The organism is Rhizorhabdus sp. P4_G6, from assembly GCF_056401045.1.
In genome coordinates, this window is the sequence record NZ_JBFUKC010000022.1 from 1 (window position 1) to 48,097 (window position 48,097).

51 protein-coding genes, 2 tRNA genes and 1 pseudogene are annotated in these 48,097 nt (G+C 63.7%); 38 read left to right on the forward strand and 16 right to left on the reverse strand.

The window, feature by feature from the left end; genetic code table 11:
- On the reverse strand, window positions 1–546 hold a 546-nt coding region (locus AC1DPF_RS16510), incomplete at its 3' end, for a PLP-dependent transferase (RefSeq protein WP_477962418.1).
- Window positions 547–700: 154 nt separating this feature from the next.
- Between AC1DPF_RS16510 and AC1DPF_RS16515 the strand changes: the two genes are divergently transcribed.
- The 3 genes from AC1DPF_RS16515 (at window position 701) to AC1DPF_RS16525 (ending at window position 3,339) form a co-directional block, all read left to right on the forward strand.
- Window positions 701–1,297: an SOUL family heme-binding protein gene (locus AC1DPF_RS16515; RefSeq protein ID WP_477870265.1), complete on the forward strand. Its 597-nt coding sequence runs from the start codon at window positions 701–703 to the stop codon at window positions 1,295–1,297.
- Between the two features lie 240 nt (window positions 1,298–1,537).
- A complete protein-coding gene (locus tag AC1DPF_RS16520) occupies window positions 1,538–2,659 on the forward strand; it encodes an OmpA family protein (protein WP_477962420.1) in 1,122 nt (373 codons plus the stop codon).
- 143 nt (window positions 2,660–2,802) lie between these two features.
- A complete protein-coding gene (locus AC1DPF_RS16525; RefSeq protein WP_477870269.1) occupies window positions 2,803–3,339 on the forward strand; it encodes a superoxide dismutase family protein in 537 nt (178 codons plus the stop codon).
- A gap of 44 nt (window positions 3,340–3,383) precedes the next feature.
- Here the strand turns inward: AC1DPF_RS16525 and thpR are convergent, their stop codons facing one another.
- Window positions 3,384–3,917 (reverse strand): RNA 2',3'-cyclic phosphodiesterase, encoded by a 534-nt coding sequence (thpR, locus tag AC1DPF_RS16530; RefSeq protein WP_477870271.1) that lies wholly within the window; start codon window positions 3,915–3,917, stop codon window positions 3,384–3,386.
- A 142-nt stretch (window positions 3,918–4,059) separates the two neighbouring features.
- Here thpR and AC1DPF_RS16535 point away from each other — a divergent pair, with 142 nt between their 5' ends.
- Both AC1DPF_RS16535 and AC1DPF_RS16540 read left to right on the forward strand, forming a co-directional pair.
- Entirely contained in the window at window positions 4,060–4,794 is a 735-nt protein-coding gene (locus AC1DPF_RS16535; RefSeq protein ID WP_477870273.1) for a Bax inhibitor-1/YccA family protein, read from the forward strand.
- A gap of 93 nt (window positions 4,795–4,887) precedes the next feature.
- The gene (locus tag AC1DPF_RS16540) at window positions 4,888–5,613 is read left to right on the forward strand and encodes a WecB/TagA/CpsF family glycosyltransferase (RefSeq protein ID WP_477870275.1); all 726 of its coding nucleotides are present in this window, start codon (window positions 4,888–4,890) and stop codon (window positions 5,611–5,613) included.
- On the opposite strand, the gene AC1DPF_RS16545 is transcribed toward AC1DPF_RS16540, so the two are convergent.
- The 4 genes from AC1DPF_RS16545 to AC1DPF_RS16560 are packed head-to-tail and all read right to left on the reverse strand — an operon-like array spanning window position 5,603 to window position 8,479.
- Window positions 5,603–6,205, reverse strand: a complete 603-nt coding sequence (locus AC1DPF_RS16545) for a glutathione S-transferase family protein (protein ID WP_477962422.1) — start codon at window positions 6,203–6,205, stop codon at window positions 5,603–5,605. The two genes, AC1DPF_RS16540 and AC1DPF_RS16545, sit on opposite strands and share 11 nt — an antisense overlap.
- Window positions 6,202–7,083 (reverse strand): dienelactone hydrolase family protein, encoded by an 882-nt coding sequence (locus AC1DPF_RS16550; protein ID WP_477870279.1) that lies wholly within the window; start codon window positions 7,081–7,083, stop codon window positions 6,202–6,204. Before AC1DPF_RS16550 ends, AC1DPF_RS16545 begins: the two co-directional genes overlap by 4 nt.
- Window positions 7,084–7,107: 24 nt before the next feature.
- Window positions 7,108–7,479, reverse strand: coding sequence for a hypothetical protein (locus tag AC1DPF_RS16555; RefSeq protein WP_477962424.1), 372 nt, complete (start codon window positions 7,477–7,479; stop codon window positions 7,108–7,110).
- A 4-nt stretch (window positions 7,480–7,483) separates the two neighbouring features.
- A complete protein-coding gene (locus tag AC1DPF_RS16560) occupies window positions 7,484–8,479 on the reverse strand; it encodes a GDP-mannose 4,6-dehydratase (protein ID WP_477870283.1) in 996 nt (331 codons plus the stop codon).
- 96 nt (window positions 8,480–8,575) lie between these two features.
- Here AC1DPF_RS16560 and AC1DPF_RS16565 point away from each other — a divergent pair.
- Window positions 8,576–8,650: transfer RNA gene (locus AC1DPF_RS16565), tRNA-Gln, on the forward strand.
- A gap of 89 nt (window positions 8,651–8,739) precedes the next feature.
- Here the strand turns inward: AC1DPF_RS16565 and AC1DPF_RS16570 are convergent.
- The 3 genes from AC1DPF_RS16570 to AC1DPF_RS16580 form a co-directional block, all read right to left on the reverse strand.
- Entirely contained in the window at window positions 8,740–9,714 is a 975-nt protein-coding gene (locus AC1DPF_RS16570; RefSeq protein WP_477962425.1) for a chemotaxis protein CheB, read from the reverse strand.
- A 70-nt stretch (window positions 9,715–9,784) separates the two neighbouring features.
- Complete coding sequence (locus tag AC1DPF_RS16575) at window positions 9,785–10,111, reverse strand: response regulator (RefSeq protein ID WP_477870330.1); 327 nt, start codon at window positions 10,109–10,111, stop codon at window positions 9,785–9,787.
- 43 nt (window positions 10,112–10,154) lie between these two features.
- The gene (locus AC1DPF_RS16580) at window positions 10,155–13,676 is read right to left on the reverse strand and encodes a chemotaxis protein CheB (protein WP_477962427.1); all 3,522 of its coding nucleotides are present in this window, start codon (window positions 13,674–13,676) and stop codon (window positions 10,155–10,157) included.
- 325 nt (window positions 13,677–14,001) lie between these two features.
- Between AC1DPF_RS16580 and AC1DPF_RS16585 the strand changes: the two genes are divergently transcribed.
- On the forward strand, window positions 14,002–14,814 hold the full coding sequence (locus AC1DPF_RS16585) for a SirB1 family protein (RefSeq protein ID WP_477870334.1): 813 nt from the start codon (window positions 14,002–14,004) through the stop codon (window positions 14,812–14,814).
- 17 nt (window positions 14,815–14,831) lie between these two features.
- Here AC1DPF_RS16585 and AC1DPF_RS16590 read toward each other — a convergent pair whose 3' ends face one another.
- The 3 genes from AC1DPF_RS16590 to AC1DPF_RS16600 are packed head-to-tail and all read right to left on the reverse strand — an operon-like array spanning window position 14,832 to window position 18,318.
- The gene (locus AC1DPF_RS16590; protein ID WP_477870336.1) at window positions 14,832–15,212 is read right to left on the reverse strand and encodes a response regulator; all 381 of its coding nucleotides are present in this window, start codon (window positions 15,210–15,212) and stop codon (window positions 14,832–14,834) included.
- Window positions 15,209–17,695 (reverse strand): hybrid sensor histidine kinase/response regulator, encoded by a 2,487-nt coding sequence (locus AC1DPF_RS16595; RefSeq protein ID WP_477962430.1) that lies wholly within the window; start codon window positions 17,693–17,695, stop codon window positions 15,209–15,211. Before AC1DPF_RS16595 ends, AC1DPF_RS16590 begins: the two co-directional genes overlap by 4 nt.
- Entirely contained in the window at window positions 17,692–18,318 is a 627-nt protein-coding gene (locus AC1DPF_RS16600; RefSeq protein WP_477870341.1) for a response regulator transcription factor, read from the reverse strand. Before AC1DPF_RS16600 ends, AC1DPF_RS16595 begins: the two co-directional genes overlap by 4 nt.
- A 145-nt stretch (window positions 18,319–18,463) precedes the next feature.
- On the opposite strand from AC1DPF_RS16600, the gene AC1DPF_RS16605 reads away from it, so the two are divergent.
- From AC1DPF_RS16605 to AC1DPF_RS16665, 13 genes are all read left to right on the forward strand, one after another.
- Window positions 18,464–19,120 carry a response regulator gene (locus tag AC1DPF_RS16605; RefSeq protein ID WP_477962432.1) on the forward strand — a complete coding sequence of 219 codons (657 nt, stop codon included), beginning with the start codon at window positions 18,464–18,466 and terminating at the stop codon, window positions 19,118–19,120.
- A 73-nt stretch (window positions 19,121–19,193) separates the two neighbouring features.
- Window positions 19,194–20,048 (forward strand): formyltetrahydrofolate deformylase, encoded by an 855-nt coding sequence (purU, locus tag AC1DPF_RS16610; RefSeq protein ID WP_477962434.1) that lies wholly within the window; start codon window positions 19,194–19,196, stop codon window positions 20,046–20,048.
- Between the two features lie 252 nt (window positions 20,049–20,300).
- Window positions 20,301–21,740, forward strand: coding sequence for a 3-isopropylmalate dehydratase large subunit (leuC, locus tag AC1DPF_RS16615; RefSeq protein ID WP_477870347.1), 1,440 nt, complete (start codon window positions 20,301–20,303; stop codon window positions 21,738–21,740).
- Window positions 21,737–22,558: an N-acyl homoserine lactonase family protein gene (locus tag AC1DPF_RS16620; protein WP_477870349.1), complete on the forward strand. Its 822-nt coding sequence runs from the start codon at window positions 21,737–21,739 to the stop codon at window positions 22,556–22,558. Before leuC ends, AC1DPF_RS16620 begins: the two co-directional genes overlap by 4 nt.
- Entirely contained in the window at window positions 22,558–23,136 is a 579-nt protein-coding gene (leuD, locus tag AC1DPF_RS16625; RefSeq protein WP_477870848.1) for a 3-isopropylmalate dehydratase small subunit, read from the forward strand. Before AC1DPF_RS16620 ends, leuD begins: the two co-directional genes overlap by 1 nt.
- Window positions 23,137–23,222: 86 nt before the next feature.
- Window positions 23,223–23,546 carry a DUF1476 domain-containing protein gene (locus AC1DPF_RS16630; protein WP_477870351.1) on the forward strand — a complete coding sequence of 108 codons (324 nt, stop codon included), beginning with the start codon at window positions 23,223–23,225 and terminating at the stop codon, window positions 23,544–23,546.
- Between the two features lie 3 nt (window positions 23,547–23,549).
- A complete protein-coding gene (locus tag AC1DPF_RS16635) occupies window positions 23,550–23,783 on the forward strand; it encodes a BolA/IbaG family iron-sulfur metabolism protein (protein WP_477870353.1) in 234 nt (77 codons plus the stop codon).
- Window positions 23,784–23,792: 9 nt separating this feature from the next.
- Window positions 23,793–24,122, forward strand: coding sequence for a Grx4 family monothiol glutaredoxin (grxD, locus tag AC1DPF_RS16640; RefSeq protein WP_477870355.1), 330 nt, complete (start codon window positions 23,793–23,795; stop codon window positions 24,120–24,122).
- Window positions 24,123–24,126: 4 nt separating this feature from the next.
- Complete coding sequence (locus AC1DPF_RS16645; protein ID WP_477870357.1) at window positions 24,127–25,140, forward strand: glycerophosphodiester phosphodiesterase; 1,014 nt, start codon at window positions 24,127–24,129, stop codon at window positions 25,138–25,140.
- Window positions 25,141–25,203: 63 nt separating this feature from the next.
- Entirely contained in the window at window positions 25,204–26,073 is an 870-nt protein-coding gene (locus AC1DPF_RS16650; RefSeq protein ID WP_477962436.1) for an MBL fold metallo-hydrolase, read from the forward strand.
- Between the two features lie 22 nt (window positions 26,074–26,095).
- Window positions 26,096–27,085 (forward strand): quinolinate synthase NadA, encoded by a 990-nt coding sequence (gene nadA, locus AC1DPF_RS16655; protein WP_477962438.1) that lies wholly within the window; start codon window positions 26,096–26,098, stop codon window positions 27,083–27,085.
- 100 nt (window positions 27,086–27,185) lie between these two features.
- The gene (gene nadC, locus AC1DPF_RS16660; RefSeq protein ID WP_477962440.1) at window positions 27,186–28,034 is read left to right on the forward strand and encodes a carboxylating nicotinate-nucleotide diphosphorylase; all 849 of its coding nucleotides are present in this window, start codon (window positions 27,186–27,188) and stop codon (window positions 28,032–28,034) included.
- Between the two features lie 54 nt (window positions 28,035–28,088).
- Window positions 28,089–28,790: a ribonuclease T2 gene (locus tag AC1DPF_RS16665; protein ID WP_477870365.1), complete on the forward strand. Its 702-nt coding sequence runs from the start codon at window positions 28,089–28,091 to the stop codon at window positions 28,788–28,790.
- On the opposite strand, the gene AC1DPF_RS16670 is transcribed toward AC1DPF_RS16665, so the two are convergent.
- Window positions 28,783–29,454, reverse strand: a complete 672-nt coding sequence (locus tag AC1DPF_RS16670; RefSeq protein ID WP_477870367.1) for an RlmE family RNA methyltransferase — start codon at window positions 29,452–29,454, stop codon at window positions 28,783–28,785. The genes AC1DPF_RS16665 and AC1DPF_RS16670 overlap by 8 nt on opposite strands.
- On the reverse strand, window positions 29,451–30,503 hold the full coding sequence (locus tag AC1DPF_RS16675) for a Ppx/GppA phosphatase family protein (protein WP_477870369.1): 1,053 nt from the start codon (window positions 30,501–30,503) through the stop codon (window positions 29,451–29,453). The genes AC1DPF_RS16670 and AC1DPF_RS16675 overlap by 4 nt, the downstream gene beginning before the upstream one ends.
- 148 nt (window positions 30,504–30,651) lie before the next feature.
- Between AC1DPF_RS16675 and AC1DPF_RS16680 the strand changes: the two genes are divergently transcribed.
- The 10 genes and pseudogenes from AC1DPF_RS16680 to AC1DPF_RS16725 all read left to right on the forward strand — a co-directional run bounded on the left by AC1DPF_RS16680 (window position 30,652) and on the right by AC1DPF_RS16725 (window position 38,810).
- A tRNA-Gln gene (locus tag AC1DPF_RS16680) sits at window positions 30,652–30,725 on the forward strand.
- Window positions 30,726–31,119: 394 nt separating this feature from the next.
- Window positions 31,120–32,157, forward strand: a complete 1,038-nt coding sequence (locus tag AC1DPF_RS16685) for an NAD(P)H-dependent flavin oxidoreductase (RefSeq protein WP_477870371.1) — start codon at window positions 31,120–31,122, stop codon at window positions 32,155–32,157.
- Between the two features lie 21 nt (window positions 32,158–32,178).
- Window positions 32,179–32,334, forward strand: a complete 156-nt coding sequence (locus AC1DPF_RS16690; protein WP_477870373.1) for a hypothetical protein — start codon at window positions 32,179–32,181, stop codon at window positions 32,332–32,334.
- A 31-nt stretch (window positions 32,335–32,365) separates the two neighbouring features.
- Entirely contained in the window at window positions 32,366–32,788 is a 423-nt protein-coding gene (locus tag AC1DPF_RS16695; RefSeq protein ID WP_477870375.1) for a GlcG/HbpS family heme-binding protein, read from the forward strand.
- Window positions 32,789–33,031: 243 nt separating this feature from the next.
- Window positions 33,032–34,231 carry a formaldehyde dehydrogenase, glutathione-independent gene (fdhA, locus tag AC1DPF_RS16700; protein ID WP_477870377.1) on the forward strand — a complete coding sequence of 400 codons (1,200 nt, stop codon included), beginning with the start codon at window positions 33,032–33,034 and terminating at the stop codon, window positions 34,229–34,231.
- A gap of 74 nt (window positions 34,232–34,305) precedes the next feature.
- Entirely contained in the window at window positions 34,306–35,100 is a 795-nt protein-coding gene (locus AC1DPF_RS16705; RefSeq protein WP_477962442.1) for a fumarylacetoacetate hydrolase family protein, read from the forward strand.
- Between the two features lie 10 nt (window positions 35,101–35,110).
- Complete coding sequence (locus AC1DPF_RS16710) at window positions 35,111–36,043, forward strand: acetaldehyde dehydrogenase (acetylating) (RefSeq protein WP_477962444.1); 933 nt, start codon at window positions 35,111–35,113, stop codon at window positions 36,041–36,043.
- A 13-nt stretch (window positions 36,044–36,056) separates the two neighbouring features.
- The gene (gene dmpG, locus AC1DPF_RS16715) at window positions 36,057–37,094 is read left to right on the forward strand and encodes a 4-hydroxy-2-oxovalerate aldolase (RefSeq protein ID WP_477870383.1); all 1,038 of its coding nucleotides are present in this window, start codon (window positions 36,057–36,059) and stop codon (window positions 37,092–37,094) included.
- Between the two features lie 66 nt (window positions 37,095–37,160).
- Window positions 37,161–37,511: pseudogene (locus AC1DPF_RS16720) on the forward strand (thiamine pyrophosphate-binding protein); the annotation flags it as partial.
- Between the two features lie 66 nt (window positions 37,512–37,577).
- Entirely contained in the window at window positions 37,578–38,810 is a 1,233-nt protein-coding gene (locus AC1DPF_RS16725; RefSeq protein ID WP_477962460.1) for a thiamine pyrophosphate-dependent enzyme, read from the forward strand.
- A gap of 41 nt (window positions 38,811–38,851) precedes the next feature.
- On the opposite strand, the gene AC1DPF_RS16730 is transcribed toward AC1DPF_RS16725, so the two are convergent.
- Window positions 38,852–39,091, reverse strand: a complete 240-nt coding sequence (locus AC1DPF_RS16730; protein ID WP_477870387.1) for a hypothetical protein — start codon at window positions 39,089–39,091, stop codon at window positions 38,852–38,854.
- Window positions 39,092–39,190: 99 nt separating this feature from the next.
- Here AC1DPF_RS16730 and AC1DPF_RS16735 point away from each other — a divergent pair, with 99 nt between their 5' ends.
- The 6 genes from AC1DPF_RS16735 (at window position 39,191) to AC1DPF_RS16760 (ending at window position 44,237) form a co-directional block, all read left to right on the forward strand.
- Window positions 39,191–39,349 carry a hypothetical protein gene (locus AC1DPF_RS16735; protein WP_477962446.1) on the forward strand — a complete coding sequence of 53 codons (159 nt, stop codon included), beginning with the start codon at window positions 39,191–39,193 and terminating at the stop codon, window positions 39,347–39,349.
- Between the two features lie 192 nt (window positions 39,350–39,541).
- Window positions 39,542–40,342, forward strand: a complete 801-nt coding sequence (locus tag AC1DPF_RS16740; protein WP_477962448.1) for a sugar phosphate isomerase/epimerase family protein — start codon at window positions 39,542–39,544, stop codon at window positions 40,340–40,342.
- A gap of 197 nt (window positions 40,343–40,539) precedes the next feature.
- Window positions 40,540–42,255: an N-acyl-D-amino-acid deacylase family protein gene (locus AC1DPF_RS16745; protein ID WP_477962450.1), complete on the forward strand. Its 1,716-nt coding sequence runs from the start codon at window positions 40,540–40,542 to the stop codon at window positions 42,253–42,255.
- Window positions 42,256–42,336: 81 nt separating this feature from the next.
- On the forward strand, window positions 42,337–43,146 hold the full coding sequence (locus tag AC1DPF_RS16750; RefSeq protein WP_477962452.1) for an SDR family NAD(P)-dependent oxidoreductase: 810 nt from the start codon (window positions 42,337–42,339) through the stop codon (window positions 43,144–43,146).
- Window positions 43,147–43,318: 172 nt separating this feature from the next.
- Complete coding sequence (locus AC1DPF_RS16755) at window positions 43,319–43,765, forward strand: limonene-1,2-epoxide hydrolase family protein (RefSeq protein WP_477962454.1); 447 nt, start codon at window positions 43,319–43,321, stop codon at window positions 43,763–43,765.
- Between the two features lie 172 nt (window positions 43,766–43,937).
- Entirely contained in the window at window positions 43,938–44,237 is a 300-nt protein-coding gene (locus tag AC1DPF_RS16760; protein WP_477962456.1) for a VOC family protein, read from the forward strand.
- 70 nt (window positions 44,238–44,307) lie between these two features.
- On the opposite strand, the gene AC1DPF_RS16765 is transcribed toward AC1DPF_RS16760, so the two are convergent.
- The gene (locus AC1DPF_RS16765) at window positions 44,308–45,447 is read right to left on the reverse strand and encodes a helix-turn-helix transcriptional regulator (RefSeq protein ID WP_477870395.1); all 1,140 of its coding nucleotides are present in this window, start codon (window positions 45,445–45,447) and stop codon (window positions 44,308–44,310) included.
- 604 nt (window positions 45,448–46,051) lie between these two features.
- Here AC1DPF_RS16765 and AC1DPF_RS16770 point away from each other — a divergent pair.
- Together AC1DPF_RS16770 and AC1DPF_RS16775 are read left to right on the forward strand one after the other, a co-directional pair.
- Entirely contained in the window at window positions 46,052–46,645 is a 594-nt protein-coding gene (locus AC1DPF_RS16770) for a TetR/AcrR family transcriptional regulator (protein ID WP_477870397.1), read from the forward strand.
- A gap of 221 nt (window positions 46,646–46,866) precedes the next feature.
- Window positions 46,867–47,973 (forward strand): 3-ketosteroid-9-alpha-monooxygenase, oxygenase component, encoded by a 1,107-nt coding sequence (locus AC1DPF_RS16775; RefSeq protein ID WP_477962458.1) that lies wholly within the window; start codon window positions 46,867–46,869, stop codon window positions 47,971–47,973.
- The last annotated feature ends 124 nt before the right edge of the window (window positions 47,974–48,097 follow it).

Here is a 48,097-nt window from a genome sequence, read left to right on the forward strand (position 1 = left end):
GGCCTTGGCTGCTGCGAGCACAGCCCCGATTTCCTCGACGGTGGCGCCGGCCGGGAAATCGAGCCAGGACACCCCGAAGCGTCCGAGTATCCGCGCGATCAGCGTTTCGGTCGCAGCGTAGAGCGGCGACGAGTGGACGATCACGTCGCCGGGTCGGACCAGCGCCAGCATCAGCGTTGCGATCGCCGACATGCCGCTGGAGAAGCTGAGCGCATCTTCGGCATCTTCCCAGATGCCCAGGCGATCCTCCAATATTTCCTGGTCGGGCCCGTTGAATCGCGAGTAGACGAGGCCCTCCGCGCCGCCGGGCCGCTTGCCCGTGACACCTTCGAAATGGCGCTTTCCGGCCGCGGCGCTCTCGAACACGAAGGTGGAGGTGAGGAAGATCGGCGGCTTCAGAGCGCCCTCGGACAGCGCCGGATCATAGCCATGTCCCATCATGAGCGTGGATGGTTTCAGGCGGCGGCCGCCGACCTCAAGAATCTCCGGCTTCGGGCGACGGCGCGGCGTGGTGCCGCTGAGGTCTGCTTCGGTGGTTTTGGACATGATGATCCCGCGAAAATTATGGAATGGCAGGATGATGCGCCCGCTTGCGGATGCTGGCAATCATGTAAGCCGGCCCGCTTCGATCGCGGATGACCGCGAATAACTGGCAATTCGGCGGGGCGCGGGCTATCCGCCGGCGCGGAGGTGCGCGCGCATGGCGAAGATCGGTTGGGGCAAGATACTGGCGGGCGTGGCGACGGCCGCCGCCGCCGGTGCGGCCTATATCTATCTCAGGCAACGGGCCGCCAAATCGCCGCCTTACGAACGCGTGCTGACCGACGGCGCTTTTGAGATCCGCCGATATCCGGCGCTTCCGGTAATCGAAACCGTGCAGCAAGGCTCGCGCGACCGGGCACTCGGCAACGGTTTCGGCCTGCTGGCCAGCTACATGTTCGGCGAAGGGCGTGAAGGCGAAGAGATCCCGATCACGATGCCAGTGCTGGCGCTGCCGATCGAAGGCGGCGCCTGGCGCATCCGCTTCCTGTTGCCGGAGGGCCGGGATTGCGCCGAGATGGAACCGCCCGGTTCGGACATTCTGCTCGATGAACTCCCGCCGCGCGAAATGGCCGTGATTGCGGTCCCCGGCAAGCCCACCGATCGCTTGTTCGCCGCGAAAACGGCGGAGCTCCAGCGCTGGATCAAGGCACAACGCAGATCAGCGGCCGGGGTGGCGGAGCACGCCTATTATAATTCGCCTCTCGAACCGGGGACGATGCACCCCAACGAAATTCTTGTTCCCCTTGCGAAATAATGATGCGTAAACTGTTGCATATGTGCAACATACACCAACGGTCGTGATATTTTTCAAGCGTCAGGCAACCCTTTGCCGAAACGGTCGTTTAGCGGCTGTCTGGGTAATCCGATGCACTACCGGAATGGAATTCCAATGCACATCGGTACGCACCAGAAACGGAGCCGCTTGCGCGCCTCCGGAAGAATGGGTTAGTTAAACACACGTTCCGTATCGGAACTTGTTGGAAAGGGGAATGATATGCGCAAGCTAGCCATCCTGGCAGCGCTCGCTTCGACCGCGCTCGCAGCGCCGGCCTTTGCTCGTGATAATGCCTGGTACATCGGTGTTGAAGGCGGCGGAATGATCCTTGAGGATCTGAAGTTCGACGTCGGACCATCGACCCTGTCGCCTGGCGGCCAGGCCACGGTCGACAGCAAGACCGGCTGGGACGTAGACGGCATCGTCGGCTATGACTTCGGCATGTTCCGTCTGGAAGGCGAAGTCGGCTACAAGCGCAGTCGCGTTAGCAGCATCTCGACGACGTCTTCGCGTACGCCTGCCGATATCGGCGGCGTCGGTGCACCTCCCGGGGTTTATCCGGAAGCGTCGGGCAAGAACACCGCACTCAGCTTCATGGCCAACGGCCTGCTCGACTTCGGTGGCGAGGAAGGCTTCTCGGGTTATGTCGGCGGCGGTGCCGGTATCGCTCGCGTCAAGTTCTCGGGCTACAACGTCTCGGGCAACGACTTCCTGAACGACAGCGACTCCAAGTTCGCCTGGCAGGCGATCGCCGGTGTCCGTTATCCGGTTACGACCAATATCGATGTCGGCCTGAAGTATCGCTTCTTCAACGTCAACAACGTCAAGACCTTTGACCGCGTCGGCGCGGAATATGAGGGCAGGTGGCGTTCGCACAGCCTGCTGCTGAGCCTCGTCTACAACCTGGGCGAACCGGCTGCACCGCCGCCCCCGCCGCCCCCGCCGCCCCCGCCGCCGCCTCCGCCCCCTCCGCCTCCTCCGCCCCCGCCGGTGGCTGAAGCTCCGGGTCCGTTCATCGTGTTCTTCGACTGGGATAAGTCGGACATCACGGCGGAAGCAGCGTCGATCCTCGACAATGCAGCCAATGCCTATGCCACGACCGGCCAGGCGCGGGTCCAGCTTGCTGGTCACGCCGACAAGTCGGGCAGCGACCAGTACAATGTCGGCCTCTCGCAGCGTCGTGCTGACGCGGTGAAGGCTTACCTGGCTGGCAAGGGTGTTCCGGACAGCGCGATTGCGACCGAAGCCTTCGGCGAGAGCCGTCCGCTGGTCGACACCGCCGATGGTGTCCGCGAGCCGCAGAACCGCCGCGTCGAAATCACTTTCGGCACCGGCATGTAAGCCGCTCGGTCATCGATCTTTCGATGACTGGCAGAATGGGGGCCGGCCTTCGGGTCGGCCCCTTTTCTTTGTGCTCGAGCCTTTATTCGCATCCGGTGATGCGGCATGATTGCGTCGGCCGAATAGCCTGAGAGGAGATGAAAATGTCTCGGACGAAATCCACCTTTTGCGCGTCCCTGATCGCAGCCGGAGCCGTGTTGTTCGCTGCCGCCAACGCATATGCTGCCGTCGGACACGCCATGGCGGACATCGTCGATGCCCAGGGCCAGACGCGGGGCCAAGCCATGTTGATGCAGGCCAAGGACGGCGTTCATGTGCAGGTGAGGGGTGTCGGCCTGCCGTCCGGCGTCCATGCCGTCCATGTCCACACCACCGGCACCTGCACCGGTCCGGACTTCACCAGCGCTGGCGGCCACTGGAACCCGGGGAAGAAGCAGCACGGCCATGACAATCCGGCAGGGGCCCATATGGGTGACATGCCGAACATGACGGTCGGCGCGGATGGCACCGGCATGCTCGACACCGTGATCAAGGGCGCGACGCTGGAAGGCGGCAGCGAGCCGCTGTTCGATACCGACGGAGCGGCGATCGTCATCCATTCCGGCCAGGACGACTACAAGACGGATCCGACCGGCAATGCAGGCGGGCGCCTGGCCTGTGGTATCGTCAAGGCGCCCTGATTTCGGCTGAGTGACCGGCAAGAAGGCTGCGCGCAGCGGGCGGCTCAGCCTAGCGGGTAGCGCGCTATGGCCGAATAGGTCGCACCAGCGGCGCCCAGTTCGCTTTCGTACAGCACGAAATGGTCGAACCGCGCTTCCACCGGCGCAGGCCATAGGTCGTCCATCGGCAGCGGCAGTGGCGGTTCCGAACCGCGCGAGAAGCGCGCGATGGTGATGTGAGGGATATAGGCCCGGTTTTCCGGCGCTACGCCGGCGCGGATCAGCGCACCTGTCACCGCGACGTTGAGCGAGCGGAACGGATCCCGCGGCGTCATGCCAGCCCAGATCGTATCGATACGCCCGCGCCGATCGAAGCAGCCTATGCCGTCCAGCCGGGCGGTGATCGCAGGATGGGCAACCGAGCCGAGCACTGCGGCTATATCCTCGGCAACATGGCGATCGACATCGCCGATGAAACGCAGCGTCAGGTGGAGCTGGTCGTCGCTCTGCCAGCGAGCGCCCGGAATTCCGCCCATTGCGGCAAGCAGCGCATCACGGATCGACCGCGGCGGGCGCAGGGCAACGAAAAGCCGATGCATCGCCTCTTGTCGCCCCAGGTGAGACGGTAACGCAAGGGCCTTCGCCGCTGTTTAACGTGTGATCCGCTTGAAAAAGCTTTGGGTTGGGCCGATATTGTTCCGTGAGCGGCATCCCGCCGCTTTCAGTGGAGAGTTTTACATCATGGCAAACTGGTCTGACCCCCGAGCGACTGCCGCGCCCGCCGCGACAAGGGCCGGTGTGGCCGAGGCGGCTTTCGATGCTGGGCTGCGGTCCTACATGCTCTCGATCTACAATTATATGGCATCGGGCGTGCTGCTGACCGGCGTGGTTGCGCTGCTCTTCGCCAGTTCCGGACTGGCTCTACAGATCCTCGGCGGCCCGGGGCTGCTGAAATATGTCGTCATGCTGGCACCGCTCGGCTTCGTGCTGGTGCTCAACTTCGGCATCAACCGGCTGTCGACCTTCGCTACGCAGGCGCTGTTTTGGGGCTTCGCGGTCGCTATGGGCCTGTCGATGGCGTCGATCTTCCTGGTCTATACCGGAACGTCGATTGCCCAGACCTTCTTCGCATCGGCAGCGGCCTTCGCCGGTCTGAGCCTGTTCGGCTACACGACCAAGAAGGACCTGTCGGCATTCGGCACGTTCCTGATCATGGGCGTTGTCGGCCTGCTCGTCGCAATGCTGATCAACCTATTCCTGCGCTCGCCGATCATGGATCTGGTCATCAGCGGCGTCGGCGTTCTGCTGTTCGCGGGTCTTACCGCCTACGACACGCAGAAAATCAAGAGCATGTACAACTATGTGTCGGGAACCGACTTCGTCGGCAAGTCGGTGGTGATGGGCGCGCTGACGCTATACCTCGACTTCATCAACATGTTCATGTTCCTGCTGCGCTTCATGGGTGATCGCCGCTGAGCGAAGCCTGATCGCAACCTTTCGGGGCCCGGTGGAAACGCCGGGCCTTTTTCTTTGCCCGGTGTCCGCTAAGGTGATCGGGGTGGGGTGCGCATGGACTATCTGGGCCTGAGCTTCGAACAGCTCGACGAAGCGGCGGTGGTGGAATTGCTGCGCGAACGTACCGCTGCCGATGGCTTCGCCTACCTCGTCACCCCCAATGTCGATCATGTGGTGCGGCTTTCCAAGCTCGGCCGCGACAGCGAGGAGCGGCGTGCATATCGCCACGCGGCGTGGCGGCTATGCGACAGCAGGGTGCTGTCGCTGCTAGCTTCGCTCCAGGGCATAAGGCTGTCGGTTGTGCCAGGTAGCGACCTGACCCGGCGACTGTTCGCCGATGTCGCAGCGCCCGGCGACCGGGTCTGCGTGATCGGAGGCCATCCCGGCGACGCCGAAACATTGGCGGCGCTCAGGCGGGGTGTCGAGGTCGTGCAGCATGTGCCTCCGATGGGCTTGCGCAGCGATGCGGCCGCCCGCGATGCTGCGGCGCGCATCGCGGTCGACAGCGGTGCCCGCTTCATCCTGATCGCCGTCGGCTCGCCCCAGCAGGAACTGATCGCCGCCGCTATCAAGGCATTGCCGGACGCACGCGGCACCGCATTGTGCATCGGCGCCGCAATCGACTTCCTGACCGGGCGGACAACACGCGCGCCGCGCTGGATGCAACGGCTGTCGCTCGAATGGCTGCACCGGCTGCTCGGCAATCCAAGGCGGCTTTGGCGCCGCTACCTGATCGACGGGCCGCGCATCTTCCGGCTCGCCTGGAAATTCAGGCGCTGATCGTCCGCTGATAGGCGGGGCGAGCCTTGGCACGCTCGATATAGCCGGTCAGCTTGGGACGCTCGGCGATGCCGGGCGCGCCGAAGGAGGCCGCCCAGGCCAGTTCGGCCCCCACATAGACGTCGGCGGCGCTGAACCTTTCGCCGAGGATCCACGGCCCCGGCTCCAGCATCGTTTCGAGCGCCCCCAGCACATCGTCATAGCTGCCATAGCCTACGCTAGCCCGTTGTGCCTCCGGCCGTTTCATCATGGTGTCGAGCAGCGCCGGCTCGAACGCGCTGGCACCGAACACCAGCCAGCGGAACCAGGTGCCCCTCGCCGGATCGTCGAGCGCCGGTGCGAGCCCCGCGGCTGGAAAGGCATCGGCAAGATAGCCAATGATCGCCGCTGTTTCGGTGACGGTGACGCCACGGTGGACGATCGTCGGCAGCTTGCCCATCGGGTTGATCGCCAGGAACTCGGGGGTGCGGTTCTCACCCTTCTCGAAATCGATCGGGACGATGCGATAGGGCGCGCCGACCTCCTCCAGCATCCAGTGCGCCATCTGTGCCCGTGAGCGGGGGTTGTGATAAAAGATGACCTCGTCGCTCATGTCAGCTTCTCCTTGAAAAATGCGATCGTCCGGTCCCAGGAGAGGTTCGCCGCCTGGGCATCATAGCGTGCGGCGGAGCTGTCATTGTGAAAGGCGTGCTGGGTACCCGGATAGTCGAACCGACGGACATCGACCTGCGCCGCCCTGAGGGCATCGACCCACGGGCCTGCGCCAGCATTCACCCGGTCGTCGGTGCCCGCATAATGCAGCAGCATGGCCGCCTTCACCCTGGCAGCGTCGGCCGGCGGAGGGGGAGGGCCGTAGAAGGCGCAGGCCGCCGTCAGCGCCGTGCCCGCATTCACGGCGAGCCGGTCCGCCATTGCGCCGCCCCAGCAGAAGCCGACCACGCCGACCTTGCCGCTCAGCAGCTTTTGCGTCGACAGCCAATCGAGCGTGGCGACGCCATCGGCGGTGGCTGCGCCGAGGTCCAGCGCGCCGATCATCTGGCGGGCCTTGTCCTCGTCGGCGGGCGTACCGCCATGCGGCGCAAGGAAGTCGATCGCCAGGCCGACGAATCCAGCAATCGCCAAGCGCCGTGCGACATCCCGCGTATAAGGCTGCAGCCCGCGGTTTTCGTGGATTACCAGCACCGCCGCCGGCTTCTTCGCGTGCTTCCTCGGAATGGCCATATAGCCGAACAGCTGGTGCCCGTTTGCGCCCTTCCAGTGCACCATCCTGGCGGTCACCCGCTTGTCGTCTTCCGCGATCATCGTAGCGGCGGCCGGATCGGCGGCAATCGAGGCGGCAAGCAGCTGTGCCGCCGCGGCGCTCCCCGCCAGCCTCGTCATATCGGCCATGAAGCTGCGGCGATCCTGCGTTCCATGGGTGAAACGATCGTGGAGCGCGATCGCGCGGGCCTTCAGATCGTCGTCATCCATGATGCTCGGCCTTTTCTCGTCGGATCAGTCGCCCGCAGCAGGTGCGGCCGGTGGCGGCGCAGGTGGCGTTACCAGAGGTGCGGCCGTCGTGGGCGCGGGGGCCGCGATGATCGGCGCGGCTGCGGCTCCAACGGATGATTGCGCTTCCGGTTTCGGCATGACGATGACTGGGCCACCATCTTTGGGCATTCCCGCCGCATCACCGGTCGCGGCATCGATCGCGGTTATCTCTGCCGAACGGTCCACCGGCAGGGCGTAATCGTCGATGCTGGTGGCGATCTGCGGCCCGCCGCTCACGTCCTGCTCGGCCGGCTTCGGCTCCGGCTTGCTGCAAGCGGCCAGTGCCAGCAGCGCAATGCCCGGGATCAGCCACCGACACGTCCTATCCGATCCCACGGCGCTAAATCCCATGATAGCCACGGAACCAGCTGACGAAGCGCGGGACGCCTTCGGCTATGCTCGTCGTGGGGTGGAAGCCAAGGTCGCGTTCGATCGCGCTGATATCCGCGAAGGTCTCGCGCACGTCGCCCGGCTGCATCGGCTTCATCTGCTTGACCGCGGTTTTGCCGCAGGCTTCCTCGATCAGCGCGATCAGCTGGGTCAGCTCCTCGGAGCGATGATTGCCGATGTTATAGACCGCATGCGGCGAGCGGCTGCCGCCTGCCTTTTCACGGCCGTCATCGGCGGGCGGATGATCGAGCGCGGCGATCACGCCGCTGACGATGTCGTCGATATAGGTGAAGTCGCGCCGCATCTCGCCGCCATTGAACACGGCGATCGGCCGATCCCGCAAGATCGCGTCGGTGAACAGCCACAACGCCATGTCCGGTCGGCCCCACGGCCCATAGACGGTGAAGAAGCGCAGGCCAGTCTGCGGCAGGCGATAAAGATGGGCATAGGTCTCGCTCATCAGCTCGTCCGCCTTCTTCGTGGCGGCATAGAGCGATAGTGGATGATCGACCCGGTCTTCGACCCGGAAGGGCAGGCTGTCATTGCCGCCATAGACCGACGAGGAGGATGCATAGACGAGATGGGCCAGCCCGCGGCTGCGCGCCAGTTCGAGCATGTTGAGATGGCCGACGAGATTGCTCTGCGCATAGGCACGCGGATTTTCGAGCGAATAGCGCACCCCGGCCTGCGCGCCGAGATGGATGATTCGGTCGAACGCCACGCCGTCCAGCGCTGCCTCCAGCGCCTCATGATCGGCGAAATCGCAGCGTATGAACCGATAGTCGCCACCCGCTGCCTCGGCCTGGGCGATCCGGTCCCGCTTGAGCTGGACCGGATAATAATCATTGAGATTATCGATGCCGACCACCGCCTCGCCGCGCGCGAGCAGGCGGAGGGTGCAGTGCATGCCGATGAAGCCGGCAGCGCCGGTGACCAGGATCGTCATGGTCCTACCTTAGAGGGTAAGCAGCCTTTGGAAAACCGATCTTCGAGGCTTCCCATCCCCGCCGCGATCCCTATAAGAGCGCCCTCACCGCGATGCTGGGGCGTCGCCAAGTGGTAAGGCAGCGGCTTTTGGTGCCGCCATCCGCAGGTTCGAATCCTGCCGCCCCAGCCAGTTTCGTGCGAAAGCATTCGAAGCCGTTTTCTCACACCCGAAGCTTGGTGAGGCAACGCCGTCGGCGCACATGCTGGCCGACGAGTTCGCTATCTTTTGAGCGCGGCTTCCATCAGCACTGCGGCGGAACGACGATATTCTTCAGCACGCTCCTCAAAGGATGCGGCTGCGGCGGTTCGTCCTGCCCGCAGCGCGTCCAGCCCCAATTTTTCCATCAGAACCACGCGTTCGCCGATGACGCGGAGGGCGATGCGAAAGGACTCGTCGACCGAGCTTTCCTGCTCATGAGCCAGCGCCTCGGCAGTGTAGGCGTGCCCGACCTGGCAGCGAAAGCGTAACGGAGAGCGTCTGATCTGCGACAATGTGCCCCCGCAGCCGGGACATGTTAGCGGAGCCGGATCAGCTATCTCGGCTATGGTCTTGCTATCGGAAGGCCGCCCCAGCGCGATCGCAACCTCGATCGCCACGCTGGGCGGTGGGATGATGTCTGGTCCGGGTTCTTCCCGCATCAGTCGTCCGATGAGATCGGCAAGGGCGCTGGCAGGTGCCCGATAGTCGATGTCGCTTGCGAGGAGCGCCGTTCTCGGCATCTCGCTTTCGGCGGCATCGAGCGGGCTCTGGACGACGGTCACCCCACCGCAGCGCTTGAGGTCCGCCAGTCCTGAGGCGCCATCGTTCAGCATTCCGGAGAGGAGTATGCCGACCGCCCGGGGTCCGGCACTCATGCCAGCCGACCGAAACAGCGGATCGATCGCTGGTCGCGACATGTTTTCGCGCGGCCCGCGACCCAGGCGCACGGTGCGGTCATCGATCACCAGATGATGGTCGGCCGGCGCCACATAGATGTGGCCGCGCTCGACGGCTTCGCCATCGGTCGCCGTGCTTGCCGGAAGTGGGCCGCCGCTGTCCAATATGGTGGCCAGGTGATTCTGGCCGAGGGCACCGACGTGAACCGCGATAAAGAGCGAGGCCTGCAGGTCCGCGGGCAGTTCGCGGCAGATCCGGCGGATAACTTCGATCGATCCCGCCGAGCCGCCGATTGCGATGATCTCCCGCGTGGACATGACGTTTCTCCGGTTGCGCGTGTGATGCCGTCCTTGCGCACGGCGCAACTCCCAGTGGGTTTTCGGGAGATCAGCGGGGAGGCGCGCCTAACAAATCCAATACCCCGGTTTCCAGTTCCTTCGCGCTGTAGGGCTTGGTCAGGCGGGGGCGATCGCGATGCCGTTCTTCGAGCGCCCATTCGCTATAGCCGCTGCAAAACAGGAACGGGATTCCGCGCTCCGCCAGGATGTCCGCGATGGGATAGGAGGTTCCGCCCCGGATGTTGACGTCCAGGATGGCGGCGTCGATATATGGTTCCCGGGCAAGCCGTACTGCGGCGTCGAGGCGGGCCGCCGGGCCGATCACCTCTACGCCGAGGTCGAACAGCGCGTCTTCGATCGCCAGCACGATGAACATCTCGTCTTCGACGACGAGGACCCGGCAGCCTTCGGCGATGCGCCTAGCCATCAACCGCCCTTTGCGATGAGGGGCGGAGTTCGCCCACCTCCGGCGTGAACGCCAGGTCGATCGTGCAGATCACACCGCTCGGCGCAAAATCCCGAGCAACGTCGGCGTCAAATTCGTAACTCAGTGAACGCTCGATCACTGTCGAGCCGAAACCCCTCTTCGAAGGTACGCCGGCCACGGGCGGGCCACCTGTCTCTGTCCAGCTCAATTTCAGCCGGCGATCGGAACCGTCCGTCACCACCCATTTGACCGCGAGTTGGCCATTGGGATCGGACAACGACCCATATTTCACCGCGTTGCTGGCCAGCTCGTGGATCGCCATCGCCACGGACAGCCCCGCCTTGGGGGTGAGCACCAGCTCAGGACCCTCGATCTGCAGGTCTCGACCGCGATAGGGCGCGAGTTCGGTATTGATGAGGTTGCGCAGGGTGCCGGGGCCCCCTGCACCGTGACTTGTTAGGCTACTGTGCGCGCGGGTGATCGCCGCGATCCGGCCTTCGATCGTTGTCGCAAACTCTTCCGGAGAAAGATCCGCGCGAAGTGTCTGGGCTACGATCGAGGACACGATCGCCAGGATATTCTTCACCCGGTGGTCGAGCTCGCCCAACAGCAGTTCGGCCTGCGCCTCGGCGCGTTTGCGTTCTTCGATCTCCAATGTGACGGTGATGAAGCCGCTGGTGCGCCCCTCGTCGTCTGCGATTATCGCAACGCTGGCTTGCACCCATATGGGCGTGTCGTCCGGCCGCACGAGGCGGTACTCCGCCTCGAAAATCTCTCCATCGCTCGCCGCCTGGTCGAACTTGGCCATGAGGGCATCGACATCGTCTGGATGAACGATCTCACGCCGACGCAGCCGCAGCAACTCTTCGCCGGTACGGTCGACCGTTCGCTGATAAGCGGCGTTGGTCATCAGGAACCTGCCGGAAAGGTCTGTCTCGGTGATGCCCACCGCCGCCTGGTTGACGATCGCGGCAAAGCGGCGCTCGCTGACGCTCCGGGCGCGCTCGGCCTTCCTGCGGTCGGTCACGTCGACAAAGGTGATGACGACGCCGTCGATCACCCGTTCGACGCTGCGATAGGGGCGGATGCGCATGACGAACGACGCGCCGCGATCGTGCAGTTCGAGCTCGCGTTCGAGCACGGTCAGTTCGCGCAACACCCTGGCGGTGTCGCGCCGCAAGTCGTCATAGGCGAGGAGGCTGACGATATCCGTCAGCGGCCGGCCCCGGTCGCTTTCCCTGAGGCTGAAGATCTCCGACATGCCGGGCGTGAAATTCCTGATTCGCAGGTCTTCGTCGAGAAATATCGTCGCGATCTGGGTGCTGTTGAGCAGGTTCTGCAGGTCGCTGTTGAGGTTGGAGAGCAGGTCGTTCTTCGCCATCATCTCGGCGTTGACCGTCTGCAGCTCCTCATTGATCGACTGCATCTCCTCCTTCGAGGTTTGCAGCTCCTCATTGGTCGATTGCAGCTCCTCGTTGACCGACTGATATTCCTCCGCGCTGGATTTCATCTCCTCGTTCGCGGTTTCGAGATCGGCGATCGTCGCCTGCAACTGCGCTCGAGTCGTTCGAAGCTCCTGCTCGGCGGCGAGGGCCGCCGGACTGCGGATGCCTCCGTCCCCCGGCTGCGGCGGCTCCTGGGCGCTCGTGCGCATGTCCTGGAAGGCTATGACGTGCAGGCCATCGCTGCCCGCGTCCTCCACCGGCTCGACGATGACGCTCAGCAGGCGTTGCTGGCCGTCAATCAGGACGGGCACATTGTCGACGACCACTCCCTCCCCGGTCTTGACCACGGTCTGGAGTGCCGTGCGGACAACGAGCCGCAGGCTTTTCCTCAAATTGGACTGGAGACTGAGGCTCGCGGCGCCGGCGGCTGGCTCCAGATACCGAGCGGCCTCCCCGCCGGAGTAGCGCACGATATTGTGGTTGCGATCGACCACCAGGAAAACGGGCGAGTATTTGGCCAGCGCGGCACGGACGCCGCGATCGATGCGGTCGCCGCCTGTGCGGCCCGACTTACCCGCAAGCCGATCAGGCGCGGCCGGGTCGAGTGTGGGTATGGGCATCGCGGGGAACGCCGCGTCTCCGTTGCGCTTCTGGTAAATATGAGCGGCTTTGTCCTGGTGCGCGAACAGCTTGGCGTGCCCGCTGACACCCTCGGACAATCCGAGGAACAGGAGACCGTCGGCCTTCAGGGCATAGTGGAATGTCCGTAACACGCGATCCTGGAGCTCGCTGTCCATGTAGATCATCAGGTTGCGGCAGGAAATGAGATCGAGCCTGGAGAAAGGCGGATCCTTCGTCACGTTGTGGACCGAGAAGACACACATCCCGCGGATCTGCCGTATCGGGAAATATGCGCCCTCCTCCTCCAAGAACCAGCGCTTCAGCCGCTCGGGTGAAATCCCGGTAATGCGCTGGTAGCGCGCCGCCCGCGCGAACTCGATCGCGTGGTCGTCGATGTCCGTGCCGAAAATCTGCACGTCCGGATTGGCGCCGTGCGCATCGATCAGTTCTCTGATGGTAATGGCGAGGCTGTAAACTTCCTCTCCGGTCGAACAGGCCGGTACCCAGATTCGGAAGGACTGCCTCGCTCCGCCGCGTTGCAGCATGGCTTCGATCGCGGCGGCAAGGCCCTGGAATGCCTCGGGGTCACGGAAGAATTCGGTGACGCCGATGAGGAGATCCCGGAAAAGCATCTCCGGCTCCGCCGGGTCGTCCCGCAGATGCTTGATATAAGCGGGAACGGTGTCTGCCTGCAGCACCTGCATGCGGCGCTGAATGCGTCGGGTGACCGTCTTGGTCTTGTAATTCGCGAAGTCATGCCCCGTCTTGGCGCGCAGGATGGATAATACGGTCGCGCGGTGCTCTGCGGCATCGGTCCGCGTGCCGTCGTCGTCCTTGCGGTCGGCCACGAGCGCCAGATGATCGCGATACTCGATCAGCTTGGCCGGCATCTCTTCGACCGGCAGCACATAATCGACCAGGCCGGTCGCTGTCGCGCTGTGCGGCATGCCCGCCATGGCGTGATGATCGAACCCGGCCTGCGCGATGGTCAGGCCGCCGGACTCCTTGACGGCGGCAAGGCCGACCGATCCGTCGCTGCCCACGCCCGACAAGACGATCGAGACGGCGTTATCGCCCTGATCCTGCGCCAGCGAGGCGAAGAAGCTGTCGATCGGTCGACGGGTCGCCCTGGGCGGCGCGGGTTTGACGACGACAAGGTGGCCGTTTTCGATGGTCAGGGTGGCATCCGGCGGAATGACATGAACCCGGTTGGGCTCCAACGGCAGGCCGTGCTCGGCTTCGACTACCGGAATCGGTGCGGCCCTCGCCAATATTTCCGCCAGCATGCTTTCATGATCGGGAGAGAGGTGCTGCACCAGGACGAACGCCATCCCGCTATCTGGCGGCAGGTGCGCGAAAAATGTCCTGAAGGCCTCGAGACCGCCCGCGGAGGCGCCAATACCGACAATCAGCTTCGGCAGCGCCGGCTGTTCCTCGTTACGACTCATCAAAATAAAACTCCCGCTCCTCGACTACGTTCCTAAGCCCCACGTTTCTGGAGCCGTTCGTTGCCAAGGGAGCCAAGCGGCCCATTGAGCAGACAGGTTCGTCAACGGTCGGGCAGGCGCGCCCGATAGCAGAGCTTAACGCAGCCGCGTTAAGCCTCAAACCGGCTTTTCTACCTAGAGGCTCATAATCGTACGATTTTTCGGTGGAGCACTCCTCGCGACCAGGTTGCGCGGAGACGACGGAGCGCGATGTGGAGTCGGCCGTTAGGCGATCGGACCACGTCAATTCCTGTTCATTCACCGCGCAGAGGGCTAATCTCACGATATGATTGCTTCCATCGCCCATCTCGGCCTGCTCGACGACGAGGATATCGCGCTCGACATCGCTGCGCTCGAATTGAGCGCGCTCGACCATGCCGGCGTCGATCTCGATGCCTATGTCACGATGCTCGCTGCCATCGAAGCGGACGTGCGGGAGGCGGCCGCACGCGAAAATTGCGATACGGGTGTCAAGCAGGCGGAGATCCTGGCCGCCATTCTCGGCGGACGGCATGACCTCTGCGGCGACATCCAGACCTATGACGCGCCGCTCAATGCAGACATGATCCGCGTGCTCGACCGCAGGAAGGGCCTGCCTGTCAGCTTGTCGATCCTCTACGTTGCAATGGCGCGGCGGCTGGGATGGGATGCGGACGCGCTGAACACGCCGGGGCATGTCCTGGTGCGGATCGGCGCTCCGGAAGATTCGGTGGTCATCGACCCATTTCATCGAGGCGCGACGGTAACGCCGATCGCGCTGATGAACATGATCCGCCGGATGCTCGGCCCGGAGGCGCCCGTGGGTCAGACGCATCTGGCGTCGATGACGAACCGCGGCGTGCTGGTGCGACTGCTGCTCAACCAGGCGACCCGCGCCGAGCGCGACGGCGACACCCGACGGGCGCTCGTCATCTATGGCCGGATGGTCGAGGTAGCCCCGTCGAACGGACAGGGCTGGTGGGATCTTGCCCGGCTACAGCTATCGGAAAGGCGGATCGAGGACGCGCGCGGCAGCCTGAGCGCGATGCTCGAGATCACCCGCGACAGCGACAGCCGCGCGCATATCACGGCGGCGCTGGCGGCGCTGGCAGGGCCGTAATCCCGCCGCAACGACCCTTACTGCGCGAGTGCGATCACCTGATCCGCCAGCCGGATGGGGTCGAACGGCTTCGTGATCACGCCCTTGGCACCTAGCGCGACATATTGGGTGATATCCTGCTGACGCGCGCGGGCCGTCACGAAGATCACGGGCAGAGCTGCGGTATCGGGCTGGTTGCGCAACGCAACCAGCAGGTCCGGCCCGGTCATCCCCGGCATCATCACGTCGACCATGACCAGATCCGGGCGCCAACCGCCGCCTTGCAGCATCGCCATCGCCTCCTCGCCCGACGCGACGGCGCGCACCTCGATGTCGGGCCTCAGTTTCAGCGACATCTCGACGATCAGGCGGATGTCGGGCTCGTCATCGATATAGAGGATGGAGAGTGAGTCTTTCATCCGGTTGGCGCCTGTCGGTCGATCATCTCGAGCACTGTCGATGCCAGCCGGGGTAGGGCGCGGCGCGACTTGACGACAACGGCATCGGCGAGTGATCGAGTCGTGGCATCGACCTCCTGCGCCGAATAGACGATGATCGAAAGCGCCGGATCGGTTTTCCTGATCTGCTCCAGAAGCTCCCGGCCCGAACCATCGGGCAGGCCGAGGTCGAGTATGATCGCGTCGGGCCGGCGAGTCGTGACGATAGAGCGGGCAGCGGCGAGCGTGGCGGCACCAAGCAGCGCGCCGCGCCCGGCGAGCGCAGCCGAGAAGAGCTCGCGGGTATCATCATCGTCATCGACATGCAGGATCACCGCCTTGCGCTCGCCCGAACGACGGACGGCGCGTTGGATAAGCTGGATCAGGCGCGGCGGGTCGAAGGGCTTCTGAAGCCAGCCGACATAGGCTTCCGCGTCGATGTCGTGCTGCGCGGGCATGCCGGAGATGATGATGACCGGCAGGCGCCGTGTTTCCTTGTCGGCGCCCAGCGCCCGCATGACTTCCATGCCGTCGGAATCGGCCAGCGTCAGATCGAGCAGCACGGCGCTATAAGGTTGGGATCGCGCGTGGGCGATGGCGTCCCGCACGGTCGTCACGAGATCGCTGGCATAGCCGTGCGCGCTCAGGATCGACTGGATCGTATAGCCGGCATCGGCATCGTCCTCGCAGATCAGCAATCGCGTGGAGCGGTCGCCATCGGCCACATGGGCGCTGTCGCGCGGCACGCTGAAGGCGAAGCGGGCACCGCCTTCCCTGCGGTTCTCGAAGGATATCTCGCCGCCATGGTTGCGGATGATCTCCCGCGAGATGGCGAGGCCAAGGCCGGTGCCGGCAATCATCTGCTTGTCGGGACGCGCCCCTTGCGCGAAACGGTTGAAGATATGTTTGGCGAAGTCGGGGTCGATGCCGGGGCCGCTGTCGGTCACCTGGACGATGTGATCGTCGACGCCCCTGAGCAGTTCGAAGATGACCGTCGATCCCACGCTGGAGAATTTGATCGCGTTCGACAGGAGATTGCTCGCCACCTGCACGAGGCGGTCGGTATCCGCACAAGCCTTCACCGATGCATCGGGCATGCGCAGGTCGATCCGGATGTCGCGGCGATCGGCCAGGCCTTGCATCGCCTGCACCGTCTTGGTCATGACCTCGCGAAGATCCATGACCGTATAGTCGAACGCCATTCGGCCTTTGCGGATCTGGTCGATGTCGAGGATGTCATTGATCAGGCGGATCAGCCGCTGGCTGTTGGTCTCGGCGATCTCGGCGAGCCGCTGCGCCTGCGCGGGAAGCTTGCCGACGGCGCCGCTGCGTAGCAGCCCGAGCGAACCGACCACGGAAGTTAGCGGCGTGCGCAGTTCGTGACTAACGGTCGAGATGAAGTCGTCCTTGAGCCGGTCGATTTCCTTTCGGCTCGCGGCATCGCGCAGCACCGCTACTATGTGGACGCCATCGGCAAGCTGCATCACGCCGAGGGTTATGTCGGCGGACACCAGTTCGCCCTGGCTGTCATGCCCCGAAACGTCGATGAGCTCGGTCCGGCGCAAGACGCCCTGGTCGAAGCCGATCCGGTCCAGGAACGGCCCTTCGCCAGGTGCAATATCCACCAGGACCGATATGTCGCGGCTCAGCAGTTCTTCGGCACGATAGCCGAACATGCGCTCCGCTGCAGGATTCATCTTCTCGATGCTGCCGCTCGGATTGATGGTGATGATCGCATCGGTGGCGCTTTCGAAGATCGCGCGCCGGCGGGTGGCGGCCTCTGCGTTCTGGAGCGAAAGGACATGATGAAGCCGCATGCCCCGGCCGATCAGGAAGCCGAGTATCGCTGCGAGCAGTGCGACCGCGGCGATACTCGCCCACAGCACATGGTGATTGCGGGCCGCGCGGTTCGCCTCGTGTTGCTGCAAGGTGGCCAGCTGCCGGCTTCCGCGTTGCTCCATTCCCGCAACCACGGTGCGGATCGAATCCATCAGCCGTTTGCCGGTCCCTTGCCTGAATTGTGCGGCTGCCGGCTCCAGCCCGGCACGGTCGCGTAGCTCGATCAGCAGTTGCATCTCGCGGAACTTGGCGTCGATCAGGGATCTCAGGCGCCGCAAGTCGGCGGCGTCGGCGCCCTGGCGGGGCGTCAGGCGAGCCACCCGGGCCCATTGCCCCTCCAGATTGCGCCGCGCTCGCTCATAAGGCTCGCGAAATGCTTGATCACCGCTGATCAGATAACCGCGCTGTCCGGTTTCTCCATCCTTGAGCAGCGAGAAAAGCAGTTCCAGCTCGCGGTGATATTCGAACGACTGCTGGGTTGCGCGTGCGGACTGCTCGCCGCGCCGGATTTCGGCCCCGAGCCACAGCGCCACGGATGCGAGCAGCATCGGCCCCAGCGCTGTCAGGATCGCAACCTGCCACCAAGTGGGTTGTATCCGTGGATGCCCGGGCCGCGCTTTGGTCATGAAGGCTGCAGCAGGGGGCGCATCAAAAGGATTGCCTGGGTGCGGTTGGTCACGCCCAGTTTCCGGAAGATGGCGGACAGGTGCGCCTTGATGGTGGCTTCGGATATGCCGAGATCGCCCGCGATCTGCTTGTTGAGATCGCCGCCCGCGAGAGCGAGCAGGACGCGCCGCTGCGCGACCGACAAGCTTTCGAGCCGCTTACGCAGCATGTCTGTATGCGCGTCCGGGCCAGGCGAGGGAGGGAATATCCTGCCGCCATTCAGGATGAGCTCGATTCCAGCGACGGTAGCCTGGAGCGGCTGACGCTTCGAAAGGAAGCCGACAGCCCCGACCGCTTGGGCGGTCGACACCATCTGAGCGCCGTCATGAGCCGAGAGGATTGCTATCGGCGTTCTGCCGAGCAGATGCTGGAGTTGGAAGAAACCGCCAAACCCGTTCGAATCGGGCAATTCATAGTCGAGCAGCAGCAGCCGGTAATCGGAGTGCTGCGCGATAACCGCAACAGCTTCCGCGATCGTCCCGACCGCATCGAAGGACAGGCCCGGATGGCGTGCGCCTAACGCAAGTTGAACCGCTTCCTGAATGAGCGGATGATCGTCCGCAATCAAGATCCTCCCGATCATTCTCCCGACACCTCCGGTGATCCTCTCCCCCCGGAACTTTCCGGACTTTCCTGTCGCCCATTTCCTTTCGCAATGCGCGGGGGCTAATGTTTTAACGATCTATGTTGCTGCTCCTTCTACTATTGTCTTAGGCCGACGGTACATCATGCAAAACTACAGTATCCTCCTGACCGACGGCTCGACCGCCCGTCAGCGGATCATCGCCGCCGTTATCGCACCCGATGGCAAGGTAGACCGCGCCTCGACACAGGACGCCGCGCTCGAGGCTGTTCGGGCGCGATGCTACGACATGGTCCTGCTCGACGAGCAGACGGACCGCGATGATGAGCGGCCCGTCGCGGAGCTCCGCGCAGCGGCGGCCGGATGCGAGTCGCACGTACCGATCATCGCGTTAACGCGCGAGCGCCTGCCCGATCTTCCGCCCGCCCTGGCCCGGAGAGGCTTTGATGGCATGCTGTGCCGCGACTTTCGGGCGGCCGAGGTTGCTGGCCTCGTCCAGCGCTGGCTTGGTGCCGAGCGCACCGCTGCGATCCCGCCGCAGGCCGGTCTGGCGGGGCTGCTTGGCATGTATGAGGCAGAGGCGATGATCGCACGGCTGTATGCCGGCCTGTCCGAGGCCGTCCGGATGATCGACGCCGGCGCCGAGGCGCGGATCTATGGCCATCGTCTGGGCGGGCTCGCCGGCTCGCTAGGCCTGCCGGTGCTCAGCGCCGCATGGCTGACGCTCCAGGAGGGGGATTATGCGGCCTGGTCCATCGTGCGCGAGCTGACCATGGAGGCACTTGCCGCGCAGCGGGAATAGCATGCCGCTTGACGCTGTCGATGCGCGCCGCCAATCGGCTCGGCGCGACCAAGGGGCCGCAAGGGGAACTGTTGTGGCCGAGACTTATATCCTGACGCTGTCCTGCGTCGATCATCCGGGCATTGTCGCTGCGGTGTCGACGTCGCTGGCGCGGCACGGTGCGAATATCCTGGAGGCGCAGCAGTTCGACGACCTGCTCACCGGCCGCTTCTTCATGCGGGTCGAGTTCTCGCTTGTTGGAGGGGCGACGATCGCGCAGCTCGAGGCGGGCTTTGCGCCCGTCGCGGCCGATCACGGTCTCGATCACCGCTTCCGCGCATCGGCGGCGCGCAAAAGAGTCCTGCTGCTGGCCAGCAAGTTCGATCACTGCCTCGCCGACCTGCTCTATCGCTGGAAGATCGGCGAGCTGGCGATGGAGCCGGTCGGCATCATCTCCAATCATCCGCGCGAAACCTACGCGCACCTCGATTTTGGCGATATTCCCTTCCACTTCCTGCCCGTCGGCAAGGCCGACAAACCGGCACAGGAAGCAGGGATCAGGGCGATCGCCGTCGAAAGCCGCGCCGACCTGGTGGTGCTGGCCCGCTATATGCAGATCTTGTCCGATGACCTTGCGCGCTTCCTGAGCGGCCGTTGCATCAACATCCACCATAGCTTCCTGCCCGGCTTCAAGGGCGCAAAGCCCTATCACCAGGCCCATGCCCGCGGCGTGAAGCTGATCGGCGCCACCGCCCATTTCGTGACGACGGATCTCGACGAGGGTCCGATTATCGAGCAGGACACCGAGCGGGTGAGTCACCGCGACACCCCGGACGACCTTGTCCGGAAAGGACGTGATATCGAGCGCCGCGTGCTTGCCAGCGCGGTGCGCGCCTTCCTGGAGGATCGCGTGCTGATGAACGGCACAACGACGGTCGTGTTCAGCTAAGGCCGCGTCACGTTCCAATCAGCACTCGCCAAGTTTGTTGGCCTGCCGCTGGTGCGACCCGGGGCGATCGTCTATCCAATGGACTGCCTGTCGGAGGGCTTCGGTACCGCCCGCGGCATGCGGCCGCGTACCAAGGCGCGGGCTCCGGCCTATGCCGGGCAGCGGCGTTTCGGGCCCAGGCGATAGTCCAACTTCCATCGCCCATTGCCTCTCTGCTTTGACATTGTCGCGGCGATGGCTAGATCGGCGGCCATGTCCAGCAAGCCCCGCACCCTTTACGAAAAGATCTGGGACGCGCACGTCGTCGAGCGTCGCGACGATGGCACCTGCCTGATCTATATCGACCGCCACCTCGTCCATGAGGTCACCAGCCCGCAGGCGTTCGAGGCGCTGCGCGTCGCCGGCCGCAAGCTGCGCCGGCCGGATCTTACCCTGGCGGTGCCGGATCATAATCTGCCGACCACTGCGCGCCTCGATGCGGCCGGGCATCGGCTGCCCATCGCCGACGTCGAATCGGCGGGACAACTTGCCGCGCTGGAGCGCAACGTCGCCGATTTCGCCGTGCCCTATATCGACGCGGTTGCCGCGGAGCAGGGCATCGTCCACGTCGTCGGCCCGGAGCAGGGCTTCTCGCTGCCCGGTACGACGATCGTTTGCGGCGACAGCCACACCGCGGCGCATGGCGGGCTCGGTGCGCTGGCCTTCGGGATCGGCACGTCGGAGATCGAGCATGTTATGGCCACGCAGACGCTGCTGCTCGCCCGCTCCAAATCGATGGAAGTCCGCGTCGAGGGCGTCCTGGGCCGGGGCGTCACCCCGAAGGACGTGATCCTCCACATCACCGGCACGATCGGCGCCGCCGGGGGAACCGGCCACGTCATCGAATATACCGGCAACGTGTTCCGTGAGATGTCGATCGAGGGGCGGATCACCGTCTGCAACATGGCGATCGAGGGCGGCGCGCGCGCCGGCCTGATCGCCCCGGACGAGACCACCTTCGCCTATCTCAGGGACCGTCCGATGGCGCCGAAGGGCGCGGATTGGGACAAGGCGGTCGCCTGGTGGCGCAGCCTTCCCACCGATGCGGGCGCGACATACGACAAGACGGTGGTGATCGACGCCGCCGATATCGCCCCCTGCCTGACATGGGGCACCAGCCCCGAGGATGTCGTGGCGATCACCGGGGTGGTGCCCGATCCTGCCAGCTTCGCCGACCCGTCCAAGCAGGTCGCGGCGCAGAAGTCGCTGGACTATATGGGGCTGACGCCGGGCACGCGGATGGAGGATGTGCCGGTCGAGCATATCTTCATCGGCAGTTGCACCAACAGCCGGATCGAGGATCTGCGGGACGCAGCGGCAGTGTTGCGCGGCCGGCATGTCGCGCCGAATGTCCGTCAGGCGCTGGTCGTGCCGGGCTCCGGCCTGGTCAAGCGCCAAGCCGAGGCGGAGGGGCTGGATCGCATATTCCTCGACGCAGGTTTTGAATGGCGCGAGCCGGGTTGTTCGATGTGCCTGGCGATGAATCCCGACAAGGTGCCGCCGGGCGAACGCTGCGCGTCCACGTCCAATCGCAACTTTGTCGGCCGGCAGGGCCCGGGATCGCGCACGCATCTCGTCTCGCCGGCAATGGCTGCTGCTGCTGCTGTGGCCGGCCATCTCGCCGATGTTCGCACGCTGGAGCTGGTCGAATGAAGCGGCTGCTGCTGGCTGCGCTGCTGATGGCGGGTGCTGCAGAGGCGGGCAAGGTCCAGGGTACGGTCGACAAGCTATGGCGGCTCGATTGCGGGACGGTGCATGTCAATCAGCTCAACGTCTTTTCGGACAGCAACGCTTATCCGGGGCAGCATCGCGACCTGGTTTCGAGTTGCTATCTGATCAAGGACGGCGACGCCTACATGCTGTGGGACACCGGTTTGCCGGCCAGCACAGGCGACAAGCCGAACGACTCGTCGCAGCCGATGAGCCCGACTCTGGGAAAGACGATCGTCGAGCAGCTGGCGCAACTCGGCCTCAAGCCCGAGCAGATCGGGTTGATCGGGATCAGCCACTATCATTTCGATCATACCGGACAGGCGGCGGATTTTCCCAAGGCCAAGCTGGTGATCGGGGCAGGCGATCTCGCCATCGCGCGTGAGAAGGACAGCGTCGGCAAGCCGTTGGCGCCCTGGTTGGCGCCGGGCGCCAAGGTCGAAGGCGTCGAGGGCGACAAGGATCTTTTCGGCGATGGCAGCGTCATCATGATAAGTCTGCCGGGGCATACCCCCGGCCATCATGGATTGCTGGTGAAGCTGCCGAAGACCGGGACCGTGTTGCTGTCGGGCGATGTTGCGCATTTCCACGAAAATCTGGACAGCAATGGCGTGCCGCCATTCAACACCGACCGCGCGGCATCCGTCGCGGCGATGGCACGCTTTCGCACGATGGCCAAGGACTTGAAGGCGGTGGCGATCATCCAGCATGATCCGCGTGACGTGGCCAAGCTGCCAGCCTTTCCGCAGGGAGCCGAATGATGAAGCCGATCCGTGAAATTGTGGGCCGCGCCTTTCCGCTTGGTCTCAAAAACTGCGACACGGACGTGATCATTCCGGCGCATTATCTCAAGACGATCACGCGCCAGGGCCTCGGCCGCGGCGCGTTCGAGACGATCCGCGCGCAGCCCGGCAACATTTTTGACGATCCCGAATATGCGGGTGCGAACATCCTGGTCGCAGGGGATAATTTCGGCTGCGGGTCAAGCCGAGAGCACGCCGCCTGGGCGCTCAACGACATGGGCGTCGATGCGGTCATTGCGCCAAGTTTCTCGGACATCTTCTCCAGCAATGCCTTCAAGAACGGCATACTCACCGTCGTGCTGCCGCAGGCCGCGGTGGATCGCCTGATGGAGGTCGCCAGGACCCATCCGATCAGCGTCGACCTCGAACATCAGACGGTAACGACGCCGTTCCAGGATCGCTTCTCCTTCGAGATAGACCCTTTCCGCAAGCATTGCCTGCTCAACGGTCTTGACGAGGTGGGCATGACCCTGGCCCGGGATGTAGCGATCTCGGCCTTCGAGGCGCGGATGACGGCCGATCGCCCTTGGCTCTAGTACAGCCGCTTTCCAAGGATTGCGCAGTTGCGCGCGGGTCGTGCCGTGCCTATCTGAATTCGAACCACCGGTGAGCAGGGGACGTGATGACAACCTTCGATGACCGCGAGCAGGCTTTCGAGAGCAAATTCGCCCATGACCAGGAAATGGCGTTCCGCATCACCGCGCGGCGCAACCGGCTGCTCGGCCACTGGGCGGCAAGCTTGATGAAGCTCACCGCCGAGGAAACCGACAGCTATGCAAAATCGGTGGTCCAGGCGGATTTCGAGGAAGCCGGCGACGAGGACGTCATCCGCAAGCTGCTCGGCGACATCACCTCGGCCGGCGTCGATATCGACGATGCGCGCATCCGCGCCGCGCTGGAGAACAAGACCGTCGAGGCGCGCCGCCAGCTGATGGAAGGCAAATAGACGATGCCAATGGCTGCAGGCGAGATCGAGGCGATGATCAAGGCGGCGCTGCCTGACGCGCTGATCGAGATCACGGATCTGGCTGGCGACGGCGATCACTATGCGGCGCGGGTGGTGAGCGAGAGCTTTCGCGGCCTGCCGCGCGTGCGGCAGCATCAGCGTGTCTACGAAGCTTTGGGTGGCCGGATGGGCGGGGTGCTCCACGCGCTTCAGCTCACCACGGCTATCCCCGACTAGGAGCAGATCATGAGTGACGACGTTCAGGCCCGTATCGCAACGGCGGTCAATTCGGCCGACATTCTCCTGTTCATGAAGGGCACGCCGCTCTTCCCGCAGTGCGGCTTCTCCAGCCGGGCAATTGCCATCCTCGAGCATCTCGGTGTCGAATATGCGACGATCGACGTGCTGCAGGATCAGAGCATTCGCCAGGGCATCAAGGAATATTCGGACTGGCCTACGGTTCCGCAGCTCTATGTGAAGGGTGAATTCATCGGCGGATCGGACATCATGATGGAGATGTACGAAGCGGGCGAACTGGCCGACCTGCTTGAGGAGAAGGGCATCGCCCACGCCTGAGTCGATGGCTGCGGCCGGCTCCGCCCGGCCGATCATCATCGCCCATCGCGGCGCCTCGGGCCTGCGGCCGGAGCATACGCTCGCCGCCTACCGCCTCGCGATCGAGCAGGGCGCGGATTTCATCGAGCCCGATCTGGTGATGACGAAGGACGACGTCCTCGTCATCCGCCATGAGAACGAGATATCGACGACGACGGATGTCGCCGATCATGCGGAGTTCGCCGATAGACGGACGAGCAAGGCAATCGATGGCCGTCTCGTCACGGGTTGGTTCACCGAGGATTTCACCCTCGCCGAGCTGAAGACGCTGCGGGCGCGGGAAAGGCTGCCGCAGTTGCGCCCCGCCAACACATTATGGGTCGACGAGCCGATCGCGACATTCGATGAGGCACTGGCCCTGGTCCAGGCCAGCAAGCGCCCGGTCGGCATTTACCCCGAGACCAAGCATCCGACCTATTTCGCCTCGCTGGGCAAGCCGATGGAACGGCCGCTATTGGACGCGCTGGCACGGGAAGGATTCGCCGGGGCCGGCGATCCTGTGTTCATCCAGTCTTTCGAGGTGAGTAACCTCAAGGCGCTGCGGACGATGACGAAGTTGCGCCTCGTTCAGCTGATCGACGCGGAAGAGCCGCCCTTTGACCAGGTCGAGACTGGCAGTGGCCTTGGCGTCGCTGCGATGACCACGCCGGCCGGCCTGCAGGCGATCGCTGGCTATGCTGATGCGATCGGCCCGGCAAAGCTGCTGATCGAACCGCGCGACGCGACCGGCCACGCGCTGGCGCCGACCGCGCTCGTCGACGATGCCCATGCCGCTGGTCTGCTCGTCCATGCCTGGACGTTCCGCCAGGAGAACATCTTCCTTGCCGCGGGTGACCACGAAGGGGAGGATCAGGGCGGCCATGGTGATGCAGCCGCTGAATATCGACGCTTCTTCCGTCATGGCGTCGATGGCCTGTTCAGCGATTTCCCGGCGGAAGCAGTGGCGGCGCGGTCGGCGGAGCAGGCGCTGCGCGCCTGATTGGGAAAAGGAATTAAACCGAGCCGTCGCCGTCCCCTTCACATCGGTGGCGAGCGGTGCCACATGGCGACCATGAGTGAACAGGTTGCAGGTATTGCCCAGACGCAGCACCCCCTGGTGCGCCGCCTTCTCGCGGCAAATCCGGGGCCGTTCACCTATACTGGTACGCAGACCTATCTGGTCGGCACGCGCGATGTCGCGGTGATCGATCCGGGGCCGGATCTGCCCGGGCAGGTCGACGCGATCATGGCGGCGATCGATGGTGCGCGGGTTCGTGCGATCGTCTGCACCCACACCCATCGCGATCATAGCCCGGCGGCGGCCGAGCTCAAGGCGCGCACCGGAGCGCCGATCATCGGCTGTGCGCCCGTCGTGGTGGATGACAGCGGTCCGCGCGCTGATGCGCCGTTCGATCACAGCTATATTCCTGATGATGCCATGCGCGACGGCGCGCTCATCGAGGGCGACGGGTGGACGCTGGAGGCGCTGCACACGCCCGGGCATACCTCCAACCATATCTGCTATGCGCTACGCGAGGCGAAGGCGCTGTTCAGCGGAGACCATGTGATGGGTTGGTCCACCACCGTGGTGTCGCCCCCCGATGGCAACATGGCCCAGTATCTCGAGAGTCTCGAGCGCCTGATGAGCCGGCAACAGGACGAAGTCTATTATTCGGCGCATGGCGAGCCGATCGATCGGCCCCACCGCTTCGTGCGTGGCCTGATCGGCCATCGCAAGCAGCGCGAAGGCCAGATCATGCGGCTGCTGGCGAAGCAGGCGACCAGGGTCCCGGAGATGGTCAAGGAGATGTATGTCGGGGTCGATGTGCGCCTGCACGCCGCAGCGGGCTTGTCCGTGCTCGCCCATCTGATCGATCTCGAGACGCGCGGCCTCGTCCGCCGCGATGATGCAACATGGAGCCTGGCGGGCTGAGCCGCCCCTGGAGAAGCATGCTATGAACGCCCCCCTGACAAGCCTCGCCGGCCTCGACCTGCGCGCCGAGATCGATCGGCTGCGCAAGGAGCGCAAGGCCGTCATCCTCGCCCATTATTACCAGACTCCAGAAATCCAGGACCTGGCCGATTTCGTAGGCGACAGCCTCGACCTGTCGCGCAAGGCCGCGGCGACCGACGCCGAGGTCATCGCCTTCTGCGGCGTGCGCTTCATGGCCGAAGTCGCCAAGATCCTGTCGCCGGAGAAGACCGTGATCCTGCCGGACATGGACGCCGGCTGCAGCCTCGAGGACAGCTGCCCGCCCGAGGAGTTCGCGCGCTTCCGCGCCGCGCATCCCGATCATCTGGCGCTGACCTACATCAACTGCTCGGCTGCCGTTAAGGCGCACAGCGACATCATCGTGACATCGTCCTCGGCCGAGACGATCCTGTCGCAGCTGCCCGCCGACCAGAAGATCATCTTCGCTCCCGACCGCCACCTCGGCGGCTATTTCGCCCGCAAGACCGGTCGCGACATGCTGCTCTGGGAAGGCAGCTGCATTGTCCATGAGGCTTTTTCCGAAACCGAGTTGCTCAAGCTGAAGGCGCAGCATCCGGGCGCCCCGGTTGCGGCGCACCCGGAATGCCCGGTCCACATCCTCGACCATGCCAGTTATGTCGGGTCGACCCGCGGTATCCTCGATTATGTGCTTCACACGGATGCGGACACCTTCATCGTCGCAACCGAGCCGCACATCATCCACCAGATGGAAAAGGCGGCGCCGCACAAGCGCTTCATCGGCGCGCCGGGCGCCGACGGCAACTGCAACTGCAACATGTGCCCCTATATGGCGCTGAACACGCTCGAGAAGCTCTATCTGGCGCTACGCGACCTCACCCCGCAGATCGAGGTCGACGAGCCCACCAGGATCGCTGCGAAGCGTTCGCTCGACCGGATGCTGGAGATGACCGGCGGGTTGTCCGGGCCGGACGTCGGGCGGCCCAAGCTATAGCGTCGCATCGTCATCCCAGCGAAAGCTGGGATCTCCTTGCCTTACCGACCCAGAAGAAGTGAGATCCCAGCTTTCGCTGGGATGACGCAGGATAGAGCCGATGACCTTTAGCCTCCCCGGTTTCGACCTCGACGACTTCGTCCGCGCCACGCTTGCCGAGGACATGGGGCAGGGCGGCGACATCACCTCCACCGCGACCATTCCCGCGGACGCGCTGTTCGAGGGGGAGATGGCAAGCCGCGACGCGATCAGCGTCGCCGGCTTGCCGCTGGCGGAGGCCTTCTTCCGCGCGCTCGATCCCCAGGTCGCGATCGAAACGCTGGTGCAGGACGGCGTGCGCGTCCCCAAGGGCGGCGCACTGATGCGGTTGCGAGGCAAGGCGCGCGCACTCCTCACCGCCGAGCGTTCGGCGCTCAACACGGTCCAGCATCTGTCGGGCATCGCTACCCTGACGGGCAGTTATGTCGACGCGATCCGCGGCACCGGTGCCACGCTGCTCGATACCCGCAAGACGATTCCCGGGCTGCGCGTACTGGAGAAATATGCGGTGAGGATGGGCGGCGGCACCAACCACCGGATGCGGCTCGACGATGCGGCGATGATCAAGGACAATCATGTCGCCGTCGCCGGCGACATCGGCGAGGCGGTGCGGCGAGCTGTCGCGGCGGGCATCGCGCGGATCATCGTCGAAGTGGATCGCGTCGACCAGATCGAGCCCGCGCTGGCCGCGGGCGCAACCCATCTGCTGCTCGACAACATGGATCCGCCCACTCTGCGGGGCGCAGTGACGCTGGTGGGCGGCCGGGTGCCGACCGAGGCATCTGGCGGGGTTCGACTCGACACGATCAAGGCCATCGCCCAGACCGGCGTCACCTATATCTCGGTCGGACGGCTGACCCAATCGGCACCGGCGGCGGATATCGGGCTGGATTTCCGACCCGCCCGGTGAGTCGTCCTCGGCGGCGAGGGTGACGTATCATCGATCAGGCTCTAGGCTCGCCCGATGAGATTCGCCTTCCTTCCCGCGCTGGCGGCGCTGTTGATGACGCCGGCCTGCGGGAAGCAGCTGTCGTCCTGCACCGTCCCCGCCGATCTTCCGCGTCCGATGCTGGAGGGGCCTACCGTCGAGCAGCCCCGGCGGGTTCTGCCCATCGCCGGCTATACGCTGGCGCTCAGCTGGTCGCCGCAATATTGTGCGAGCCGGACGACGAGCCCGCGCGATCATATCCAGTGCGGTGGCACGGTGGGGCACTTCGGCTTCACGCTCCACGGCCTGTGGCCCGACGGCAAGGGCGCGCAATGGCCGCAATATTGCCGGCCGACCCGGCTGGTGTCCGCGAAGCTGATCCGGGACAATCTGTGCAGCATGCCCTCACCGCAGTTGATCCAGCATGAGTGGGAGAAGCACGGCACCTGCATGGTGAAGACTCCGGCCGAATATTTCGACAGGAGCGGCGCGCTTTATCACGCCCTGTCCTTTCCCGATATGACCGAGCTGCGGGGCAGGACGATGACAGTCGCCGATTTTCAGAAGAGCTTCGCCGAGGCGAATGAGGGCATGCGCGCCGATCAGCTGCGGCTCGGCGTCACCAGGGACGGCTGGCTCGAAGAGGTGTGGATCTGCCTCAACAAGCGTTTTGCCCGGCGGAGTTGCCCGGCTGGGCAGGCTGGCGCCGCTCCGCAGAGCATCGTCAAGATCAGGTAACAGGGTTGCCCTTGAATCCTTGCGCGATCACATACCATTCGGACGAGTCCTTGCGGCTCGCCGGAGGCTTGGCATGCTTCACCGTCGTGAACAGCCGCTTGAGCTCCGCCACCAGGTTGTTGTCGGCGCCGCCGGCCAGCACCTTGGCGACATAGCAGCCGCCAGGCCGCAGCACCTCGCTGGCAAACAGGCAACCCGCCTCGACCAGCGCCATCGTGCGCAGATGATCGGTCTGGGGGTGGCCGACGGTGTTGGCCGCCATGTCCGACAGGACGATGTCGGCCGGACCGCCGAGCGCCCCGGCGAGCTTGGCAGGGGCATCCTCGTCCATGAAGTCCATCTGAAGGATGGTCGCACCCTCGATCGGATCGGTCTCGAGCAGGTCGATGCCGACGATCACGGCCTGGGGACAGATTTTTCGCACCACCTGCGTCCAGCCGCCCGGGGCGATGCCGAGATCGATCACCCGCTTGGCGCCACGAAGGAAGCGGAAGCGCTCGTCGAGCTCGATCAGCTTGTAGGCCGCGCGCGAGCGATAGCCCTCGGCCTTGGCGCGGCGGACATAGGGATCGTTGAGCTGGCGCGAGAGCCAACTGATTGAACTCGCGCTGCGGCCCTTCGCGGTCTTGACCCGCTGCCGTCCGCCGGTGCCGCCGCGGCTCATTGGCCCATCCTTGCTTTGTCGCGCGCCATCAGCGAGCGGAGAATGCCTTCGCGGATGCCGCGATCCGCCACCCCGAGGCGCTGGGAGGGCCAGATGTCGAGAATCGCGTCGAGGATCGCGCAGCCGGCGACCACCAGGTCGGCGCGTTCCTGGCCGATGCATGGCAGTTCGGCGCGTTCGGCAACGGTCATGCCGGCCAGGCGAGCGCTGATCTCCCGCATTGCCGGCACCGGAACGATCAACCCATCGATCAGCCGCCGATCGTAACTGGGCAGGTCGAGATGGACGCTCGCGAGGGTGGTCACGGTGCCGCTGGTGCCGAGCAGCCGGCCTGGACTCGCTCCGGGGACAAGTTTCGTGGCGAAATCGGCAAAGCTGTGGGCGACGCGCGCGCGCATGCGCGCATAGCTGGCGAGCAGGCCCTTGCGGTCCTCGCCGACATGCGGTTCCGTCTCCGACAGCGAAACCACGCCCCATGGCGCGGAGAACCAGTCGATCACCCGCGGGGGACTATCGTCGGCATCGATCAGGATCAATTCGGTCGAGCCGCCGCCGATGTCGAATACGAGCGCGCTGCCCTCGCCGGGCTCAAGCAGCGCATGACAGCCGAGCACCGCGAGCCGCGCCTCCTGTTCCGGAGTGATGATCTCGAGCGCGATGCCCGTCTCGCGATAGACGCGCTGCACGAACTCGCGGCCGTTCGCGGCGCGGCGGCAGGCTTCGGTCGCGACCGAGCGGACCAGCGACACGCGCCTGCGGCGCAGCTTGTCGGCACAAACCGACAATGCGCTTACTGCCCGGTCCATCGCCGCGTCGGAGAGCTTGCCGGTCGCCGCAAGGCCCTCGCCGAGACGGACGATGCGGGAGAAGGCGTCGACCACCACGAAGCCTTCGGCCGCCGGCCGCGCGATCAGCAGCCGACAATTGTTGGTACCGAGGTCGAGTGCCGCATAGCTGTGCCGCGACATCTGAGGATTCGATGGAGGATGCGCCCGTCGCCCCCCATCACGCGGTGGACGCGGTGCGGCCGGATTGTGGCCGTACGTCATGATCTTCGGTCTCACCTATCACCACGCGGCGGAAACCCGCATGGAACTTGGGAGCAAGACTAATGGCTGGCGCGATGAACGGCAAGGGCGGCGTCCCAGAGCCGTTGACAGGCCCGGTAGCCGTCCTTATGTCGCCCGCTCTGCCTGTTGCCCCGTCGTCTAAAGGTAAGACTACGGACTCTGACTCCGTTAATTGAGGTTCGAATCCTCACGGGGCATCCAGGCAATCTCAATGCTGTTGGTTGTCTGGCATTCGAGCCCTTGATGTCCACGCCCATGCCCATTTCATGACTGGAACAGTGCGGCCGTTTACGGCCTCCAGATCACCTTCGTTGGTCATGTGTCCCAGGCCCCGTGGTCCGTTGGCGCACCGAGGCTGTCGGCACCCGGATCGGCGTTGATATGGCGAACTGGTGGGAAGTCGACGGCGCGCTGTTCGAGCTGATCTGCGATCACGCGCTGCTCGGCTACCTCCGGGAGGGAGTCTTGGCCCATTATTTTTAGGGAATCCGTCGATGTTCGCGCGGTCGTCCAATTAGACGAGGAGCGTTCTACGGCCTGCTGCGATATGCGCGGGTGGTAAAACGGCGAAAGTGATCATTGTGGAGGCACGTTAATGGCAATCCGGACACGCATAACCGAACTGCTCGGCATCGAGCACCCGATCGTGCAGGGTGGCATGATGTGGGTAGGGCGCGCGGAACTGGTCGCCGCCGTGTCGAATGCAGGGGGGCTCGGCATCCTGACCGGGCTGACCCAACCGACCCCCGACGACCTTCGCCGGGAGATAGAACGCTGTCGCGCCATGACCGACAAGCCGTTCGGCGTGAACCTGACGATCCTGCCCTCGGTCTCCCCGCCGCCCTATGCGGAGTACCGCAAGGCGATCATCGACAGCGGGATTAAGATCGTGGAGACCGCTGGTCACAAGCCGCAGGAGCATGTCGACGACTTCAAGAGCCATGGCATTACCGTGTTGCACAAGTGCACCGCGGTTCGCCACGCGCTATCGGCAGAGCGCATGGGCGTCGACGTGATCTCGATCGACGGGTTCGAGTGCGCGGGCCACCCTGGCGAGGACGACATTCCGGGGCTTGTCCTCATCCCGGCTGCGGCTGACAGGGTCAAAATACCGATGCTTGCTTCGGGCGGGATCGGCGATGGCCGAGGCCTTGCCGCCGCATTGGCGCTGGGTGCGGAAGGGGTGAACATGGGGACCCGCTTCTGTGCCACGGTGGAGGCACCGATCCACCAGAAGGTCAAACAGTTCATCGTGGACAACGACGAGCGGGCGACCAACCTGATCTTCCGCCGCTTCCACAACACGGGGCGCGTCGCGAAGAACAGCGTGTCGGACGAAGTGGTGGCGATCAGCAAGGGCGAGAACGCGGTATTCCAGGATGTCCAGCCCTTGGTCTCGGGCGCTAAGGGACGGGTGGCGCTGGAAACCGGCGATCTCGACGCGGGGCTCGTGTGGGCCGGGCAGATCCAAGGCCTCATCCACGACATTCCCACCTGCAAGGAACTTCTCTCCCGCATGGTCGCGGACGCCGAGGCCATCATCGGAGGGAGGCTTGCCGGGTTCCTGAACGGGGGGGCGCCGTCCCGGCATTGGGCCGAGCCCAGCCCGGCCCAATGCTCGCCCAGCGCCTAGCATGGTGACCTACTGGGCCAGGTGAGCGATGAAGGCGGTGTTCGCGTACCGAACATCGCCTGCACGCTCGGCCGCCGCAAGGTCTGCAACATCGAACGGCGCGAGGCTGGTGTGGTCGCCGCCGCTAAGACCGGTTGCGCCGCCAGGTCGCGCGCTTTGCCGGTCACCGGGCCTTGAGCACTCAGGCATTTTTTCCAGGAGTAAAGTCATGACACGCATTTCTCTCGAGCAGGCGCAGGCCATCGTAGCCGGAGCGCAGAAGGAAGGCCGCGCGCTCGGCCTCAAGCCCATCAGCGTGGCGGTCCTTGATGCCGGTGGACACATGATCGCCTTCGCGCGCGAGGACAATTCCTCCAATCTCCGGCCGCAGATCGCCACGGCCAAGGCCTCTGGCGCGCTGGCCCTTGGGGTGTCATCGCGCGCGATCGGCGAAATGGCGATCGAGCGTCCTACCTTCATCAATGCCGCAGCGGGGTTGAATCCCGCTGGCATCGTGCCGGCCGCAGGCGGCGTTCTCGTCCGCGGCAGCGACGGCGCGGTGATCGGAGCGGTCGGCGTCACCGGAGATACCAGCGACAACGACGAGAAGGCTGCATTGGCGGGAATCGCTGCGGCTGGTCTTTCCGCCTGAGCGGCGGCAGGCTGGAGACGGCGTCTTGAATCGTTGAAACCACGGCCGTGCAAATGCGGGGAGCTTCGATCGTCTGTGCCCGGCGGACGGGCCAGGGATGTGCCGGCCAGGTGAACGGGCGCACGTCGAACCGTCCGACCTAGTCCCGTCGGACGTAGGCGCAAAAGGAGGGCGGCCTAGTTCAGATAGTCAGCAAATGCAGGACGAGTCTGACTTTGGTCAGCCAAAAGCAGGAGAACGATCATGAGTGGCAATCGCGGTGTCGTTTATCTCGGACCAAATCACGTCGAGGTCCAGAAGATCGCCGATCCGAAGATGGAAACGCCGCATGGCCGAAAGATCGACCATGGCGTGATCCTGAAGGTGGTCTCGACCAATATCTGCGGATCCGACCAGCACATGGTGCGCGGGCGCACCACCGCGCCGGAGGGCCTGGTTCTCGGCCATGAGATCACCGGCGAGGTGATCGAGGCGGGAAGCGGCGTCGAATTCCTGAAAAAGGGCGATATCGTCTCGGTGCCGTTCAATGTCGCCTGCGGACGGTGCCGCACGTGCAAGGAGCAGGCCACGGGCGTGTGCCTCAACACCAATTCCGATCGTGCGGGCGCGGCCTACGGCTATGTCGACATGGGCGGATGGATCGGTGGCCAGGCGAACTATGTCATGGTTCCCTATGCCGACTTCAACCTGCTGAAGTTCCCCGACCGCGACCAGGCTCTCGCGAAGATCCGCGATCTCACCTGCCTTTCCGACATCCTGCCTACCGGATTTCACGGTGCCGTGAATGCGGGCGTCGGACCCGGGTCGACGGTCTATGTCGCGGGTGCGGGCCCGGTGGGTATGGCTGCCGCCGCATCCTGCGATCTGCTCGGCGCTGCCTGCACGATCGTTGGGGACATGAACAAGGAGCGTCTGGCCCATGCCCGCGCAATGGGCTTCCAGACGGTCGACCTTTCCGAGCATGCCGACCTTGGCGAACAGATCGCACAGATCCTGGGCGTGCCCGAAGTCGATTGCGCGATCGACGCCGTGGGCTTCGAAGCGCGCGGCCATGGTGCGGATTCCTCGCACGAGGCACCTGCCACCGTACTCAACGCATTGATGGAAGTAACCCGCGCATCAGGGCGTATCGGTATTCCAGGCCTTTACGTAACCGGCGATCCGGGCGGCATCGATGACGCGGCCAAGATCGGCAGCCTTTCGATTCGCCTGGGCCTTGGATGGGCCAAGAGCCATGCCTTCTTCACCGGGCAAACACCGGTTGTGAAATATAATCGCCAATTGATGCAGGCGATCCTGTTCGATCGCATGCCGATTTCGAAGATCGTCAACGTCGACGTGATATCGCTCGACGAGGCGCCCAAGGGTTATGAGGTGTTCGACCACGGCGCGGCGAAAAAGTTCGTGATTGATCCGCATGGCATGATCCCGACCGCAGCCTGACGGCCCTGGGTGGCAGCGCAAGGTTTGTGCCGCCACCTGCCCCGTCAGGCACCCGGTTCTTCACAGGAGCACAGATGAGTTTGCAGACTCATGAGAAATATGGTGCGGAGCTTTACGCTGCCTTGCGGGATCGCCGGACGCTGGTTCCGCTGATCGAGCAGGATCCGTCACTGACGATTGATGACGCCTATGCGATCAGCCTCGATTTCCTGTCGCGGCGGCGCAGCGGTGGCGAGAAGATTGTCGGGAAGAAGATCGGCGTGACCAGCAAGGCTGTGCAGGACATGCTCGGCGTGCATCAGCCGGACTTCGGCTTCCTGACCGACTGGATGCACATCGAAGGCGATATCGATGTCGATGGCAAGGCGCTGATCGCCCCGCGCGCGGAGGCGGAAATCGCCTTCATCCTCAAGCGCGGCCTGACTGGCCCCGGTGTCACTGCCGCGGATGTCCTGGCCGCGACGGAAAGCATCGCACCCTGCTTCGAGATTGTCGACAGCCGTATCCGTGACTGGAAGATCAGCATTGTCGATACCGTCGCCGATAACGCCAGCTGCGGCGTTTATGTGATCGGAAAGGAGCGGCTCGATCCGGCAGGGCTGGATCTTCCGAACCTACATGTCGAGGTTACCAAGAACGGTGCGCCGCTGTCCGAGGGCTACGGCCATGCCGTGCAGGGAGATCCCGCGCAGGCCGTGGCGTGGCTCGCAAATACGCTCGGCGCTTATGGCGTCACGCTTGATGCGGGTGATGTGATCCTGTCGGGCAGTCTCGTCCCGCTTGCGCCCGCCGTGAAGGGCGATCGCTTCGAAATGACCCTGAGCAACGACGCAGGCCCGCTGGGCACCTGCGTTGCCAACTTCGTTTGAGGAACACCGGATGGCACGCGTAAAGGCTGCGATCATCGGTTCGGGCAATATCGGCACCGACCTGATGATGAAGATGATCAAGTACCCGCAGAACATGGAACTCGCCATCGTCGTCGGCATTGACGAGAAATCGGAAGGCCTCGCCATGGCGCGCGAACACGGCATCGCAACGACGCACGAAGGTCTAGAGGGCCTGCGCAAGCATCCGGTCTACAAGGAGATCGGTATCGCCTTCGACGCGACCAGCGCCTATGCCCACAAGGTCCATGACGAAGCTCTGCGTGCCGATGGCATCCAGGTGGTCGATCTGACGCCGGCCGCGATCGGGCCGTTCATCGTGCCGCCGGTCAACATGGAAGCGAATCTTAGCGCATCGAACGTCAACATGGTCACCTGCGGCGGCCAGGCTACGATTCCGATGGTCGCTGCCGTCAGTCGGRTGGGCAAGGTCCACTATGCCGAGATCGTTGCTTCGGTCTCGTCGCGCTCGGCCGGTCCCGGCACACGCGCCAACATCGACGAGTTTACTCGTACCACTGCTCGCGCGATTGAGAAGGTCGGCGGCGCAACCAAGGGCAAGGCGATCATCATCCTCAACCCGGCCGAGCCGCCGATGATCATGCGCGACACCGTGTTCACCCTGTCCGAGGGCGCCGACGAGGCCGCGATCCGGCAGTCGGTGCAGGACATGGTCGCCGAGGTGCAGAAATATGTCCCCGGCTACCGGCTGAAACAGGAAGTCCAGTTCGAACGCTATGGCGATAACAACAGGCTTAAGATTCCTGGGCAGGGCGAGTTCACGGGCATCAAGTCGATGATCATGCTAGAGGTCGAAGGCGCGGGCGACTACCTGCCATCCTACTCCGGCAACCTCGACATCATGACCGCCGCCGCCAAGGCCACCGGCGAGCTGCTGGCCGCGCGCCGCATGGCCGCCGCCTGAAGGAGACCAGACGATGACCTCCACTTTCAACGTCGAGGCGGGCGATAAGCTCTACATCCAAGACGTGACGCTTCGCGACGGCATGCATGCCATCAAGCATATGTACGGCATCGACCATGTTCGTGCGATTGCCAGCGCGATCGAGAAGAGCGGCGTCGACGCTATCGAGGTTGCCCATGGCGATGGCCTGTCGGGTGCCAGCTTCAATTACGGTTTCGGCGCGCACACCGACTGGGAATGGCTCGAAGCCGTCGCGGACGTCCTCGACAAGTGCGTGTTGACCACGCTGATCCTGCCAGGCGTCGGCACGGTCGAGGAACTGCGCCGCGCCTTTGACATCGGCGTGCGCTCGGTCCGGGTCGCCACCCACTGCACCGAGGCTGACGTTTCGAAGCAGCACATCGGCATTGCCCGCGATCTCGGCATGGATGTCTCCGGCTTCCTGATGATGAGCCACATGATCGCGCCCGAGGCCCTCGCGCAGCAGGCCCTGCTGATGGAAAGCTACGGCGCGCAGTGCGTCTATGTGACTGACAGTGGCGGTGCGCTCGACATGGACGGCGTGCGTGCTCGGTTCGAGGCCTATGACCGCGTATTGAAGCCCGAAACGCAGCGCGGCATTCACGCGCACCATAACCTCGGCCTTGGGGTCGCCAACTCGATCGTCGCTGCGCAGTGCGGTGCTGTGCGCATCGACGCTTCGCTCACCGGCATGGGCGCGGGAGCGGGCAACGCTCCGCTCGAAGTCTTCATCGCTGCTGCCGACCGTAAGGGCTGGAACCACGGCTGTGATGTAATGATGCTGATGGACGCCGCCGAGGACCTCGTGCGGCCCTTGCAGGACCGTCCCGTCCGCGTCGACCGCGAGACGCTCGCGCTCGGTTATGCCGGGGTCTATTCGAGCTTCCTGCGTCATGCAGAAAGGGCTGCCGAGACCTATGGCCTCGATACCCGGTCGATCCTCGTCGAACTTGGCCGTCGCAAGATGGTCGGCGGGCAGGAGGACATGATCGTCGACGTGGCATTGGACATGCTCAAGGCGAGAGCCTGAAGGCACGAAGCGTCGGCCGTCCAGGCCGAATTCGCAAACGGCCCGATGGGTCTTCGAGGTTATGTTATGAAGCCGAGCTTGGATGCCAATGCCCAGGGGGCTCGCGAAATCGTGCGGTTCCTCGCCGACCAAGGCATCGGCCACATATTCGGACTGCCCGGGAGCTCGCTCGCGTCGCTGGTCCAGGAATTGTCGGAATCTTCGGTCCGGATCATCGCGACGATCCATGAATCCGTCACCGTCGCTGCTGCCGATGGCTATGCCAGGGTGGCTGGCAAGGCAGCAGCCTATGTCTACATGGTCCCCGGTACGACGAATGCGCTTGCCAACATCTACAATGCCTGGCGGGACGAGACCCCGCTTCTGATCCTTGCATCGCAACAGGCAGCGTGGACGAGGACGCGCGAGGGAACCATTGGCGAAGCGGACCTCGTTCCGCTCGTTGCGCCATTCTGTCGCCATGCCCGCGAGCTTGCCCCCGGCATGGCAGTCTATCGCGAGCTGGAGCGCGCGATGCGATCGGCGTCAGGATTTCCTGGCGGCCCGTCGTTCCTGTCGCTTCCCGAGGACGTGCTGGAAGGCGATGGCCCGGTTCTGCCGGAGGCCCGGACGCACCGGGTTACCTCCGGCGCGCCGGACGTGGGCGAAATTGCCAAGCTTCTGTCGGTAGCGCAGAGGCCCCTGATCGTTGCCGGAGGTCAGGTCAGGCGATATGGCGGCTCAACGATCCTGGCGGAACTTGCCGACCGGCTCGGCATCGCGGTAACGACCGAATATGGCTTCAGCGATCGTCTCGCGCTGTCGCCCGATCACCCGGCCTTTCTCGGCAGCATGACCGGGCTTGCCGGCAGCGTGGCCGAGGCGCAGGCCGACTTCGTGCTGGCCGTCGGCTGCCGGTTCGTGTCCGAGGGTCATCCGAGGCCCGAACCCTATTTTCGCAACGCAAAGTTCGTGGCTCATGTCAATGCGGACCCGGCAAAGCTGGAAGAGACGCACACCGCCAACTGGTCATGCGCGTGTGATCCGGCAGCTTTCCTGGCGGCCCTTGCCGAGGCGGCGCGCCTGCCGGATGAAGATCTACTCGCGGAACGCCGCAATTTCATCGCCGCGGCGCGTGGTGCGTCGATGCCTCCCGGCAATCCCTTTGCGCAGACCCTCGCATCGTATGGAGCCGCACTCGCTTCATTGCATGACGCTTTGGAACGGGGTTGGGTGGTGGATGAATCCGTCATGGGCTCGGTGGCCCTGATCGGTTCCCTCAAGTCCGGAGATGGTGCCCGATATATCGGCTCAACCGGCGGATCCCTCGGTTGGGGGACGGGCGTAGCGGTGGGTGCCGCCATCGCATCCGGCGGGCCGGTAACGTGCGTGCTGGGCGACGGCGCGCTGCGCTTTGGCGTTCACGGGCTGTGGACGGCTGTGGCAGAGAAGCTGCCAATCACCTTCGTGATACTCGACAACGGTGGCTACGGCTCGACCCGACACTTTTCGCGCGCTTATGCCGATCGTGTCAGGAATAGAAAAAATGCTCCAAGCTATGCCGGCATGGATTTCCGTGAGATGGGCGCACCCATAACCGACATGATCCGTGGCTTTGGCGTCGCCTGTGCCGGTCCGGTTTCCATCGCGGACGCCCGCGCGGCTATCGAAGCGGCATGGCTCTCAAACGGCGATGGCCCGAACGCGGTGGTCATCCAGTTGCCCTTTGGCGATTGACGGCCCCGGCTCTGTCGGGCGGCTCGGCCGCTGATCGCCAGTCACACCTCGCTTTCGTCCACGACCGGCCGATCCTCGCGCGTCGCCCTGTAGCGTAGCGAAGGCTTCTGGGGGTCGGGGAGGATGACGACATGATCATCGTAGACTTCGGCGAGCGTTCCCACGAACGGCATGCCTTCGAGAGTGCCGGTGACGCGGTAGCTGACCACGTCACCGACTTTGAAGCTGGCCGGGTCGAAATTGAATTCGAAAGGACAGGAGCCGTCGCCCATTCCCTGCATCGTCGCGTTCCCTGACAGTGTCGCCTGCGCCCTTGCGCAGGGCTATGGGATAACTGAGCGCTCTCGACGCCGATACGCAACGTCCGGTCAGACGTCCCCGTGCCGTTCGTCGGCGATCCAGCGCCACATCCTGCGCCATGGCTCGATCGCGTGCTGAATGCCATGGCCGGGCATCCCGACGGCATGGCCGAGAGTGACGAGGCGCTGCGCTCACTGGATCAGGCGGATAACAGGAGGCGCGCGCGGCCGAGTGATTGATAGGCCGCGACGAGTCTACAGCTGGGCTCCGGGCCTGTAGTCCATCCGGACCATGCTCGGAAATTCGCCGCGCAGCAGTGTTCGATCACGTAGGGAGCCCGCTTCAGCTCGCAGAACCGCCTGATCCCGAGGCGCTACTACGACCGTCAGTCGATCGAGAACAAGACCCTGTTCGGAGAGGTGAAGGCAATCATGAGTAACTATAGCTACGCATTGGAACCCCTCGCCGTGCCGGAGCTGGGTGGAGCTGAGCTCGTCAGGGCCGCGGAGCGGACAGGATACGACTTCGTCAGCATTTTCGCTCATAGTGCGTCGTCCGAGCTTCCCCTCGACCCATCGGTAAACGATCCCGAACAGCGCGAGGCCATGCGCGCCGCGATGAAGCAGACCGGTGTCGCTCTGCTCAACCTGGAGTGCTTCAATCTCCTGCCTTCTGTCGATCCGGCCGATTTCGCTCGGGCGCTCGAATGCGGCAGCGACCTCGGTGCCCGGACCGCAACTGCGATCGTCTGGGAAAACCCCGATCTGGAAGATGCCTGCACGAAGTTTCAAAGACTTTGCGACATGGCAGCGGAGCACGCTATCAACGTCAATGTTGAATTCTTCGCGACGGCAAGGAGCCTGCCGACCATAGTCGAGGTCGCGGACTTCGTGCGGAAGGCGGGGCGCCGGAACAGCGGCATAGTGGTTGACGTGCTGCACCTGATGCGGACGAGCGGCGGGCTCGATGGGCTCGCGAAGATCGAACCCGAGATGATCGGGGCGCTCCAGCTTTCGGACGGAATGCTGCTTCCGCCTGAGGATGTGGGCGCGGAAATGCTGAGCCGGATGTTGCCGGGCACGGGAGAGTTTCCGTTGCGCGAGATCGTTGGTCGCTGTCCCGTTGGGTTGCCGCTGGGCCTCGAAGCTGCGAACCTGTCGCTGATGGGCAAGGTTCCGGCAGAGGAGCGCGCGCTCGCCATGCGGCAGGCTGCAGGCCGTATCTTCGACTGAGCTCAGTCTCTTTGATGCCGAAGCGGACCGTCCGGTGGGCTGTGGCTCAGCCGGACGGTTTTCATTCGTCGGGGCGGCATAGACCCACGATCAGGAGGCAAGCTGCTTGCACAGAACTAGTCCGGTGAGACGTTTGTGGTTCGGGTACACGATGGTTTCATCGTGGCTTAGCTTTCCAATTGCGGGGAGCTTCCATCGTGCCTGGAACTGGCGGTAACATGTTGATCAAGGGTGGCAGGATCGTCGACGGCACGGGATGTGCTGCCTATGTTGCCGACCTGCGCGTTTCCGGCGGACGCATTGTGGAAATCGGCAAGGATCTCGCGATCAACGGCGAGGAAGTGCACGATGCCGCCGGGTGCTATGTCACCCCGGGCTTCATCGATACCCATACGCATTATGATGGCGCACTCTACTGGGATCCGACTTGCGATCCGATCCTCCAACACGGGGTGACAACCGTGCTGATCGGCAATTGCTCGCTGGGTCTTGCTCCGGTCAGAAAGGAGAGCATCAGCGACCTCGCCACGCTGTTCAGTTATATAGAGGACCTTCCGCGCGACACTTTCGAGAACGAGATACCGTGGAACTGGGAGACCTTCACCGAATATGCCGATGACATGCGCTCGCGGAAGCTTGGCGTGAACGTCGTCGCACTGGTCAGTCATTCACTCCTGCGCGGCTACGAACTCGGCCACGCGGCATGGTCCCGCGCCTCGACCGACGACGAAGTCGAACGGATCGCCGTCGCCTATGATGCTGCATTGGCGGCTGGAGCATTCGGCATATCGAGTTCGCGCTTCGACCGAAATCCTTCCGGCGACCTCGTGCCCAGCTTCTACGCCGATGCCCGGGAACTCGACCGGATCTTCTCGGTGACATCCGCGCACAAGGGTATCTTCCAAGTCATCCCCGACATGGGCAGCCTCGATCAGCAGGAAAAGGACCTTCGCGAATATTGCGGATACTCGATCAAGCACAATCGGGTGCCAGTGATTTCGAACGGCATCTACCAGCGTCCGGACGATCCGGACTATCATCCGCGCCTGCTGGCCATGGCGAAGGAAGAGCGCGCGAAGGGCGCCGACTTCCGCTTTCTGGCGTCGCCGCGTTCGATCGAGTTGCTGGTGAGCTTCCATCAGGCGATGGTCTTCATCTACGTGCCGAGCTGGAATGACGTCGTGCAGCCCGGGGTCGAGCTTGCCGAGAAGCGCCGGCGGCTGTCCGACCCGGCTTGGCGGGAGCAGGCACGCGCCGATTGGGATGAGGTCAAGGAAGGTTTCCCCAGCGGCGGCATGATTCGGGGCTTCCGCATCGTGAAGGTCGGCAAGCCCGAGAACGAGAAGTTTATCGGCAAGACCTTCGATGTGATCCTCGACGAACGTGGTGACCATCCCTCCGATATCCTGGCCGACTGGGTACTGGAAAACGACTTCGAACCGGAGTTCGTCTATCCATTCACCAATACTGATGAGCGCATCGTGGGCCAGCTTCTGGCCGCGGAAGAGAGCATCATCAGCGCTAGCGATGCGGGCGCACATATCGGCATGTTCGACGGTGCTGGCGACACGACACTGGTGCTCACACGCCATGTGCGGGACAATCCGGACATGGCGCTGGAGGAGGCCGTMAAACGGATGACGCTCGATCAGGCCGACCTCCTCGGCCTGAAGGATCGCGGCGTGATCCGGGAAGGGGCGATCGCCGACATCGCCGTTTTCGATTTGGACGCGCTCCACTGGGATGTGGAGCAGAAGATATTCGACGTGCCCGGCGGCAAGCCGCGCTTCCGTCGCCCTGTGGGCGGCATGCGTTACACCTTTGTAAACGGCGTCCTCGCACAGAAGGATGGCGAATTCACCGGACAACTTGCCGCGCGCTTCCTCGACGCAAGGGATCGCGCAGCCGTGTGACGTTCCATACCGGGAGGGCCATCGTGACCCGTCCTGTCTGGGGCAAAAATTCGCGCGCGGAATGGAAGGTTTAAGTCAGTTATGGCGCATGATCTGGCCGGCAAAGTGGCGATCGTCACGGGTGGGGCATCCGGCATCGGGCTCGCTGTCTGCAGGGTTCTTGCCCAGGCGGGTGCCTATGTTTCTGTCGCCGATATCGACGGCCCGGGTGCTGCCCGCGCCGCTGGCGAATTGACGGCTGCAGGCCTGCGGGCCGAGGCTTTCCCAACTGACATGGGTGATGCCCGGCAGATAGATGCCCTCGCAAGCGCCACCGCGACCGCCTTTGGCGGCATCGACTTCGTGGTGAACAACGCCGTGCAGATGGATCAAGGAGATGCCGCGGTCCATGAAATCGATGCGGATCTCTGGCGGACGCTGCTTTCGGCCAATCTCATCGGCCCTGCGCTGCTTTCCCGCGCGGCTATTCCCCACATGCTTTCGCGGGGCGGGGGTGCCTTCGTGCACATGGCTTCGCTTGCGGGCATGCGCGGTGAGGATAGCCGGACTTGCTACGCCACCGCAAAGGCTGGCCTGTTCGGGTTGTCGCGATCGATTGCGGTCCAGTACGGCAAGCAGGGAATCCGCAGCAACTGCATCGCGCCAGGTCTCGTGATGACGCCTGCCGCGCATGCGACTTTCGACCCCTCGCTGCTGAATCTGCTGCTTGAGCATCACATGACGGCGCAACTCGGCACGGCCGAGCAACTGGCTGCAGCCGTCTGCTTCCTTCTATCCGGGCAAGCCACGTTCATGACTGGCCAGGTGCTCGTCATCGACGGTGGGATGAGCGCCGCAATGCCCGGCGTGCCCGCATTCCGCGAACTGAAGGCGCAGGCTCTTGCCGAATAAGACGGGCCCTGGGAGGATCCGATGACTGCACGGGGCAACCCTGCCGGTCGAGGGCGGATCATCGGCATCGGCGCTTACCATAGTATCGGCGCACCAACTGATCGCAGATGGCATCGCCCGTTCCGAGGCCGGCAAGGCCTGAACGTCGCAGGTTCGGGGAAAAGAGGAGAAGATGATGGACAGGACAGCTCCCGTTTGGAGTCTCATCAGGGCGTGGGAGATTTGCGACCTTGATCTGATGATGGAACAGCTTTCGGACGACGCTGTGTTCGAGAACGTGCCGATGGACCCGATTGTAGGTAAAGAGGCGATCCGTGCTGCCACAGCGGCCCATATGGCGCTGTGCAATCGCGCGCCGTGGAAGATCTTCAACATCGCTGTGAACGAAGAGACCGGGGCGGTCCTGACCGAACGGATCGACATTTTCGAGCTGAAAGATGGCCGTACCGTCTATTCACCCTGCATGGGCTCATGGCTGGTGAACGAGGAGGGCAAGATCACGGTCTGGCGGGATTACTTCGATCTCGCGAGCTGGAACCGGCAGATGGGCGCCGATCCCGATTTCGCTGCTGGTGACGGAGGCACCAGGGCCGTGTTGCAACAGGCGGGCCTTGATTGAAAGGCCTTCCGGATTTCATGCTGGTTGCAACTGGTGATCAGGCAAAGCGCACCGGGAAAATGATCCGCGTATTCTCAATTGGAGAGGTACATGCTTAAGCAGCAGGATCATTATCACGTTGGCATCATCGTCGATGATTTCGACGCGACGCTCGTTCGCATGTCCAGGCAGAGTGGGGCTGACCTGGACGCTCCGCATTGAGGTTTCTGTACCGATCTGGACAGCCGTGGAGGGCCGCCCGCTGCATCATCTGGGCTATTGGGTCGATGATCTCGCAGAAGTGTCAGCGCAGCTTGAAGAGCAGGGCTGCCCAAAGGTTGCCTGTGCCATGTCCAACGGCCGGATGTTCGGCATGGCCTACCACGAGATGCCCGGTGGCATGTACGTCGAACTGGTAGCGCGCACATCCTTCCCTGACTGGCCGGCCTTCCTTGCCGGCACCGTCGACCACGTCGTCGATTTTCCCGAGTGAGGAACCAAAAAGGGGAGCTGTCACGCCCCCCTTTTGTATTCAGTAAAACGACAAGCCTGCCCCAGTCCGATTACTGGATCGAATGCATCTGGCTGCGCCCTAGCGGTACCAGGCTGTTGGTCAGCAGCGAGACGAGCTGCGACTGGCGGCCAACATCGGTCTTGATGAACATCGAGCGTAAGTGGGCGCGCGCGGTGTTGTGGCGGATGTTGAGGTTCGCCTCGATTTCCTTCAGGCAAAGCCCCTTGGCCAGGCCGACGGCGAGCTGCGCCTCGGTGGCAGTGAAGGAAAACAACTGCTGCAGTAACTTGACGTCATCTCGGCCTACCACCTCGTGCACGCGCAGGAAGACCAGTGCTGAAACTTCCGGCTTGTCGTGCAGCAACGATTGGTGAACCCGTGGGCGGACGATGACGTGAAGACGCTCACGACCATCGGTCGGTTCGAAGAGCAAGGCCCGGGCACCCGAGCCATCTTCCGCCTGGAATGCCGCGCGAATGGCGGACTGGAAGGTCATGTCCTCACTGGCGTGGATGGCGTGCAGGCCAGAGCGGAACTGCTTGAGCCCGATACGGTTTTCTATGGCAAAGCGTGCGGTCTGGTTCAGCAGCGAGTGGCTGCCCGACCGGTTGACCAGGAAGGCGGCGATGCCGAGGCTGTCGAGGGCCTCGGTCTGGAACTGGGAAAGAATGCGCGCACGGGTCAACTCGCGGCGAATCCGCATCGCTTCGCGGAAATGCCGGCCCGCAGCCATGACCAGCAGCATTTCTTCCTTGCTGAACGGATCGCTCCCCGTGCCGCGGCAGCAGTTCAGCGTGCACTGCGCCCCATCGATCACATCGATGCACGCGACGGCCAGATATGCGATGTCGTGCTCCTTCAGCATTTCATCGAAGGGCGCCGAGCTGACGACTTGATCCCAATCGACCATTCGCGCTTCCCCCACGCCAAGTTCGACCGGGAGGAGTTCGCGCGCATTGAAGCGCTGAGCATCTTCGAGACCCTCGGTCGAGACTTTCGGCCCGCTTGCGAAGATATGTTGCCGGGGCCTTGCGCCCTTCTGAGATATGCGGATGCAGGTCGAATTCCCGCCAAGCATGACGCGCAGCATCTCGAGTGGTTCCAGCCACGGCTGTTCGCATTCGATGCTTTCGTAGATAGCGGAAACCAGGGCGTCATAAGCAGTGACTTCGGATTGCCGAATCAGCACATTTCCTCTCCCCTTGCGTCGTACGCCGCTTGAAAGCGCATCGTTCAATAGCCGAATCGAAAGATGCGGCGTTACGCAGTGATGCAGCAAAGTTTACATATTACGCAACATCTGTCAATGAAGGGGACGCAGCGATTGAACGCGAGTTATGGGCGTTTCGTGGCCGTTGGGTGCAATGATGGCGTCTCGAAGCAACGCTTCTGCGCAGTTTTTTCGACGTTGTAAGAGAGGGCAGGCGACGGACGGGGAGGTGTGGCTGCACCATGCAGCTGAAAGATGGAGCAGATCCCATGATGACCCAGAGGGATTAATCGGGGGAAAGTGATTGATATTGCCTGAAAGGCCTGAGCAGTTAAGGCAGAGGTGCCACGGCGTGCCATGCGCTCGGCTGAGATGGGTGCACAACGCGTTTTGGCGTATCGCACTTTGAGAAGGTGATGCGAGGCTTTCGATGGCAGTAAAGAGGGCAAGCGGGCGGGCTGCGGTGCCGCCGCCGGCAAATCGTGCAATCGAGAGCCGGAGCGTCAGTTCAGCCATCGGGAGGACATCTTCGCACGAGGCCGGAGGCCACCCTTCGACAGTTCGAATGCACGAAAGCCGCGACATGATCTTCTCGGCTGCAATGGCCGAGTTCAGCGAGCGAGGCTTCAGGGGCGCGACGATCGCGAGCATCGCCCAGCGTGCCGGCGTCTCCCGCATGACTGTATACAAGCACGTCGAGGGCAAGGACCAGCTTTTGGAAAAGCTGTCCGACTACTACAGCGAGCGGCTGCGCTTGGCCCTGCAGAATGCCATCGACGATTCACTGCCGATTTGGGAAGTGCTGATGGAAGTCGGGCGCAGCTTCTATGAAGAAGGCCGTTACGCGGAGTCCAGGGCGATTTCGCGCGTCCTCATCATCGAAGCCGAACGGATGCCGAATATGGCGACCCGCGGGCTTGCGCTGCGCGAAACCTGCCTGGAGCCTCTCGCCAGCTACTTCACCAGACTCTCCCTTGCGGGAATATTCGCGACCGACAACGCGCAACACGCGGCGCAGCAGTTCCTGAACCTTACGACAAATTCGATAGACTATCTTTTCGGAGGATCGGACGTCCAGGAGGGCGAGCGCGAAAAATATCTTGCAGCGGCGGTGAAAACATTCCTGTACGGCGTGAGTTTCCGTCGCGAAGGCGTGCCATCCGGCTTGCCGGGGTAAGTCGCCTGCAAGCCTTGCGTCGCCGGACGCTCCTGCCCCGTGCGCTCTGCTCAGGCCAAGCCGATGATATTCTCGTCTATTCGGACGAGGGCTGTGATGCAGGGGCGATGCTATCGAATTGATATTCGCGGGAGCCTCCGTTTGGAACGCTCGCGCGGTTGCCATCGTCCGGCGTCCGTGCCGGCGAGCGCAATTGAGAGGCAGTCTGGGAGCGTCGGGAAATGGCTACTGCAAAAGAATACGGGCTGGGGGAATATACCTTTCCGCGCGGATGGTTCATGGTCGCGGCAGCCAACACGGTCACGCAGGCGCCGCATAACGTCCGTTTCTTTGGCCGCGACATGGTGCTCTACCGCGGCGAAAGCGGGCAGGCCTACATGGTCGGGGCCTATTGCCCGCACATGCGCACGCATATCGGCAAGAGCTCGTCATCGTTCATTGCCCAGCGTGGCAGCCAGATCGAGGGAGAATCGATCCATTGCCCCTACCACGCCTGGCGCTACGGGCCGGACGGCAAGTGCGACAAGATCCCTTATTCCGACAAGATTCCCCCCGCGGCCGAACTCGGCGCATATCCCGTGGTCGAGCGCTATGGCGCGATCTATTATTGGCACGATCCGGAGGGTGGCGAGCCGGATTACGATATTCCCGCGATCCCGGAATGGGCTGACGAGGGCTACGTCCGCTGGGAATTCGACGAACTGGGCGCGATGAATCTGCACCCGATCGAGGTTGTCGACAATATATGCGATATGCAGCATCTCTATCCGATCCACGGCTCGCACCAAGATTACTTCGAGAATATCATCAAGGGCCATATGGCCTGGCAGCTGATGGGCGGAAAGCACGAATTGCTCGGTGTCGACGCAGGTATTTCGGAGTTCAACACCTACTATACCGGTCCAGGTATCCTGTTATCACGCTACGTTGCCGACAATGCCAACTACTCCATCATGTATATTGCCCATACCCCGATCGACGATGGTACGGTCTATGTCTGGCACGCAGTGCTCAGCAAGGTGGCCGAGCGTAGCCCGACCGACGAAGATGTGGCGCAGGCCCGCGTACAGCAGCAGATGAGCTGCGATGCCTTCGCGGCCGATTTCGAGATTTGGTCGAATAAGGAAGCTTGCCTGCGCCCGATGCAGATGCCTGCCGACGGGAACTTCCTGAAGGTGCGGACCTGGTACAAGCAGTTCTACAATCCGCGTAGCGATCTACCGGACATCCTTGCCCGTTGCGAGGGGCGCTATCGGATCCCCGGGGTTCCCGATGCGCTGGATGGCGGTGCATCCAAGGAGATCCTCGAGGCGGTCCCGGCGGACTGAGATCTCGACACTTCCGCGCGAACATCGGCAATCGGAGAAGGACTTCCGGATGGGTTACAAAATCGTCATCGACAAGGTTCAGTGTGTCGGCCACGCCCGATGTGCACATTTCGCGCCCGAACTC

Bases quoted from the DNA above. Each gene is read 5' to 3' on its own strand.
- AC1DPF_RS16515 (WP_477870265.1), top strand. From the start codon at position 701: ATGGCGAAGATCGGTTGGGGCAAGATACTGGCGGGCGTGGCGACGGCC.
- AC1DPF_RS16520 (WP_477962420.1), top strand. From the start codon at position 1,538: ATGCGCAAGCTAGCCATCCTGGCAGCGCTCGCTTCGACCGCGCTCGCA.
- AC1DPF_RS16525 (WP_477870269.1), top strand. From the start codon at position 2,803: ATGTCTCGGACGAAATCCACCTTTTGCGCGTCCCTGATCGCAGCCGGA.
- thpR (WP_477870271.1), bottom strand. From the start codon at position 3,917: ATGCATCGGCTTTTCGTTGCCCTGCGCCCGCCGCGGTCGATCCGTGAT.
- AC1DPF_RS16535 (WP_477870273.1), top strand. From the start codon at position 4,060: ATGGCAAACTGGTCTGACCCCCGAGCGACTGCCGCGCCCGCCGCGACA.
- AC1DPF_RS16540 (WP_477870275.1), top strand. From the start codon at position 4,888: ATGGACTATCTGGGCCTGAGCTTCGAACAGCTCGACGAAGCGGCGGTG.
- AC1DPF_RS16545 (WP_477962422.1), bottom strand. From the start codon at position 6,205: ATGAGCGACGAGGTCATCTTTTATCACAACCCCCGCTCACGGGCACAG.
- AC1DPF_RS16550 (WP_477870279.1), bottom strand. From the start codon at position 7,083: ATGGATGACGACGATCTGAAGGCCCGCGCGATCGCGCTCCACGATCGT.
- AC1DPF_RS16560 (WP_477870283.1), bottom strand. From the start codon at position 8,479: ATGACGATCCTGGTCACCGGCGCTGCCGGCTTCATCGGCATGCACTGC.
- AC1DPF_RS16570 (WP_477962425.1), bottom strand. From the start codon at position 9,714: ATGTCCACGCGGGAGATCATCGCAATCGGCGGCTCGGCGGGATCGATC.
- AC1DPF_RS16575 (WP_477870330.1), bottom strand. From the start codon at position 10,111: ATGTTCATCGTGCTGGCGATCGAAGACGCGCTGTTCGACCTCGGCGTA.
- AC1DPF_RS16580 (WP_477962427.1), bottom strand. From the start codon at position 13,676: ATGAGTCGTAACGAGGAACAGCCGGCGCTGCCGAAGCTGATTGTCGGT.
- AC1DPF_RS16585 (WP_477870334.1), top strand. From the start codon at position 14,002: ATGATTGCTTCCATCGCCCATCTCGGCCTGCTCGACGACGAGGATATC.
- AC1DPF_RS16590 (WP_477870336.1), bottom strand. From the start codon at position 15,212: ATGAAAGACTCACTCTCCATCCTCTATATCGATGACGAGCCCGACATC.
- AC1DPF_RS16595 (WP_477962430.1), bottom strand. From the start codon at position 17,695: ATGACCAAAGCGCGGCCCGGGCATCCACGGATACAACCCACTTGGTGG.
- AC1DPF_RS16600 (WP_477870341.1), bottom strand. From the start codon at position 18,318: ATGATCGGGAGGATCTTGATTGCGGACGATCATCCGCTCATTCAGGAA.
- AC1DPF_RS16605 (WP_477962432.1), top strand. From the start codon at position 18,464: ATGCAAAACTACAGTATCCTCCTGACCGACGGCTCGACCGCCCGTCAG.
- leuC (WP_477870347.1), top strand. From the start codon at position 20,301: ATGTCCAGCAAGCCCCGCACCCTTTACGAAAAGATCTGGGACGCGCAC.
- AC1DPF_RS16620 (WP_477870349.1), top strand. From the start codon at position 21,737: ATGAAGCGGCTGCTGCTGGCTGCGCTGCTGATGGCGGGTGCTGCAGAG.
- leuD (WP_477870848.1), top strand. From the start codon at position 22,558: ATGAAGCCGATCCGTGAAATTGTGGGCCGCGCCTTTCCGCTTGGTCTC.
- AC1DPF_RS16630 (WP_477870351.1), top strand. From the start codon at position 23,223: ATGACAACCTTCGATGACCGCGAGCAGGCTTTCGAGAGCAAATTCGCC.
- AC1DPF_RS16635 (WP_477870353.1), top strand. From the start codon at position 23,550: ATGCCAATGGCTGCAGGCGAGATCGAGGCGATGATCAAGGCGGCGCTG.
- grxD (WP_477870355.1), top strand. From the start codon at position 23,793: ATGAGTGACGACGTTCAGGCCCGTATCGCAACGGCGGTCAATTCGGCC.
- AC1DPF_RS16645 (WP_477870357.1), top strand. From the start codon at position 24,127: ATGGCTGCGGCCGGCTCCGCCCGGCCGATCATCATCGCCCATCGCGGC.
- AC1DPF_RS16650 (WP_477962436.1), top strand. From the start codon at position 25,204: ATGGCGACCATGAGTGAACAGGTTGCAGGTATTGCCCAGACGCAGCAC.
- nadA (WP_477962438.1), top strand. From the start codon at position 26,096: ATGAACGCCCCCCTGACAAGCCTCGCCGGCCTCGACCTGCGCGCCGAG.
- nadC (WP_477962440.1), top strand. From the start codon at position 27,186: ATGACCTTTAGCCTCCCCGGTTTCGACCTCGACGACTTCGTCCGCGCC.
- AC1DPF_RS16665 (WP_477870365.1), top strand. From the start codon at position 28,089: ATGAGATTCGCCTTCCTTCCCGCGCTGGCGGCGCTGTTGATGACGCCG.
- AC1DPF_RS16670 (WP_477870367.1), bottom strand. From the start codon at position 29,454: ATGAGCCGCGGCGGCACCGGCGGACGGCAGCGGGTCAAGACCGCGAAG.
- AC1DPF_RS16675 (WP_477870369.1), bottom strand. From the start codon at position 30,503: ATGACGTACGGCCACAATCCGGCCGCACCGCGTCCACCGCGTGATGGG.
- AC1DPF_RS16685 (WP_477870371.1), top strand. From the start codon at position 31,120: ATGGCAATCCGGACACGCATAACCGAACTGCTCGGCATCGAGCACCCG.
- AC1DPF_RS16695 (WP_477870375.1), top strand. From the start codon at position 32,366: ATGACACGCATTTCTCTCGAGCAGGCGCAGGCCATCGTAGCCGGAGCG.
- fdhA (WP_477870377.1), top strand. From the start codon at position 33,032: ATGAGTGGCAATCGCGGTGTCGTTTATCTCGGACCAAATCACGTCGAG.
- AC1DPF_RS16705 (WP_477962442.1), top strand. From the start codon at position 34,306: ATGAGTTTGCAGACTCATGAGAAATATGGTGCGGAGCTTTACGCTGCC.
- dmpG (WP_477870383.1), top strand. From the start codon at position 36,057: ATGACCTCCACTTTCAACGTCGAGGCGGGCGATAAGCTCTACATCCAA.
- AC1DPF_RS16725 (WP_477962460.1), top strand. From the start codon at position 37,578: ATGGCAGTCTATCGCGAGCTGGAGCGCGCGATGCGATCGGCGTCAGGA.
- AC1DPF_RS16730 (WP_477870387.1), bottom strand. From the start codon at position 39,091: ATGCAGGGAATGGGCGACGGCTCCTGTCCTTTCGAATTCAATTTCGAC.
- AC1DPF_RS16740 (WP_477962448.1), top strand. From the start codon at position 39,542: ATGAGTAACTATAGCTACGCATTGGAACCCCTCGCCGTGCCGGAGCTG.
- AC1DPF_RS16750 (WP_477962452.1), top strand. From the start codon at position 42,337: ATGGCGCATGATCTGGCCGGCAAAGTGGCGATCGTCACGGGTGGGGCA.
- AC1DPF_RS16755 (WP_477962454.1), top strand. From the start codon at position 43,319: ATGATGGACAGGACAGCTCCCGTTTGGAGTCTCATCAGGGCGTGGGAG.
- AC1DPF_RS16770 (WP_477870397.1), top strand. From the start codon at position 46,052: ATGATCTTCTCGGCTGCAATGGCCGAGTTCAGCGAGCGAGGCTTCAGG.
- AC1DPF_RS16775 (WP_477962458.1), top strand. From the start codon at position 46,867: ATGGCTACTGCAAAAGAATACGGGCTGGGGGAATATACCTTTCCGCGC.